The sequence below is a fragment of the Stutzerimonas kirkiae genome, from assembly GCF_004327335.1.
Taxonomy (GTDB): domain Bacteria; phylum Pseudomonadota; class Gammaproteobacteria; order Pseudomonadales; family Pseudomonadaceae; genus Stutzerimonas; species Stutzerimonas kirkiae.
The window spans coordinates 115344-170510 of the sequence record NZ_QJUO01000001.1 but is presented as its reverse complement, the minus strand read 5'-3'; the positions used below and the strand labels follow the sequence as shown (position 1 = coordinate 170510).

Annotated in this window: 53 protein-coding genes, 1 tRNA gene, 1 other RNA gene and 3 pseudogenes (2 of these 58 running past the window's edge); 33 read left to right on the top strand and 25 right to left on the bottom strand. The window is 64.1% G+C overall.

All coding sequences use genetic code 11. From position 1 onward, the window contains the following. The 7 genes from cas3f to DNJ95_RS00720 all read right to left on the bottom strand — a co-directional run. Positions 1 to 1317, bottom strand: partial view of a type I-F CRISPR-associated helicase Cas3f gene (gene cas3f, locus DNJ95_RS00750; RefSeq protein ID WP_131182812.1) — the start only. 2094 nt of this gene lie to the left of the window's left edge; only the first 1317 of its 3411 coding nucleotides appear in the window; it begins with the start codon at positions 1315 to 1317; the stop codon falls past the left edge of the window. Continuing rightward, positions 1314 to 2282, bottom strand: coding sequence for a type I-F CRISPR-associated endonuclease Cas1f (gene cas1f, locus DNJ95_RS00745; protein WP_131182811.1), 969 nt, complete (start codon positions 2280 to 2282; stop codon positions 1314 to 1316). The genes cas3f and cas1f overlap by 4 nt, the downstream gene beginning before the upstream one ends. A 284-nt stretch (positions 2283 to 2566) precedes the next feature. Then, positions 2567 to 2642 (bottom strand) — tRNA-Phe (locus tag DNJ95_RS00740). Positions 2643 to 2733: 91 nt separating this feature from the next. Then, complete coding sequence (locus DNJ95_RS00735) at positions 2734 to 3006, bottom strand: oxidative damage protection protein (protein ID WP_131182810.1); 273 nt, start codon at positions 3004 to 3006, stop codon at positions 2734 to 2736. Then, positions 3003 to 4070, bottom strand: coding sequence for an A/G-specific adenine glycosylase (gene mutY / locus DNJ95_RS00730; RefSeq protein WP_131182809.1), 1068 nt, complete (start codon positions 4068 to 4070; stop codon positions 3003 to 3005). Before mutY ends, DNJ95_RS00735 begins: the two co-directional genes overlap by 4 nt. Beyond that, positions 4067 to 6298 (bottom strand): AsmA family protein, encoded by a 2232-nt coding sequence (locus DNJ95_RS00725; protein ID WP_131182808.1) that lies wholly within the window; start codon positions 6296 to 6298, stop codon positions 4067 to 4069. Before DNJ95_RS00725 ends, mutY begins: the two co-directional genes overlap by 4 nt. Positions 6299 to 6307: 9 nt before the next feature. After that, the gene (locus DNJ95_RS00720) at positions 6308 to 6706 is read right to left on the bottom strand and encodes an acetyl-CoA sensor PanZ family protein (RefSeq protein WP_131182807.1); all 399 of its coding nucleotides are present in this window, start codon (positions 6704 to 6706) and stop codon (positions 6308 to 6310) included. Positions 6707 to 6826: 120 nt separating this feature from the next. On the opposite strand from DNJ95_RS00720, the gene hisB reads away from it, so the two are divergent. The 5 genes from hisB (at position 6827) to hisF (ending at position 10028) form a co-directional block, all read left to right on the top strand. Beyond that, a complete protein-coding gene (gene hisB / locus DNJ95_RS00715; protein ID WP_131182806.1) occupies positions 6827 to 7420 on the top strand; it encodes an imidazoleglycerol-phosphate dehydratase HisB in 594 nt (197 codons plus the stop codon). Next, entirely contained in the window at positions 7421 to 8059 is a 639-nt protein-coding gene (hisH, locus tag DNJ95_RS00710; RefSeq protein ID WP_131182805.1) for an imidazole glycerol phosphate synthase subunit HisH, read from the top strand. Next, positions 8059 to 8319: a DUF2164 domain-containing protein gene (locus DNJ95_RS00705; protein WP_131182804.1), complete on the top strand. Its 261-nt coding sequence runs from the start codon at positions 8059 to 8061 to the stop codon at positions 8317 to 8319. Before hisH ends, DNJ95_RS00705 begins: the two co-directional genes overlap by 1 nt. Before the next feature lie 99 nt (positions 8320 to 8418). Further along, entirely contained in the window at positions 8419 to 9162 is a 744-nt protein-coding gene (gene hisA / locus DNJ95_RS00700; RefSeq protein WP_131182803.1) for a 1-(5-phosphoribosyl)-5-[(5-phosphoribosylamino)methylideneamino]imidazole-4-carboxamide isomerase, read from the top strand. Positions 9163 to 9257: 95 nt separating this feature from the next. Continuing rightward, positions 9258 to 10028, top strand: coding sequence for an imidazole glycerol phosphate synthase subunit HisF (gene hisF / locus DNJ95_RS00695; protein WP_131182802.1), 771 nt, complete (start codon positions 9258 to 9260; stop codon positions 10026 to 10028). A 200-nt stretch (positions 10029 to 10228) separates the two neighbouring features. Here hisF and DNJ95_RS00690 read toward each other — a convergent pair whose 3' ends face one another. The 6 genes from DNJ95_RS00690 to gpmI all read right to left on the bottom strand — a co-directional run bounded on the left by DNJ95_RS00690 (position 10229) and on the right by gpmI (position 16768). Then, positions 10229 to 11008: an acetoin reductase gene (locus DNJ95_RS00690; RefSeq protein ID WP_131182801.1), complete on the bottom strand. Its 780-nt coding sequence runs from the start codon at positions 11006 to 11008 to the stop codon at positions 10229 to 10231. Positions 11009 to 11179: 171 nt separating this feature from the next. Continuing rightward, the gene (locus DNJ95_RS00685; RefSeq protein ID WP_131182800.1) at positions 11180 to 11677 is read right to left on the bottom strand and encodes a M48 metallopeptidase family protein; all 498 of its coding nucleotides are present in this window, start codon (positions 11675 to 11677) and stop codon (positions 11180 to 11182) included. Then, positions 11674 to 12441: a divergent polysaccharide deacetylase family protein gene (locus tag DNJ95_RS00680; protein ID WP_131182799.1), complete on the bottom strand. Its 768-nt coding sequence runs from the start codon at positions 12439 to 12441 to the stop codon at positions 11674 to 11676. Before DNJ95_RS00680 ends, DNJ95_RS00685 begins: the two co-directional genes overlap by 4 nt. Positions 12442 to 12450: 9 nt before the next feature. Further along, positions 12451 to 13818, bottom strand: coding sequence for a S41 family peptidase (locus DNJ95_RS00675; protein ID WP_131182798.1), 1368 nt, complete (start codon positions 13816 to 13818; stop codon positions 12451 to 12453). 26 nt (positions 13819 to 13844) lie between these two features. Next, positions 13845 to 15089 carry a murein hydrolase activator EnvC family protein gene (locus DNJ95_RS00670; protein WP_131182797.1) on the bottom strand — a complete coding sequence of 415 codons (1245 nt, stop codon included), beginning with the start codon at positions 15087 to 15089 and terminating at the stop codon, positions 13845 to 13847. A 143-nt stretch (positions 15090 to 15232) separates the two neighbouring features. Continuing rightward, on the bottom strand, positions 15233 to 16768 hold the full coding sequence (gene gpmI, locus DNJ95_RS00665) for a 2,3-bisphosphoglycerate-independent phosphoglycerate mutase (protein WP_131182796.1): 1536 nt from the start codon (positions 16766 to 16768) through the stop codon (positions 15233 to 15235). Between the two features lie 140 nt (positions 16769 to 16908). Between gpmI and DNJ95_RS00660 the strand changes: the two genes are divergently transcribed. The 4 genes from DNJ95_RS00660 to DNJ95_RS00645 all read left to right on the top strand — a co-directional run bounded on the left by DNJ95_RS00660 (position 16909) and on the right by DNJ95_RS00645 (position 18633). Next, on the top strand, positions 16909 to 17322 hold the full coding sequence (locus DNJ95_RS00660; protein WP_131182795.1) for a rhodanese-like domain-containing protein: 414 nt from the start codon (positions 16909 to 16911) through the stop codon (positions 17320 to 17322). 2 nt (positions 17323 to 17324) lie between these two features. Then, entirely contained in the window at positions 17325 to 17579 is a 255-nt protein-coding gene (gene grxC / locus DNJ95_RS00655) for a glutaredoxin 3 (protein ID WP_131182794.1), read from the top strand. Between the two features lie 87 nt (positions 17580 to 17666). Beyond that, positions 17667 to 18158, top strand: a complete 492-nt coding sequence (secB, locus tag DNJ95_RS00650) for a protein-export chaperone SecB (protein WP_131182793.1) — start codon at positions 17667 to 17669, stop codon at positions 18156 to 18158. A gap of 79 nt (positions 18159 to 18237) precedes the next feature. Beyond that, positions 18238 to 18633 (top strand): flagellar basal body-associated protein FliL, encoded by a 396-nt coding sequence (locus tag DNJ95_RS00645; protein ID WP_131182792.1) that lies wholly within the window; start codon positions 18238 to 18240, stop codon positions 18631 to 18633. Here DNJ95_RS00645 and DNJ95_RS00640 read toward each other — a convergent pair. The 5 genes from DNJ95_RS00640 to DNJ95_RS00620 form a co-directional block, all read right to left on the bottom strand. Then, positions 18611 to 19078 carry an EVE domain-containing protein gene (locus DNJ95_RS00640; protein WP_131182791.1) on the bottom strand — a complete coding sequence of 156 codons (468 nt, stop codon included), beginning with the start codon at positions 19076 to 19078 and terminating at the stop codon, positions 18611 to 18613. The genes DNJ95_RS00645 and DNJ95_RS00640 overlap by 23 nt on opposite strands. 374 nt (positions 19079 to 19452) lie before the next feature. Further along, positions 19453 to 20058 (bottom strand): 5-formyltetrahydrofolate cyclo-ligase, encoded by a 606-nt coding sequence (locus DNJ95_RS00635; protein WP_131182790.1) that lies wholly within the window; start codon positions 20056 to 20058, stop codon positions 19453 to 19455. A 6-nt stretch (positions 20059 to 20064) separates the two neighbouring features. Beyond that, a non-coding RNA gene (ssrS, locus tag DNJ95_RS00630) (6S RNA) lies at positions 20065 to 20243 on the bottom strand. A gap of 26 nt (positions 20244 to 20269) precedes the next feature. After that, positions 20270 to 20581, bottom strand: coding sequence for a cell division protein ZapA (locus DNJ95_RS00625; protein ID WP_131182789.1), 312 nt, complete (start codon positions 20579 to 20581; stop codon positions 20270 to 20272). Then, positions 20578 to 20787: a TIGR02449 family protein gene (locus tag DNJ95_RS00620; protein ID WP_131182788.1), complete on the bottom strand. Its 210-nt coding sequence runs from the start codon at positions 20785 to 20787 to the stop codon at positions 20578 to 20580. The genes DNJ95_RS00625 and DNJ95_RS00620 overlap by 4 nt, the downstream gene beginning before the upstream one ends. 286 nt (positions 20788 to 21073) lie before the next feature. On the opposite strand from DNJ95_RS00620, the gene DNJ95_RS00615 reads away from it, so the two are divergent. The 8 genes and pseudogenes from DNJ95_RS00615 (at position 21074) to DNJ95_RS00580 (ending at position 30156) form a co-directional block, all read left to right on the top strand. Then, positions 21074 to 21631, top strand: a complete 558-nt coding sequence (locus tag DNJ95_RS00615) for a YecA/YgfB family protein (protein ID WP_131182787.1) — start codon at positions 21074 to 21076, stop codon at positions 21629 to 21631. 13 nt (positions 21632 to 21644) lie between these two features. Continuing rightward, positions 21645 to 22970 (top strand): Xaa-Pro aminopeptidase, encoded by a 1326-nt coding sequence (pepP, locus tag DNJ95_RS00610; RefSeq protein WP_131182786.1) that lies wholly within the window; start codon positions 21645 to 21647, stop codon positions 22968 to 22970. Next, positions 22970 to 24196 (top strand): 2-octaprenyl-6-methoxyphenyl hydroxylase, encoded by a 1227-nt coding sequence (gene ubiH, locus DNJ95_RS00605; RefSeq protein ID WP_131182785.1) that lies wholly within the window; start codon positions 22970 to 22972, stop codon positions 24194 to 24196. The genes pepP and ubiH overlap by 1 nt, the downstream gene beginning before the upstream one ends. After that, entirely contained in the window at positions 24181 to 25401 is a 1221-nt protein-coding gene (locus DNJ95_RS00600; protein WP_131182784.1) for a 2-octaprenyl-3-methyl-6-methoxy-1,4-benzoquinol hydroxylase, read from the top strand. Before ubiH ends, DNJ95_RS00600 begins: the two co-directional genes overlap by 16 nt. Positions 25402 to 25592: 191 nt before the next feature. Continuing rightward, positions 25593 to 26092: pseudogene (locus tag DNJ95_RS00595) on the top strand (sigma-70 family RNA polymerase sigma factor). Further along, positions 26093 to 27049 carry a FecR domain-containing protein gene (locus tag DNJ95_RS00590; protein ID WP_131182783.1) on the top strand — a complete coding sequence of 319 codons (957 nt, stop codon included), beginning with the start codon at positions 26093 to 26095 and terminating at the stop codon, positions 27047 to 27049. It abuts the pseudogene before it with no gap. A gap of 356 nt (positions 27050 to 27405) precedes the next feature. Beyond that, entirely contained in the window at positions 27406 to 29694 is a 2289-nt protein-coding gene (locus DNJ95_RS00585; protein WP_242671866.1) for a TonB-dependent siderophore receptor, read from the top strand. A gap of 123 nt (positions 29695 to 29817) precedes the next feature. Next, entirely contained in the window at positions 29818 to 30156 is a 339-nt protein-coding gene (locus tag DNJ95_RS00580) for a YegP family protein (protein WP_131182781.1), read from the top strand. Between the two features lie 551 nt (positions 30157 to 30707). Here the strand turns inward: DNJ95_RS00580 and DNJ95_RS00575 are convergent. Beyond that, a complete protein-coding gene (locus DNJ95_RS00575) occupies positions 30708 to 31496 on the bottom strand; it encodes a universal stress protein (RefSeq protein WP_131182780.1) in 789 nt (262 codons plus the stop codon). A gap of 194 nt (positions 31497 to 31690) precedes the next feature. Between DNJ95_RS00575 and DNJ95_RS00570 the strand changes: the two genes are divergently transcribed. Next, a complete protein-coding gene (locus tag DNJ95_RS00570) occupies positions 31691 to 32611 on the top strand; it encodes a response regulator (protein WP_131182779.1) in 921 nt (306 codons plus the stop codon). 52 nt (positions 32612 to 32663) lie between these two features. On the opposite strand, the gene yihA is transcribed toward DNJ95_RS00570, so the two are convergent. Beyond that, entirely contained in the window at positions 32664 to 33308 is a 645-nt protein-coding gene (gene yihA / locus DNJ95_RS00565; protein WP_131182778.1) for a ribosome biogenesis GTP-binding protein YihA/YsxC, read from the bottom strand. A 255-nt stretch (positions 33309 to 33563) separates the two neighbouring features. On the opposite strand from yihA, the gene DNJ95_RS00560 reads away from it, so the two are divergent. The 6 genes and pseudogenes from DNJ95_RS00560 (at position 33564) to DNJ95_RS00530 (ending at position 39492) form a co-directional block, all read left to right on the top strand. Further along, positions 33564 to 34196 (top strand): c-type cytochrome, encoded by a 633-nt coding sequence (locus DNJ95_RS00560; RefSeq protein WP_131182777.1) that lies wholly within the window; start codon positions 33564 to 33566, stop codon positions 34194 to 34196. Positions 34197 to 34686: 490 nt separating this feature from the next. Further along, positions 34687 to 35043 (top strand): annotated as a pseudogene (locus DNJ95_RS00550) (group II intron maturase-specific domain-containing protein); the annotation flags it as partial. A 322-nt stretch (positions 35044 to 35365) separates the two neighbouring features. Continuing rightward, entirely contained in the window at positions 35366 to 35995 is a 630-nt protein-coding gene (locus tag DNJ95_RS00545; protein ID WP_131182776.1) for a thiol:disulfide interchange protein DsbA/DsbL, read from the top strand. A gap of 6 nt (positions 35996 to 36001) precedes the next feature. Continuing rightward, the gene (locus DNJ95_RS00540) at positions 36002 to 36871 is read left to right on the top strand and encodes an endonuclease/exonuclease/phosphatase family protein (RefSeq protein WP_131182775.1); all 870 of its coding nucleotides are present in this window, start codon (positions 36002 to 36004) and stop codon (positions 36869 to 36871) included. Beyond that, on the top strand, positions 36868 to 38691 hold the full coding sequence (locus tag DNJ95_RS00535) for a GGDEF domain-containing protein (RefSeq protein ID WP_131182774.1): 1824 nt from the start codon (positions 36868 to 36870) through the stop codon (positions 38689 to 38691). Before DNJ95_RS00540 ends, DNJ95_RS00535 begins: the two co-directional genes overlap by 4 nt. Positions 38692 to 38709: 18 nt before the next feature. Further along, positions 38710 to 39492, top strand: a complete 783-nt coding sequence (locus tag DNJ95_RS00530) for an N-acetylmuramoyl-L-alanine amidase (RefSeq protein WP_242671867.1) — start codon at positions 38710 to 38712, stop codon at positions 39490 to 39492. Positions 39493 to 39712: 220 nt separating this feature from the next. Here DNJ95_RS00530 and DNJ95_RS00525 read toward each other — a convergent pair whose 3' ends face one another. Together DNJ95_RS00525 and algB are read right to left on the bottom strand one after the other, a co-directional pair. Beyond that, the gene (locus DNJ95_RS00525; RefSeq protein WP_131182772.1) at positions 39713 to 41500 is read right to left on the bottom strand and encodes an ATP-binding protein; all 1788 of its coding nucleotides are present in this window, start codon (positions 41498 to 41500) and stop codon (positions 39713 to 39715) included. Continuing rightward, positions 41497 to 42843: a sigma-54-dependent response regulator transcription factor AlgB gene (gene algB / locus DNJ95_RS00520; protein ID WP_131182771.1), complete on the bottom strand. Its 1347-nt coding sequence runs from the start codon at positions 42841 to 42843 to the stop codon at positions 41497 to 41499. Before algB ends, DNJ95_RS00525 begins: the two co-directional genes overlap by 4 nt. Before the next feature lie 508 nt (positions 42844 to 43351). Between algB and DNJ95_RS00515 the strand changes: the two genes are divergently transcribed. The 6 genes and pseudogenes from DNJ95_RS00515 to DNJ95_RS19760 all read left to right on the top strand — a co-directional run bounded on the left by DNJ95_RS00515 (position 43352) and on the right by DNJ95_RS19760 (position 48132). Next, the gene (locus DNJ95_RS00515) at positions 43352 to 43573 is read left to right on the top strand and encodes a hypothetical protein (RefSeq protein ID WP_131182770.1); all 222 of its coding nucleotides are present in this window, start codon (positions 43352 to 43354) and stop codon (positions 43571 to 43573) included. An 84-nt stretch (positions 43574 to 43657) separates the two neighbouring features. Further along, entirely contained in the window at positions 43658 to 43828 is a 171-nt protein-coding gene (locus DNJ95_RS00510) for a DUF1328 domain-containing protein (RefSeq protein WP_131182769.1), read from the top strand. 111 nt (positions 43829 to 43939) lie between these two features. Further along, complete coding sequence (gene hslO / locus DNJ95_RS00505; RefSeq protein ID WP_131182768.1) at positions 43940 to 44827, top strand: Hsp33 family molecular chaperone HslO; 888 nt, start codon at positions 43940 to 43942, stop codon at positions 44825 to 44827. Positions 44828 to 45016: 189 nt separating this feature from the next. Further along, positions 45017 to 46558, top strand: coding sequence for a phosphoenolpyruvate carboxykinase (locus tag DNJ95_RS00500; protein ID WP_131182767.1), 1542 nt, complete (start codon positions 45017 to 45019; stop codon positions 46556 to 46558). A gap of 239 nt (positions 46559 to 46797) precedes the next feature. Further along, positions 46798 to 47592, top strand: a pseudogene (locus DNJ95_RS19765) (PAS domain-containing protein); the annotation flags it as partial. Next, a complete protein-coding gene (locus tag DNJ95_RS19760) occupies positions 47572 to 48132 on the top strand; it encodes a methyl-accepting chemotaxis protein (protein ID WP_420856753.1) in 561 nt (186 codons plus the stop codon). The pseudogene DNJ95_RS19765 and the gene DNJ95_RS19760, both read left to right, overlap by 21 nt. A 6-nt stretch (positions 48133 to 48138) precedes the next feature. On the opposite strand, the gene DNJ95_RS00490 is transcribed toward DNJ95_RS19760, so the two are convergent. Next, on the bottom strand, positions 48139 to 50556 hold the full coding sequence (locus tag DNJ95_RS00490; RefSeq protein ID WP_131182765.1) for a DUF3772 domain-containing protein: 2418 nt from the start codon (positions 50554 to 50556) through the stop codon (positions 48139 to 48141). A gap of 202 nt (positions 50557 to 50758) precedes the next feature. Here DNJ95_RS00490 and DNJ95_RS00485 point away from each other — a divergent pair, with 202 nt between their 5' ends. From DNJ95_RS00485 to DNJ95_RS00475, 3 genes are all read left to right on the top strand, one after another. Continuing rightward, positions 50759 to 51361, top strand: a complete 603-nt coding sequence (locus DNJ95_RS00485; protein WP_131182764.1) for an outer membrane protein — start codon at positions 50759 to 50761, stop codon at positions 51359 to 51361. Positions 51362 to 51532: 171 nt separating this feature from the next. After that, positions 51533 to 52210, top strand: a complete 678-nt coding sequence (locus tag DNJ95_RS00480) for a response regulator (protein ID WP_131182763.1) — start codon at positions 51533 to 51535, stop codon at positions 52208 to 52210. A 47-nt stretch (positions 52211 to 52257) separates the two neighbouring features. Further along, a complete protein-coding gene (locus tag DNJ95_RS00475; RefSeq protein ID WP_220445713.1) occupies positions 52258 to 53574 on the top strand; it encodes an ATP-binding protein in 1317 nt (438 codons plus the stop codon). 140 nt (positions 53575 to 53714) lie between these two features. Here the strand turns inward: DNJ95_RS00475 and DNJ95_RS00470 are convergent, their stop codons facing one another. Next, positions 53715 to 54692 carry a serine/threonine protein kinase gene (locus tag DNJ95_RS00470; protein ID WP_131182762.1) on the bottom strand — a complete coding sequence of 326 codons (978 nt, stop codon included), beginning with the start codon at positions 54690 to 54692 and terminating at the stop codon, positions 53715 to 53717. Positions 54693 to 54968: 276 nt separating this feature from the next. Further along, positions 54969 to 55167, bottom strand: the 3' portion of a protein-coding gene (locus DNJ95_RS00465) for a ComF family protein (protein ID WP_131182761.1). It continues 521 nt past the right edge of the window; the window shows 199 of its 720 coding nt (coding positions 522–720); its start codon lies off the right edge, out of view; its stop codon occupies positions 54969 to 54971.

The following is a 55167-nucleotide window of genomic DNA, read 5'->3' as shown; positions in this document are numbered from 1 at the left end:
GGAGGCCATGTTGACGATGAAGGCGCCTTGCCCGGCGGCCTGCTCACGCAAGGCGCCGGCGGCATCGGCGGCCTTGTCCTGCCAGCGGAAACGCTCATTGGTACTGCGTTTCTTCAGGCCCCGATGGCGCGCCAGGCGCGGCAGGTGGCGCTCGAAGCCGGGCAGGCCATGGCTGATGCTGCCGGCCAGGCGGGCGACCCCGAGCAGGTGTTCGTCCAGCGGCTGCTTCAGGTTGCCGTCCTGGTCGGTATTGGCATACAGCGGCCCCGGGCCGTCGCCACGCACGCGCTCGGCGGAGTTTGCCGGCAGGCTGGAGTAGTGATGGTCGGCGAGCATCAGGCTCAGGCGCGCCAGGTGCATGACGTAGGGGTTGTCCAGCCAGTCGCCCTTGCCGGCCTTGGCGCACAGCGCTTGCAGGCGGGTGGCCAGCTTGGCCGCCCGGGTTCGCCACTTGGGCAGCAGCACCGGCAGGTCGTGGGTGAACTGCCAATAGGGCGCGACATCGGCTGCGGCGGCGCTCTGGCGCAGTTCGTTCCAGTCGTGGCCGACCCTGTCGAGCAGATCGGGCAATTGGGCGGGGTTGAAGGTGGGTGATTTCCTGCCCAGCCAGCCTTGCTGGCCGGTGCTGGCGTCGTACACCGGCATCACCGGCAGGCGATGGTGGGTCAACACCAGCCAGGCGATGGCGGCGGCCAGCGGCGGCAGGTTCTTGAAGGGCGGCGGGGCCTCGGCATCCAGCCCGTCGCGCAGGTAACGGCCCTGGGCCAGCCAACTGGCATCGTCCTGCGCGTTCGGTTCGCTCAGGCGTCGCAGCCAGGTGGCGTCGTCGTCCGTGCCGACGAAGGCGAGGAACAGGCGCAGGGATACCCATTCGTGGCGGTACAGGTTCTTTTCCAGCGCCCGTTGGCGCAGCCGTTGCTGGAACGCCACGCTGGCCTTGCCCAGGTCGTGCAGCAGCGCCGCCATCTGCGCTAGCAGCTTGATGTCCTCGCCCGTGTGCCAGTCGTTCTCGTCACCCCTGCGCAACACGTCGCGGCGGGTGGCGTTGGTCGGCACCGCGCCCTGTTCGTTGAAGCGGCTGGCGTCGCCGACGATCCACAGCAGTTCGCTGTGGTCGCGGCCGCGAATCCAGTGGCAGGCCACGGCGGTGTTGCGCCGGGCACTTTTCTTCAGCAGCTTGCGCAGGGTGTCGAGGCCGGCCTGGGTGAGCGGTGTCTGCCAGGTGCGCTCGCCGCGGCGCTCGGCGAACTGGTCGAGGATGCGCCGGCTTTCCACCAGGGCGCGCTTGTCGCACTGGGCGATCAGCAGCACGTTCATGCGCCGACCCGTTCGGCCACGGCCTTGAGGGTGTCGATCATGAAGTCCAGCGATTCGTTGCGGGTCAGGTTCTCGATGCAGGCCTGGCGGAATTCCTGCTCCTCGTCGCCACGCACGGCGCTGACGAAGGCCTGCGGCAGGATGGCCGCGTCCTTGACCAGGTCGGCCACGTCGAACACCAGGCCGCCACGGCGGGTCTTGCCGTGCAGCACGGCCAGGCCGTGAGGAATGCCCAGCACCCAGGTGGCGCTGGCGGCCAGGCCGTAGGCCAGGTAGTTGCCGTGGTCGAGGAAGCGGTTGGCCGGGTCGCTGCCCGAGCCGTTCTTGGCGCGCACGAAGTCGCCATAGCTCACCGCCCGCGCGGCCAGGGCGAACAGTTGCTTGCTCAGGCGCGCTTCCTCGGTGAGCAGGAAGGTATTGTCCGGGGCGGCCTGGATGGCGATCTGCGAAGCATCGAGGGCGCGTTCGAGGGCGCTGGCATCCACCAGGAAGCCGGCATCCCTGAGCGGCCGGCTGTTCAGCCAGCCAGCGCGGATGCGCTGCAGGCGGGCGAGCTGAAAGGCCTTGGCCGCTTCCAGGCGCTTGCTATCGTCGAACCAGAATTTCACCCAGCGCTGCAGGTACTCGGTGGGCCGGTATTCGCTCTGCGGCGAGAACCAGGCGACCTCCACGTCCATCTCGTTGGCCGAGAACAGCGGGGTGCCGCCTCCACCGCAGAAACCCACCAGCACGCCGGCCTTGGCCAGCTCGCGCATCGCCGCCTGGGTGATCGAGGTGCCGGTGCCGAGCAGCAGCGTGGTGGTGTTGGCGATGGGGATGTTCCAGTACAGCGACTGCTTGCCGGCATCGGTGACGTACTCGACCCGGCCGCCGTTGACCAGCACCCGGCAGTGCTGCAAGTAGTAGAGGTTGGCGCGTTTGGAATGGAGGATGGTCTTGAGGTCGGAGGGGCTGATGTCGTCCATGAAGCAGGCCTTGGCGTGGATAGCACTTTGCCTTCGACGCTAACCCAGAATCCTGCCCGAGTAAATTACACAGCGGCCCTGCCAGGGACGGCGCCGATACGAAGTATGAGAGGAGGTACCTGTGCCCCTGATCAGGCACGAAAATTGCTTGGAGCAATTTTTGACATCGCGCTAGCGATGACCTGCAAGGGTGGCTGCCAGGGATGGCGGGCCACAAAAAACCGGCTCTATGGCCGGTTTCTTGGGGCTTTCGGGTGGTTTTGGCACCACCTGAAAACGAAAGGTGGTGCCCAGGGACGGAATCGAACCGCCGACACGGGGATTTTCAATCCCCTGCTCTACCGACTGAGCTACCTGGGCAACGGGGCGCTATTAGACGGATTTGGCTTTCGGCTGTCAAGCGCGGCCCGGAAAAAATTTAGTCAGAACGGGTATTTAGGTATCGTCCCGTTCATTCGCTGGGTGGCACGTAGCCTTCCGCCTGGGCGTATTCCTCGCCGGAGAGGAATTTGTCCATCTCTTCCTGGAGGAATTTGCGGTCGTCGGTATTCATCATGTTCAGGCGGCGTTCGTTGATCAGCATGGTCTGGTGTTTCTGCCAGTCTTCCCAGGCTTTTTTCGAGACGTTGTTGTAGATGTCCTCGCCTTTCGCGCCCGGGTAGGGCGGACGGTCCAGGGCGGGCAGTGGTTCTTTGTATTTGCGGCAGTGGACGGTGCGGGTCACGCGAATTCTCCTGCGTTCAGTTCTGCGGCGGCGCGCTTGAGCAGTTTTTTCACCGGCGCGGCCAGGCCCAGGCGCGGCGGGGTGGCGAGGTTATACCAGAGCCAGTCGGCCTCGGCCACGGCTGCGCTATCCTGGTCGACCTCGACCAGCCAGGGTTCGATATCCAGCTGGAAGTGGCTGAAGGTGTGGACGAGGCCCGGTAGTGCGCGGCGTTCGCCGAGTTTCAGCGCGTGGCGTTCGGCGAGGTTGCCGAGGCCTTGCAGGTCTTCGATTTCCGGCAGGCTCCAGAGGCCGCCCCAGAGGCCACTGGAAGGGCGGCGGTAGAGCAGGATGGCGCCTTGATGGTTGGCCAGCAGCGGCATCAGCGTGCGTTTGCGCGGCAATGCCTTGCGTGGCTTGGGGATCGGGTAGCGGCTTTCCAGGCCGAGCAGGTGCGCCTTGCAGCCCGGCTCCAGCGGGCAGATCAGGCAACTGGGCTTGCCGCGGGTACAGAGAGTGGCACCCAGGTCCATCATGGCCTGGGTGTAGTGGTTGACGCGCTGACGGGGGGTCAGCCGCTCCGCTATGTCCCATAGCTGGCGGGCCACCGCAGGCTCGCCGGGATAGCCTTCCTGGGCGACGTAGCGCGCCAGTACGCGTTTGACGTTGCCGTCGAGGATCGGTGCGCGCAGGCCCATGCTCAGGCTGGCGATGGCGCCGGCGGTGGAGCGGCCGATGCCGGGCAGCGCGGTCAGGGCGTCGATGTCACGCGGGAATTCGCCGCCATGCTCGGCCATGACGATGCGCGCGGCCTTCTGCAGGTTACGGGCGCGGGTGTAGTAGCCGAGGCCGGTCCACAGGTGCAGCACTTCGTCCTCATCCGCCTCGGCCAGGGCGCGTACGTCCGGCAGCGCCGCCATGAAGCGGTCGAAGTAGCCGAGCACGGTGCTGACCTGGGTCTGCTGCAGCATGATTTCCGAGACCCAGACGCGGTAGGGCGTGATGCCCTGTTGCCAGGGCAGGTCCTTGCGGCCGTGCCGGTCGTACCAGTCCAGCACGGCGCTGGAGAATTGCTCGGGGCTCATCGCTTGAACAGGCCCTTGAGTGCGTCCTTGAGTTCCGGGCTGACCTTGTCGCCAAGTTTTTCCTCGATCTTCTGGTTGAGCTTGTCGCCGGCCAGCCTGGCGGCGATTCTGCCCAGCCCGTCCTTGTCGAAGCGGCAGGCCTTGGCGCCCAGCTCCAGCGGGCCACGGCATTGCAGTGGCCATTCGAGGCCGACATAGCGCTGATTGACCTGGCAGGCGGGGTCGGGCATGGCGCCCTTGTCGCCTTCGATGACCAGGCCAATACGGTAGTCGAGGGCGAGCACGCGCAGGTCCAGGTCACCGTTGCCGCGCACATCGAGGCCGGGGATGTTGAGGTTCAGGTTCGGGTTGCTGGCCACGCCGTTGCGTATCTCCAGGTTGCCCTTGAGGGTGCGGAACGGGGTGTCCTGGCTGCGCGGATCGCTGCTCAGCGCTTTGCGGTTGAGGGTGGCGATGGCGCGGCACAGTTGCTGTTCCAGGTTGGCGTCGGTCAATACGCCATTATCGACCTCCATGGCCAGCTTGCCGTTGAGGTTGTCGATCCAGGCGCGCTGGCTGTTGCCCTGGCTGGTCAGTTCGCCTTGCAGGTTGAGCAGTCCGCGTATCGGCAACTGCTGGCCCTGGCTCTGCAGCAGGCGTTCGAGCGGGATGCGGCTGAGGTTCGGCTGCAGGCTCAGCTGCGGCAGTGCCGGGCGCAGGTCGAGGCTGGCCTGGGCGTCGATACGCCCGTTGTAGAGCTCGCTGCGGAGTTCGTCGAGGCGGCTCAGGCCGTCCCGGCTGGTGGCCTTGAGGCGTACGTTGGCGAACGGCAGTTTGCTCAGGGTGAGGCTGCCGAGTTCCAGTGCGAGGCGGGCATCCAGGTTGCGCAGGCTGTCCACCGGCAATAGCCGTTCTTCGCTCCAGGCATTTTGCGTCGGTTTGTCCGGCAGCGGGGTGGTACCGGCGCTGCCGGCGGCGCGCACGGTGTCGCTGACTTGCTGCTGGCGGGCGGCGTTGCCGGCCTTGCCCGCTTCGCTGGCGGGCGGCAGGTAGCGGTCGAGGTCGAGGGTGTCGCCCTTGAGTTCCACCAGCAGTGCCTGGCGCCTGAGGTCGCGGATGCCGAGGCGGCCATTGAAGGTGCTGCCATCGAGTTGCAGTTTCAGGTCCTCGAGGATCAGGCTGTTGTCGGTCCCGGCCAGGCGGGTGACCAGCTCTGCCTTGCCCAGGGCCTTGTCGTCGGCCATGGCTGGCAGCGTCTGGCCGATGCCTTCGAGGAATTCGCGCAGGTTGAACTCGGCGATGGAAAAGGCGCCGTCCAGGCGTGGTTTGTCGTGCAGGTCGGCGACCCTGAGCTCGCCGAGGCCGCGCAACTGGTTGGCGGTGAACTTGAGGCCCTTCCATTCGGCGGTCTGCGCGTCGAGGTCGGCCTGTAGCTGGCCCTGGGCGCTGAAGGCCAGGGTCTTGCCCTGCAGCGGTTCGCCGGAGGTTTCCCCGGAGAGGCGCAGGTCTTCGAGCTGGTAGCGCTGCTGGCGGGTATCGAACAGCAGCTTGCCCTGCAGTTCGGTACGGGCGCGCATCACCGGCTGGTTGCTGCCGAAGAAGGCACTCAGGTTGACGGGGATGGCAACGCCTTCGCGGATGGCGCCGGTCTTCAGTTCGATGCCTTCGGCATTGAGTTGCTGGCCGCTACGGGCATCGTGATAGCTGATGCGAGCGTCGCTTATGTCCAGGCTGTCGATATCCAGCTTGAGCGGCTTGCCGGGTGCCTTGGCGGTGACCGTGGCAGGGCTGTCCTGGGCCGGCTCGGCTACCGAGGCCGGATCGCTGGCGGTCTCTTCGCGTTGTGCGGGTTGGCCGATACCCTGCCAGTTGCCCTGGCCCTGTTCGTCGATATTCAGTGTCAGGTTCAGGCCGTTGACCGTGATATCGCTCATTTCCACTTCGCGCCGCAGCAGTGGCAGCACGCGTACCGAGAGGCCCAGCATGCGCAGTTCGGCGAGGGTCTGCTCCGGTGTACGGCTACTGGCGAGGGTGGTGTCGTGCAGCTCCAGGCCGAGCCAGGGGAACAGGCTCCAGCCGATATCGCCGTTGATGACCAGTTCCAGCCCGGCCTTGTCGCGGGCGAGCTGGCGGATCTGTTCCTTGTAGTCGTTGGGGTCGAACAGGTGGGTCAGGGCGAAGCCCAGGGCCACCAGGACCAGCAGCAGGCCGAGTACGAACAGTCCCAGTATTTTGCCGAATGCTTTCATGGGCGCTTCCTAGAGTGGTGCCAGTGTCAGTTGCATGCGCGCGGCCAGGGCCCGCACTTCCTGGTGTTCCGTCGGCGCGCAGAGGTGCAGGGATTGGCCCGCCGCCTCTGCGCGGCGCCGGGCTTCTTCGATGATCCTGCGGCCCACGCCGCGCTGGCGGGTGATGCCGCGCACGCACAGGTGGGACAAGCGCCAGCCGGTTTCGTCCGGCTGCAGCAGGGCCGCGCCGAGCAGCCGGTCGTTGAAGCGGCCGGCGATCAACTGGCCGCTGGCCAGGGCGCTTTCGATCAGGCCGCCGGCGCTGGCGTGGGGGGGCAACAGCCAGCCGGGGGCATCCTGGTAGATGCGCGACAGGTCGATACGATCCTGCTCGCTGGGGGCGCTGACGGTTTCGACATGGACGGGCATGGCCTGGCTCCGCGGTACTGGTTGGCCAGTGTAAACCCGGTGAATGCTCGCCGGTAGCCGCTTGCAGCCTGCCCGGCCTATAATGCCAGCCTTTTCCCGTTCGATTGTGTGGAGCTGGTGATGGCCGAACGTACGGCATTCGTCGAGCGCAATACCCTGGAGACCCAGGTCAAGGCCTCGATCAACCTGGATGGCAGCGGTAAGGCTCGGTTCGCCATTGGCGTGCCCTTCCTGGAGCACATGCTCGACCAGATCGCCCGCCACGGGCTGATCGACCTGGATATCGAATGCAAGGGCGATCTGCATATCGACGACCACCACACCGTGGAAGACGTCGGCATCACCCTCGGCCAGGCCTTCGCCAAGGCCGTCGGCGACAAGAAGGGCATGACCCGTTACGGCCACAGCTATGTGCCGCTGGACGAGGCGCTGTCGCGGGTGGTCATCGACTTCTCAGGCCGTCCCGGGCTGGTGATGAACGTGCCCTATACCCGCGCCATCGTCGGCGGTTTCGACGTGGACCTGTTCCAGGAGTTCTTCCAGGGCTTCGTCAACCATGCCCAGGTCACGCTGCACATCGACAACCTGCGCGGCATCAATACCCACCACCAGATCGAGACGGTGTTCAAGGCCTTCGGTCGCGCCCTGCGCATGGCGCTGGCGCTCGACCCGCGCATGGCCGGGCAGATGCCTTCCACCAAGGGTTGCCTGTAAATGCAGACTGTCGCCGTTATCGACTATGGCATGGGCAACCTGCATTCGGTGGCCAAGGCGCTGGAGCATGTCGGCGCCGGGCGCGTACTGGTCAGCAGCGATGCCCGGGTGATCCGCGAGGCCGACCGCGTGGTGTTCCCGGGGGTCGGCGCGATCCGCGACTGCATGGCTGAGATTCGCCGGCTGGGCTTCGACGAACTGGTGCGCGAGGTCAGCCAGGACCGCCCGTTCCTCGGTATCTGTGTCGGCATGCAGGCCCTGATGGAGCATAGCGAGGAGAACGACGGCGTCGACTGCATCGGCCTGTTCCCTGGCCGGGTACGTTTCTTCGGCCAGGACCTGGTCGAGGATGGCGAGCGCCTCAAGGTGCCGCACATGGGCTGGAACGAGGTATTCCAGAACATCGACCACCCGCTGTGGCACAGCATCCCGGACCTGGCGCGCTTCTACTTCGTGCACAGCTACTACATCGAGGCCGGCAATCCGCGCCAGGTGGTCGGGCGTGGCCATTACGGCAAGGATTTCGCCGCGGCGCTGGCCGAAGGCTCGCGTTTCGCCGTGCAGTTCCACCCGGAGAAAAGCCATTCCCATGGCCTGCAACTGCTGCAGAACTTCGCCGCCTGGGATGGGCGCTGGTAATGGCCAGGTCACGTATCAAGGCCCCGCTGCTCACCCTGGCCCCGGAGCAGGAGCGCGAGGCGCTCGGTACCCTCAAGCGCTTTCTGGAAGAGCGCTTCGAGCTCGAGCTGGGGTCCTTCGAGGTGGCCGAGGTCCTCGACCTGTTCAGCAAGGAAATTGCACCTCATTACTACAACAGGGCGATTGACGATATCCAACTGCTTCTCAAGGAGCGGTTCGAAAGCATCGAAAGCGACCTGTGGGCGCTGGAAAAGGGCTGATAGCAGCAGCCGGAGCCGGATCGCCTGTCGAACAACCGCCGCGCATTGCCTGCAGCTTGTGGCTTGCAGCTTGCCGCTTGAATTGACGAAGGAAAGAGCATGCTGATCATCCCCGCGATCGACCTCAAAGACGGTGCCTGCGTGCGTTTGCGCCAGGGCCTGATGGACGATGCCACGGTATTTTCCGACGACCCGGTGGCGATGGCCGCGAAGTGGGTCGAGGGCGGTTGCCGCCGCCTGCACCTGGTCGACCTGAATGGCGCCTTCGAAGGCCAGCCGGTCAACGGCGAGGTGGTCACTGCCATCGCCCGACGTTATCCGCACCTGCCGATCCAGATCGGCGGCGGCATCCGCTCGCTGGAAACCATCGAACATTATGTGAAGGCCGGCGTCAGCTACGTGATCATCGGTACCAAGGCGGTCAAGCAGCCGGAGTTCGTCGGCGAGGCCTGCCGCGCCTTCCCCGGCAAGGTGATCGTCGGCCTGGACGCCAAGGACGGTTTCGTCGCCACCGATGGCTGGGCGGAAGTGAGCAGCGTGCAGGTGATCGACCTGGCCAGGCGCTTCGAGGCCGACGGCGTGTCCGCCATCGTCTACACCGATATCGCCAAGGACGGCATGATGCAAGGCTGCAACGTCGAGGCCACTGCCGCCCTGGCCAACGCCACGCGTATCCCGGTGATCGCCTCCGGCGGTATCCACAACCTGGGCGATATCCAGGCGCTGCTGGATGCCAGCAGCCCGGGTATCATCGGCGCCATCACCGGCCGTGCCATCTACGAGGGTACGCTGGATGTGGCGCAGGCGCAGGCGCTCTGCGACCGGCAGGCAAAAGACGAATAAAGCGCTGAAGGCTGAAGGCTGGACGATGGCCGAGTTGCTTTTTCGTCCAGCCTCCAGCCTCCAGCCTCCAGCGAGTTCAAGATTGGGAGGCTTACATGCCCCTGGCCAAACGCATCATCCCCTGCCTCGATGTCGACAACGGTCGCGTGGTCAAGGGGGTCAAGTTCGAGAACATCCGCGATGCCGGCGATCCGGTGGAGATCGCCCGGAGTTACGACGAGCAGGGCGCCGACGAGATCACCTTCCTCGATATCACTGCCAGCGTCGATGGGCGCGATACCACCTTGCATACCGTCGAGCGCATGGCCAGCCAGGTGTTCATCCCGCTGACCGTCGGTGGCGGCGTACGCAGCGTGCAGGATATCCGCAACCTGTTGAATGCCGGGGCCGACAAGGTGTCGATCAACACCGCGGCGGTGTTCAACCCGGAGTTCGTCGGCGAAGCGGCGCAGCGCTTCGGCTCGCAGTGCATCGTCGTCGCCATCGACGCCAAGAAGGTGTCCGCGCCCGGCGAGACGCCGCGCTGGGAAATCTTCACCCACGGCGGGCGCAAGCCGACCGGTCTGGATGCCGTGGCCTGGGCGCGCAAGATGCAGGAACTGGGGGCGGGCGAGATCCTGCTGACCAGCATGGACCAGGATGGCGTCAAGAGCGGCTATGACCTGGGCGTGACCCGAGCCATCAGCGAAGCGGTGAGTATCCCGGTGATCGCCTCCGGTGGCGTCGGCAACCTGCAACACCTGGCCGATGGCATCCTCGAAGGCAAGGCCGACGCGGTGCTGGCGGCGAGCATCTTCCACTTCGGCGAATACACCGTGCCCGAGGCCAAGGCCTATATGGCCAGCCGCGGCATCGTCATGCGCTGAGCACGATCAGCGGTCGTAGGATGGGCCGGGGAGTTCCGCGACGATACCCATTGGAGCCGGACCCCGATGGGTATCGCTGTGCTCGGGATTCGCCGAAGAGTCCATCGCGTTACCGCTTGAAGCCGCTGTAGGGGTGCGCCGTGCGCACCGGCGAACGACCATCCATCGCCCACCGATGGGCACGGCTTACCCCGCGGTTTTCAGCGGTAGACCAGGCCGCCGTCGATCAGCGGCGACTGGCCGGTCATGTAGTCGGCGTCCGGGCCGGCCAGGTAGGAGACGAAGCCGGCGACATCCTCCGGTGTCTGTGCCCGGCCCAGGGCGATGCCTTCGACGTATTTCTTGTAGGTCGCTCCCACCGGCGCGCCAGTGATATCGGCCATGCGCTGGTCGATGTCGACCCACATGTCGGTGCCGACCACGCCCGGGCAGTAGGCGTTGACGGTGATGCCGTCGCTGGCCAGTTCCTTGGCCGCCGCCTGGGTCAGTGCGCGCACGGCGAACTTGGTGGAGGAATACACCCCGAGCAGGGCGAAGCCGTCATGGCCGGCGATGGACGAGGCGTTGATGATCTTGCCCGGCTTCTTCAGCGCCTTGAGCTTCTTGGCGGCGGCCTGGATGCCCCACAGCACGCCATGCACGTTGATCGCCTGGATGCGCTCGACTTCCTGCGGGGTCACCTCCAGCAGCGAGGCGACCTGGGAAATGCCGGCGTTGTTGACGATGATGTCGAAGCCACCCAGTTCGCGCTCGGTATGGTCCACCGCGGCGAACACCTGGTCCTGTTTCGACACGTCGGCCACGAAGGTGGTGGCCTTGCGGCCCAGTGCACGGATTTCCTCGGCTACCGCCTGGATACCCTCGGGCTTGACGTCGACCAGTGCGACATCGGCGCCATCCTTCGCCAGGCGCAGTGCGATGGCCTTGCCGATACCCTGTCCGGCGCCGGTAACCAGTACGACCTTGTTGGTGAGGCTCATGAATCATCTCCTGTGGGCTGATGTGATGACCGGATAGTGCCATGCCTTTGGGTCGTTTATATGGCACCAGAGCAATGAAAAGGCATATCGAGTGTGCATGTGGGCGGGCTGGCCCGCGCATGGGCTGCAACCGGACACAAAGGCTTCGCGGCCAGGGCCGCTCCCGCCCGCTCAGCGGGTTTCGAGGTCGCGCCAGGTCAGGTAGACGCGCAGGTCGAATTCGAGCTGGTGATAGTCGGGCAGCATATGGCAGCAGAGCTGGTAGAAGGCCTTGTTGTGCTCGGCTTCGCGCAGGTGCGCCAACTCGTGCACCACGATCATTCTGAGGAACTCGGGCGCGGCCTCCTTGAACAGGGCCGCCACGCGGATTTCCTTCTTGGCCTTGAGCTTGCCGCCCTGCACGCGGGAGATCGCGGTGTGCAGGCCGAGGGCGCGGTGGGTCAGGTCGAGGCGGTTGTCGAACAGTACCTTGTCGATGTTCGGCGCGCTTTTCAGGTATTGCTGTTTCAGCTCCGTCACATAGCCATAGAGCGCCCGGTCGCTCTGTATCGGGTGTCGGTCAGGGTAGCGCTGGTGCAGGTACTCACCCAGGCGTTGCCGGGCGATCAACTGGCGCACCTGTTCCTGCAACTGCGCCGGGTAGGCCGCCAGGTATTTCAGTTCGTTCATCGTGGCGGCCTGTAGGTACCGTCCTTGCCATGTGCGGGCATGGCGCGGTTGGCGCGCAGGGCGATCATCTGCTCGATGGCGATCCAGTCTATACCCTGCTCCTTCAGCCGCGGCAACTCGCGCTCCAGCACGGCCAGTGTGGCGGCATACGGATGGCCGATGATCACTGCCGAGCCCTGTTTGCGCGCCAGGGCGATGGCGGCGCGAAAGCGTTCGGCTATGGCCTCGGGGGCCTGGTCGTTATCCAGGAATATATCCCTCGACAGACTGGCCAGCCCGATCTCCTGCGCTGCCGCGGCGGCGCGGGTATTCGGGCTGGTGCGGCTGTCGAGGAAGAACAGGTGGCGCCGCTGCAGGTCCTGCATCAGCCAGCCCATGGCCTGTGCCTGTTCGGTCATGCGGCTGCCCATGTGGTTGTTGACGCCTTGGGCATGGGGCACTGCCAGCAGCGCGGCATCCAGCCGTTGCTGCAATTGTTCGCGGGAAAGGCCGGGTTGCCAGGCGTAGGCGCCGCCAGCAGGGGCCATGGGCAGGTGCAGCATGACCGTCTTGCCGGCAGCGCTGGCCTGCCGCGCCAGGCTGGCGGCATTGGGCGTATCGGGCATGATCGCCAACGCCACCGGGCCGGGCAGTGCCAGCACGCGCTGGTCGCGTTGCGGCTGCTGGCCGAGGTCGTCGATCACCAGGGCCAGCCTGGGCGGTTGCTCGAAGGCGAACGTTCCGGGCGGGCAGAGCAGGACCAGCAGCAGTGCGGCAAAGCGCATGGGGCGATATTACTTCCTGCGCGTGAGGTTCAGCCCTTTGAGCAGGTTGAGCGCCTGGCTGAGCTGGTAGTCGTCGTCCTGCGGGCGCGGTGTCGCTTCGCCCTCGCCCTTGCGGTTGGCGCTGCTGCGGTCCGGCCCGCCGTTGCCATTGCCCAGGTGCCCGGCCAGGTCGGCCTCGCGGAAACCTTCGCCACCCTGTTCGCGGGTGACTTTGGCGCGCGCCACTTCGATATCCGGCTCGATGCCCTGGGCCTGGATCGAGCGCCCGTTGGGGGTGTAGTAGAGCGCGGTGGTCAGCTTCAGGGCGCGGTCGTTGTTCAGTGGCAGTACGGTCTGCACCGAGCCCTTGCCGAAGCTGTCGGTACCCATCAGTACCGCACGCTTCTGGTCCTGCAGGGCGCCGGCGACGATCTCCGAGGCCGAGGCGCTGCCGCCGTTGATCAGTACCACCAGGGGTACGCCTGCGCTGGCATCGGCCGGATCGGCGGAGAAGCGTAGTTCGGAGTTGGGAATGCGCCCCTTGGTATAGACGATCAGTCCCTCGGTGAGGAAGTGGTCGGCGACCTCCACGGCGGCCTGCAGCACACCGCCGGGGTTGTTGCGCAGGTCCAGCACCAGGCCGCCCAGTTCCTTGTTGCCATTGTCCTTCTTCAGTCGCGCCAGGGCCTTGCCGACTTCGTCGCCGGTGTTGATCTGGAACTGGGTGATGCGCAGGTAGCCGTAGCCGTCTTCCAGCAACTGGCTCTTGACGCTGCGCACCTTGATCACGGCGCGCTCGAGCTTGACCTCGAATGGCGTGCCGCCGTCGCGCACCAGTGACAGGGTGATGGAGCTACCCGGCTTGCCGCGCATCTTCGACACGGCCTCGAGCATCGACAGGCCCTTGGTCGGCTGGCCGTCGATCTTGACGATCAGGTCGCCCGCCTCGATGCCGGCCTTGGAAGCTGGTGTGTCGTCGATCGGAGAGACCACCTTGATGAAGCCGTCCTCGACACCGACCTCGATGCCCAGCCCGCCGAATTCGCCGCTGGTGCTTTCCTGCAGTTCGGCGAAGGCTTCCGGCTCCAGGTAGGCCGAATGCGGATCGAGGTTGCTGAGCATGCCCTTGATGGCATTCTCCAGCAGGGTCTTGTCATCCACCGGTTCGACATAGGCCGCTTTGATGCGGTCCAGCACTTCGGCGAAAGTGCGCAGTTCGTCCAGCGGCAAAGGGGCTTTGCCGGGCGCTACGCTCGGGTCCTGCGTCAGTTCGAGCGCGGACGGCTGGGCCCAGGCGCTGCCCTGCACACCCAGCACCAGGGCCAGGGCGAGCATGGCCGGGGCGCGCAAGGCCAGGTTGCGTATGGACGGTTGGACGAAACGGCGCGAGTGCAGCATGTCGAACTCCAGTTGTGAGGGGCGCACTATCCTTGGGCGCGGCACCATTGTGCCGGGTCGCTCGGGCGGCCCTGCTGGCGAATGGCGAAATACAGGGCGGCAGTATCCTGCCCGCCACTGTTGCCAACGGTAGCGATGGGGTCTCCGGCCTTGACGACGTCGCCGGCATTGCGCAGCAGGCTCTGGTTGTGGCCATAGAGGCTCAGGTAACCGTTGCCATGATCGAGGATTACCAGTAGCCCCGCCCCGCGCAACCAGTCGGCGAAGACCACGCGCCCGCCATGCACGGCGCGTACCTGGGTGCCGGCGTTGGCGCCGATCAGCACCCCATCCCATTTGGTTCGAGCGTCGCCGCCGCGAGGAGTGCCGTAACGGGCGACCAAGCGTCCATCGACCGGCCAGGGCAGCTTGCCCTTGGCCTGGGCGAAGGGGCCACCGAAATTGCCGCCGACGCTGGAAACCAGTGGGCCTGTCGCGGCGCTGGCCGGAGCGCGGGATTCCTGCGCGCGTGCCTGGGCGAGGGCGCGCTGCCTGGCTTCTTCGGCTTCACGGGCCTGGCGGGCGAGGGTTTCCTCGATGGTCTTGAGTACACGCTGCAACTGCGCCTGTTCCTGCTGGCGATTCTGCAACCGTTGCTCGCGGTTGCGCTGGTCGCGATTCAGGCTGGCGAGGGCCTGCTGGCGCTCCTTGCGCACCTCGGCCAATTGGCTGCGGCGCTGTATCAGGCCATCCTGCTGTTCGGCCAGATGGCTGCGTTGGGACTCTATGCTCGATTCGACATTGCTCAACTGGCGCAGGGTTTCGTTGAAGGTGTCGAGTTGCTCGAAGCGGGCCTTGTTCAGGTAATCGTAGTAGGTGAGGGTGCGACTGAATTTTTCCGGATTCTGCTGGTTCAGCAGCAGCTTCAGGTATTCCTGGCGACCGCTCTGGTAGGCGGCGCGCGCCTGGATGGCGATCAGCCGCTGCTGTTCGAGTCGGGCGCCTTCGAGGGTGGTCTTTTCCTCGTCCAGGCGCTGCAGTTCGGCTTCGCTGCGGTCGATCTCCTGCTGCAAGTCGTCGACCTGTTTTTCCAGTTGCCCCATCTCGCTTTCGGTGGCTTTCAACTGCTTCTGGGCCGCCGACTTTTCCTGCTCGATCTGCTTCAGCAGTTTCTGCAGTTCCGCGACATCCTTGCGCGCCGCCTCGATCTGTTGCCGGGTTGCGGCGTGCTCGTCGGCCACGGCGGTGCCGAACATGCAGAAAAGCGTGAGCAGGATGGCTGTGCGGATCATGGGGCAAGCGTTACCGACAGGGACGGGGAGACGGGGGGTAGTATGCCTAAAAAAGCGGCGGCAAGCTGCAAGCTACAAGCGGCAAGAGAAGCTTGACAGGGTTTTGGCCCCATCCCATCGCCCACACTGACTACGCTTGCAGCTTATTGCAACTCCACGATCGAAGTCCCCGTCATCTCCCGGGGAATCGGCATGCCCAGCAGGGTCAGCAGGGTCGGTGCCACATCGGCCAGTACGCCGCCATTACGGATACGCAGGTCGCGTTGGCCGATATAGATGAAGGGCACCGGCTCACAGGTGTGCGCGGTGTGTGCCTGGCCGGTGCTCTCGTCCTCCATCTGCTCGACGTTGCCGTGGTCGGCGGTCAGCAGGGCTTCGCCGCCCACCTTGCCCAGCGCCTCGACGATGCGCCCTACGCAGTGGTCCAGGTACTCGACCGCCGCCACCGCGGCCTCGAACACACCGGTATGGCCGACCATGTCGCCGTTGGCGTAGTTGACGATGATCACGTCGTAGCGCTGGTTCTCGATGGCATCGACGATGCGGTCGGTGACTTCCGGGGCGCTCATCTGCGGTTGCAGGTCATAGGTGGCGACGTTCGGCGAGGGTATGAGGATGCGCTCTTCGCCAGCGAACGGCTCTTCGCGGCCACCGGAGAAGAAGAAGGTGACGTGTGCGTATTTCTCGGTCTCGGCGATACGTAATTGGGTCTTGCCATTATTGGCCAGGTATTCACCGAGCACATTGGTCAGCGGCTCCGGCTTGAAGGCGCTGGGGGCATCGATGCTGGCTGCGTACTGGGTGAGCATGACGTAGCCGGCCAGGCGCGGCACGCGCTTGCGCTCGAAGCCACTGAAGCCGTCTTCGACGAAGGCGCGGCTCAACTCGCGGGCGCGGTCGGCGCGGAAGTTCATGAACACCACGGCGTCGCCGTCCTCGACGCGTACCGCTTCGCCGATCCGCGTCGCCTTGACGAATTCGTCGCTCTCGTCGCGCGCGTAGGCGGCCTGCAGGCCTTCCTGGGCGGTGGCGGCGCTGAATTGTGCATTGCTGTCGACGATCAGTTCGTAGGCCTGTTGCACCCGGTCCCAGCGATTGTCGCGATCCATGGCGAAGTAACGCCCGATCAGGCTGGCGATGCGGCCACGGCCCAGGCGGGCGAAGGTGGCGTCGAGCAGTTCGATGGAGCCCTGCGCGCTGCGCGGTGGCGTGTCGCGGCCATCGAGGAAGGCATGCAGGTAGATTTTCTCGGCACCACGGCGGGCGGCCAGTTCGGCCATCGCCGCCAGGTGATCCTGGTGGCTGTGCACACCGCCGTCGGAGAGCAGCCCGAGGATATGCACGGCCTTGCCGGCGGCGACCGCCTTGTCCACGGCGCTGGTGATGGCGGCGTTGTCGAAGAAGTCGCCATCGCGGATGGATTTGGTCACGCGGGTGAAATCCTGGTACACCACGCGCCCGGCCCCCAGGTTCATGTGCCCGACCTCTGAGTTACCCATCTGGCCGTCCGGCAGGCCCACGTCCATGCCGCTGCCGGAAATCAGCCCGTGCGGTTGGGTCGCCAGCAGGCGGTCATAGACGGGCGTCCTGGCGGAATGAATCGCATTGTAATCGGGGCTATCGCTGTGCCCGAAGCCATCGAGAATGATCAGTACCAGGGGTTTGGGCGCAGCGGGCATGGTCTGGCTCCTTGCGAAGGGGTCCGGAAAAAGGCGGCCAGTCTACTGGCTGTCCGCGTCAACGTCACTGTCCGTCAGGGTTCAGCCTGCTGTGGGGGCTGTGTATACTGGCCCGCATTTTATTCCCCGAGTAGCCATCGATGTTCGCAAACCTGATTGAATTCGTATCCAACCACTATGTGCTCAGTTCGCTGTTCGTCGTGCTGCTGGCCCTGTTGCTGCTCAACGAAACCCGCAAGGGTGGCAAGAGCCTGAGCAGCCGCGAGCTGACCGCGCTGGTCAATGGCGGCCAGGGCGTGGTGTTGGACGTGCGCGGCAAGAAGGAGTTCGATGCAGGGCATATCGTCGATGCGTTGAACATTCCCTATGACAAGCTGACCAGCCGTATCGCTGAACTGGACAAGCACAAAACCAGGACCATCATCGTGGTCGATGCCATGGGCCAGCATTCGGGCACTGTCTGCCGTGAACTGAAGAAGGCCGGTTTCGATACCGGCAGGCTGGCCGGCGGCATTTCCAGTTGGCGCAGCGATAATCTGCCGGTGGTCAAGTAAGCATGGCCGGAGTCGTCATCTACAGTTCGGCATGGTGCCCGTTCTGTATCCGCGCCAAGGCGTTGCTCGATCACAAGGGCGTTGCCTACGAGGAAATCCTCGTGGACGGGCAACCCGCCCTGCGCGCCGAGATGGTCAGCAAGGCGGGCCGGACATCGGTGCCGCAAATCTGGATCGGTGATCGCCATATCGGCGGTTGCGATGAACTTCATGCCCTCGAGCGGGCGGGCCGGCTGGACGAACTGCTCGGGGCCTGATCTGCCTGTCGGCGCTGGGCGTGGCATCTGGCGCCGCGCTCATTGACCGGCATATTCCAACACTGTTATGCACAGGAAGGTTCCAAGATGACTGAACAAACCAACGGCGCCGCCGCCCAGGGCGAAGCGGGCGCGCAATTCTCCCTGCAACGTATCTATGTTCGCGACCTGTCCTTCGAGGCACCGAAAAGCCCGGAGATCTTCCGCCAGGAATGGCAGCCGAACGTGGCCCTGGATCTCAATACCAAGCAGAAAACGCTGGATGGCGACTTCTATGAAGTGGTGCTGACGCTCTCCGTGACGGTCAAGACCGGTGAAGAAGTGGCTTTCATCGCCGAAGTGCAGCAGGCCGGCATCTTCCTGATCAAGGGGCTGGATGCGCAGGCCATGAGCCATACCCTGGGCGCCTTCTGCCCGAACATCCTGTTCCCTTATGCGCGCGAGGCGCTGGACAGCCTGGTCACTCGCGGCTCCTTCCCTGCTCTGATGCTGTCGCCGGTCAACTTCGATGCGCTCTATGCCCAGGAGCTGGCGCGCCTGCAACAGGCCGGAGAAGCGGCCAGCCAGTCGCAGCATTGAGTTTCGCCGGCATGGGGTGTCGCGGGAGTTTTTCCAGCGCGCCCCATGCACTGCTCAACGACCCTTGAGGAATATCGTCTTGAAACCGTTGCTCCTGTTGCTGATCGCTTTCTTCTCCGTACCGGCAATGGCGGCCGAGCCGGCCTCCGAGGTGTCGAAGACCATCTACTACAGCCTGTTTCCCGCCTTCGTGGGCAATTATGGCTCGGGTGAGCGGCTGCGTTTCTACAAGGCCGATGTGTCGTTGAGGGTGACCGACGCGGCCGCGGAGGCGCGGGTCAAGCACCATGAGCCGTTGATCCGCAACCAACTGGTCATGCTGTTCTCGCAGCAGACCGAGGAAAGCATGCAGAGCGTGGAAGCCAAGGAGACCCTGCGTCTCGAGGCGCTGCGCCAGGTTCAGTCGGTGCTGGCGCAGGAGGAAGGGCGGCCGCTGGTCAGTGACCTGCTGTTCAACAACCTGATCGTCCAGTAGCCAGCTCGATAATCCGTTGCCACTGCCCGGCGCTGACCGGCATCACCGAGAGGCGGTTGCCTTTCTTGAGTAGCGGCATTTCGCCCAGGGCGCTTTCTTCCTTCAGGCGTGCCAGCGGTACGACCTGCGGGAATCGTTCCACGAACTCGACATCGACCGCGCTCCAGGGATTGGCCAGGGCTGTTGCCTTGCTATCGTGATAGGGGCTGTGCGGGTCGATGGCCGCGGGGTCGGGGTAGGCGCTTGTGGCGATGCGGGCGATTCCGGCGACGCCAGGCAGCGCACAGCTGGAGTGGTAGAAGAGGAAAAGGTCACCCTGCTCCATGCTGCGCAGGTAGTTGCGTGCCTGGTAGTTGCGCACACCGTCCCAGCGGGCCCGCCCGCGTTCGCTCAGCGTCTCGATGGAGAGTTCGTCGGGTTCGGACTTCATCAGCCAGTAGTGCATCTCTTGCCTTCGCTCGGTCGAGTGCCAATCAGGTGGTGTCGGGAATTGAACTGTTTGCGCATATGGAAGAGAATCAGCGGTGATTCCAAAAGGCTATCACGGCCCTGCCGGGGCATCCTCCCGCGGGGGCCGGGCCATTTTCCGCGCAGGCATGCACAGTATGCCAATGATCGGGCCTGATCGCCCATGATGGCGGGAGCCTCATGGCGGTGCTGGCGACAGGAGATGGAAATTTGTGAAACGCAAGCCGGATATCATTTGGGTGCTATTGCTGATTCTTGGCCTGGGGCTGGTGACCACCAGCTATTCCCAGGGCCTCTGGGAGCGCAGGGGCGCCGAAGCGGGAAGCACCACTCCATCCCCGCAGGTTTCGATCAGATAACGGCGTACCAGCGCCGATCGGTCACTGCGGCATGCAGGGGGATGTCCCATGCCTCCAGTGGCAGGCTGTCCACTTTCTGGCATTCGTGCGCCAGGCCGAGCAGCCGTGGCCTGCCAGCTTGCGTGCGGTCGCGACGGTAGGCCAGGCTGCGATCGTAGAAGCCGCCGCCCATGCCCAGGCGACCACCTTGTTCATCGAAACCGACCAGCGGTAGCAGTAGCAGGTCCAGTGTCCAGATCGGGCGCCGGCTGGCCGGCTTGCAGCGTGGCTGCGCGATGCGGAAGCGGTTCAGTACCAGCCCTTCGTTCCGGCGCAAGCGCTGGAAGTCCATGCGGGTGGAGGGCCAGCGCCGCAGTACGGGAAGGTAGATGGATTTACCGCGCCGTTGTGCGGCCAGAAGCAGGAGGGTCGGGTCGATTTCCCCGTCGTTGGGCAGGTAGAGGGCGATATGGCGGGCGCGACGAAAGGTCGGGTGTTGTGCAAGCTGTTTGTAGAGCCTGACGGATGCACGCCGCTGCTCGCTGCGGCCGAGTGCGCGACGTGCCTTGCGCAGCTTCTGGCGCAGGGCCTTGCGGGAAAGATCGCCCGCCTCGATCAAGGAAAAAGACTCCCCAGCATGCCGCTGCCCGCGTAGGCCCTTGAACCCGAGAGTTCAAGGTGGCGACTACAGCAGACCTTAAGGCTTTCCGTCGAGCGGACATGCACACCGGTCTTGCACATAGCCTCCATTGTGTTGCTTATCGGGAGAGGGTCATCGCAAGCTGGCGTACATGCCAGGGAGCTGCCCGCAGTATAACGCAATACATCCATCAGGGTGCGTTACCGGTGGGATTCGAATCATCGGCCAGCGCGCTGTCGACACGCTCGAGCAGGTCCTGCACCTGTTCCCGGGCGTTGCTTGTCTCGCGCTGGTGCTTGTGCAGCAGTTCGTGGGTGATGTTGAGCGCGGCCATCACCGCCACCCGGTCGGCGCCGATGACTTTGCCGCTGCTGCGGATCTCGCGCATCTTGCGGTCCAGGTAGCGGGCGGCGTTCTCCAGGTTGTCACGCTCCTCGGGTGGGCAGGCGATGCAGTACGGCTTGTCCATGATTTGCACGTCAACGGTATTCGGCTGTGTCATGTGTCCTGCTCCAGGGATTTCAGGCGGGAGATCATCGCTTCGACCTTCAAACGGGCCGTTTCGTTCTTTTCTATCAGATGAGCGCGCTCTTCGCGCCATGCCTGCTCATTGGCATGCAGGCGATGATTCTCGGCCTTGAGCTGTTCGACGCGCTGAATGAGCTGTTCGAGCTTGCGGGTCAGCAGTTGCAGTTCTGCATCGTCCATCGGGGTTCACCCTGTCGGAGGGAGGCATTCAGGGCGATCGCGCTATGCCGTCATGCTCCGGCAAGGAGCTTCGATAAAAGCGCTGGAGGCTGCAAAGCTGGACGGAAAACACCGGTTGCCACGTTCTTTCGTCCAGCCTCGAGCCTTGCAGCGCTGTTTCGGCTGTCTGCCGTGCATGGCGCGATCGCCCTGGGTAGGCATTGGCTTCGATGGTCTAGCCATGCATGCCAGTGCTAGGATACCGGCCCTTCATTCTAGTCATTGCGCCCTCGTGCGCCTAGCCGCCATGTCAATTGAAAATTCCGCATACGCCGCTTTCGCCACGCTTCTGGCGGGATGCACCCATCCCGCTTCCCCCGCTGAACTGCATGGCCTGCTGCTAGGCCGCAGTTGTGCCGGTGCCGGTTTCGAGCCGGCGAACTGGCTGCTGGATGCCACCGATCTGCTGGGCGAAATCAGCGATGAAAAGGTGCGCCAGGCACTGCTTGGCCTGCAGGAAATGGTCAAGGGTGAACTGACTGGCAGCGATATCACCGTGGTGTTGCTGTTGCCCAGTGATGATGCGCCGCTGGCCGAACGCGCGCTGGCGCTGGGGCAGTGGTGCCAGGGCTTCCTCGCCGGCTTTGGCCTGGCGGCCGGTGACCGCGCCTTGAGCGCCGAGTCCATGGAGGTCCTGCAGGACCTGGCCGCCATCGCCCAGGTCCAGGGCGGGCTGGAAGAGTCCGAGGATGGCGAGAGCGACTACATGGAAGTGGCTGAGTACCTGCGGGTCGCGCCTCTTCTGCTGTTCAGTGAGTGCGCCGGAGCGGTTGCCCAGCCGGCCGCCAAGCCATCCCTGCATTGAGAGGCGTTCCGTGATGACCCGCATCCCGAAGTCCGAATTCGCTCGCCGGCGCAAGGCGCTGATGGAGCAGATGGAGCCCAACAGCATCGCCATCCTGCCGGCGGCGCCGACCTATATCCGCAACCGTGATGTCGAGCATGCGTACCGCCAGGACAGCGACTTCCAGTACCTGTCGGGCTTCCCCGAGCCGGAGGCGGTGATCGCCCTGATCCCGGGTCGCGAACATGGCGAATATGTGCTGTTCTGCCGTGAGCGCGATCCCCAGCGCGAGCTCTGGGACGGTCTGCGCGCCGGGCAGGAAGGCGCCATCGAGCGCTACGGGGCGGATGATGCCTTTCCCATCGATGACATCAACGACATTCTGCCGGGGTTGATCGAGGGGCGCTCGCGCGTCTACTACGCCATCGGCAGCAACCAGGAGTTCGATCTGCAATTGATGGACTGGATCAATGTAATCCGTTCCAAGGCGCGCCAGGGCGCCCAGCCGCCGAGCGAGTTCGTCGCCCTCGACCACCTGCTGCACGATATGCGCCTGTACAAGTCGGCTAACGAAGTGAAGGTGATGCGCGCCGCCGCGGAGATTTCTGCCCGCGCCCATATCCGGGCGATGCAGGCCAGCCGCCCGGGTTTGTTCGAGTACCACCTGGAGGCCGAGCTGGACTACGAGTTCCGCAGGAGCGGTGCGCGCCTGGCCGCATACAGCTCCATCGTCGGTTCCGGGCGCAATGCCTGCATCCTGCATTACACCGAGAACGATGCACCGCTGAAGGATGGCGACCTGGTACTGATCGATGCCGGTTGCGAGCTGGACTGCTATGCCAGCGATATCACTCGTACGTTCCCGGTCGGTGGGCGTTTCTCCCCGGAACAGAAGGCCATCTATGAAGTGGTGCTCAAGGCCAACGAAGAGGCGATCCGCCAGGTCGCACCGGGTCGGCACTGGAACGAGGCCCATGAGGCTAGCGTCCGGGTCATCACCGAAGGGCTGGTGGAGCTCGGCCTGCTCAAGGGCGAAGTGGACGAACTGATCGCCAGCGAGGCCTACAAGCCCTTCTACATGCACCGCGCCGGGCACTGGCTGGGGCTGGATGTGCATGATGTCGGTGACTACAAGATCGCCGGCGAGTGGCGGGTGCTGGAGCCGGGCATGGTGCTGACCATCGAGCCGGGCATCTATATCGCGCCGAACAACACCGACGTGGCGAAGAAGTGGCGGGGCATCGGTATTCGCATCGAGGATGACGTGGCGGTGACCCGCCAGGGCTGCGAAGTGCTGACCGCGGATGTGCCCAAGCGGGCCGAGCAGATCGAGGCCCTGATGGCGGAGCGCCGCGACTGATGTCGCGCCTGGCGATCATCGGTGGCGGGATGGCCGGTGCCAGTCTGGCACTGGCCCTGCAGGCTGGTGCGCGGCAGCGGGGCTGGACCCTCCATCTGATCGAACCGTTCGCGCCAGGCGCAAGCTACCAGCCAAGCTACGACGCCCGCTCCACGGCGCTGTCCCATGGCTCGCGGCTGATCTATGAGCGCCTCGGCGTCTGGCCGGTGATTGCCGAGCGGGCGGAGCCGATCCGCCATATCCATGTTTCCGAGCGCGGGCGTCTCGGTGTGACGCGCCTGCATGCGGGCCAGGAGCGGGTGCCGGCGCTCGGCTATGTGGTGGAGAATGCCTGGCTCGGCCACTGCCTCTGGCAGGCGCTGGATAGCCGTTGCGTGCAGTTGCATTGCCCGGAGCAGGTGCAGACGCTGGCACCGGTCGAAGGTGGCGGCTACCGGCTCGTTCTGCGGCAGCAGGGGGAACTCGAATGCGCGCTGGCCGTGCTGGCCGATGGTGGTCGTTCCGATCTGCGCGAGCAACTGGGGATCGGTGTGCGGCGCAGCCCATACGGGCAAAGTGCACTGATCGCCAATGTGACCCCCGGCAAGTCCCATGCGGGCATGGCCTTCGAGCGTTTCACCGATGAGGGGCCGCTGGCGCTGCTGCCGTTGCAGGACAACCGTTGTGCGCTGGTCTGGTCGCGACCGCCGGAGCAGGCAGAGCGCCTGGCGGGGCTGCCGGCGGCGGCGTTCCTCGATGAGTTGCAGCAGGCGTTCGGCTACCGGCTCGGCGGTTTTCGCCAGGTCGGCAGCCGGCATCTGTACCCGCTGGAGCTGATCGAAGCGGAAGAGCAGGTGCGCAGTGGTCTGGTGGTCCTGGGCAATGCCGCGCACAGCCTGCACCCGATCGCCGGGCAAGGCTACAACCTGTCGTTGCGGGATGCCTGGGCCCTGGCCGAGACGTTGCTGCACAGCCCGGCCGTCCCCGGCGAGCTGGCGGCCTTGCAGGACTTCCAGCGACGCCAGGCCCGGGACCAGTGGTTGACGGTGGGCGCTTCCGACCACCTGACCCGGTTGTTCGGCGATTCTGCCCGGGGGCTGGGTATTGCCCGCAGTATGGCGCTGTCCGCTCTCGACCTGCTGCCGCCGGCCAAGCATTGGTTGGCCCGGCAGGCGATGGGGCTTGGCGTGCGCCAGGCGTGGCTACAGGCGCGGCAGGGGGGGGATGGGCAATGCGAGCGGAGCTGATCATCGTCGGTGCCGGTATGGTCGGCACCACCCTGGCCCTGGCGCTGGAAGAGAGCGGGTTGCGGATTCTGCTGCTCGACGGTGGCCCGCTGCAACCGAGCGGACTCGATGCGCAGGCCCCGTTCGAGCCGCGGGTCAGCGCATTGTCGGCGGCCAGCCAGCGCATCCTCGAGCGGCTGGGGGCCTGGGAGTCGATTGCCGCGCGGCGTGTCAGCCCTTATGGCGATATGCGCGTCTGGGACGGTTCCGGCACCGGTTCCGTACATTTCTCCGCCGCATCGGTGCATGCCGAGGTGCTGGGGCATATCGTCGAGAATACCCTGGTGCAGGATGGGCTGCTCGAGGCTGCGCAAAAGCGCGATGACATCGAGCTGCTGAGCGGCGCCCGTGTCGAGCGCCTGCAGCGTGACGGCGAGTGCTGGCACCTGGGCCTGGCCGATGGCCGCCGCGTCGAGGCGCCGCTGGTCATCGCCGCCGACGGCGCCAACTCGGTGCTGCGGCGCCTGGCCGGCTTCGCCACCCGCGAGTGGGACTACCTGCACCATGCCATCGTCACCAGCGTGCGTTGTCGTGACGAACACCAGGCCACGGCCTGGCAGCGGTTTACCGACGATGGCCCGCTGGCCTTTCTGCCTTTGCTGCGTGGCGATGACCGGCACTGGTGCTCCATCGTCTGGTCGGTCACCGAGGCGCGGGCCAGGCATCTGATGGCGCTCGGCGATACGGCCTTCCGGGCCGAGCTCGGACAGGCTTTCGAGTGGCGCCTCGGCGAGGTGCTGGAGAGCGACCCGCGCCTGTGCATTCCCCTGCGCCAGCGGCATGCCGTGCGCTACGTGCAGCCGGGGCTGGCGCTGGTCGGCGATGCCGCGCACAGCATCCACCCACTGGCGGGGCAGGGCGTCAACCTCGGGCTGCTGGATGCCGCAGTGCTGGCCGAGGTGCTGCAGGCGGCGCAAGCACGCGGCGAGCCGCTGGCCAGCGAGCGGGTGCTGAGCCGCTACGAGCGGCGGCGCATGCCGCACAACCTGGCGATGATGGCGGCCATGGAAGGCTTCGAGCGGCTGTTCCAGGCCGATCCCCTGCCGTTGCGCTGGTTGCGTAACACCGGCCTGAAGGAGGTGGATCGCCTCGACCAGGCCAAGGCCCTGTTCGTGCGCCAGGCACTGGGGCTGAGCGGAGACCTGCCGATCCTGGCGCAACCCTGAGCGGCAAGGTACGGGCAACCCATGGCGGTAAAGGGTTGACTGGGGTTTTATCCCGCCTTTCACTCTGACGAAGCCTCAAGCCTCAAGCCTCAAGCCTCAAGCCTCAAGCCTCAAGCCTCAAGCCTCAAGCTTGCCGGGCGTCCGGCTTTATCCGACAATGCAACTAATTGTCATTCATGATGTTCCTCCCCATGCCTCATACCGATTCGCAGGCCCTGCAAGCGCTCTACCGGGAGCACCACCCCTGGTTGCAGGGCTGGCTGCGCAACCCCTGGGCAACTCGGCGGATGCCTCCGACCTGGCGCAGGACACTTTCCTGCGTGTGTTGCGCGCTCGCAATGCCGCCAGCATCCGCGAGCCGCGCACCTACCTGAGCGCCATTGCACGGGCACTGACCATCGACAAGTTCCGCCGCCAGGACATAGAGCGGGCCTACCTGGGCGTACTGGCCGAGCGCGGCGAGCCGCTGGACATTTCCCCCGAGCAGCGCTTGCAGATCCTGCAGACGCTGACCGCCATCGGCCTCATGCTCGATGCGCTGGGGCGGCGTACCCGGGATATCTTCCTGGCCGTGCAACTGGAAGGGTTGGGCTATGCCGAAGTGGGTGAGAGGGTCGGGGTGTCCGTGACCACGGTGAAGAAACACATGATCCGCGCCATGACCCACTGCCTGATGCTGACCGAGGACTGAATGGCAGACCTCGAGCGCAAGACCCTCGAAGCCGCCGCTACCTGGTTCGTGCAGTTCAATGCCGGGGCGGTGGACGACGCGGAGCGCAGCGCCTGGCAGGAATGGTTGCAGCGCGATCCCGCCCACGCCAGGGCCTGGGCGCGAGTGGAGAAGCTGCAGCGGCAATTCGGCAGCCTGCCGGGCGAGGTCGCGCTGCCGACCCTGGCGGGTGTGCAGGCGCGCCGTCGTGCGGTGCTCAAGTTCTTCGCGTTGCTGCTGACGGGAACGGCGGGCGCCTTGAGTTTTCGCGAGCTGGCTCCTTACGAGAGCTGGCTGGCCGAGCAGCGTACCGGTACCGGGCAGCGCCGCCGGTTGCGCCTGGAGGACGGCAGCCAGCTCGATATCAACACCGCCAGTGCCGTGGATATCCATTTCGACAGCCAGTGGCGGTGCCTGCGCCTGCTTCAGGGGGAAATCCTCGTCACGACCGCCAGCGATGTCGGGCAGCGACCGTTCATCGTGGACACGCCCCAGGGACGTATCCGGGCGCATGGGACCTGTTTCGGTGTGCGTTGCGAGGGCGGTCAGACCCGTGTTGGCGTTCTCCAGAGCGCCGTTTCGGTCCAGCCCTTGCGACACCCCGGGCCGCCCCTGCGGCTGGAGGCCGGGCAATCCGTGGATTTCAGCGACGTGCTGATCGGCTCACCGCGGTCCTTGGTGGAAGGTGGCGAGGCCTGGACGCGCGGCATGCTCAGCGTGGTCGAGTGGCGGCTGGACGACTTTATCCGTGAACTGTCGCGCTACCGTCCCGGCTACCTGGGCTGCGATCCGAGCGTGGCCGGCCTGCGTCTGTCCGGGGCCTTCGCGATCGACAGGACCGATACCGTGCTGGAGAACCTCGCGCTCTCGCTACCGGTGAGGGTGCGCTTCCTGACGCGCTACTGGGCCAGGGTCGAGCCTGCGTCCACGGTCGGATAAATCTGTAGGGTCGAGCGCCGCGATACCCATCATTAGCGTCGTTGATAGGTATCCTCTCGATGCTCCTCAACACATCCTACAGTTGATAAATAGCTTTCCGACCCGTGCGCAGTTGTTTTTCGAACAGGGGTTGCCGATTTCCATTCTCGTTCGGCCTGGCAGATAAGCGTCTTCAGCGCTGCCTGTCCAACCCTGCCAACGAAAGGAAACCCCGATGACCCGACCCACCACCCGACCTTCCGGCAATCCGCTGCGGCGCGTCATGCGCCTGGGGCTGTTCGGGCTGGTTCTGGCATCTGCCCCGGCGCTGCTGGCGTTGCCTGCCGCCGCTCAGGCGCAGAGCCAGTTCGGCCGGCGTGACCCTGTCGTTCGCCGCCGGGCAGACCGCGGGCCTGGCCTCGCCGGGCCTGCGGGGGCGCTACAGTGTCGACGAAGGCCTGGCCCGCCTGCTCGTCGGCAGCGGCCTGTACGCGCAGCGGCAGGGCAATGGTGGCTATGTGCTGGTGTCGGTTGCCCCGGGCGATGCCCTGGAGCTGGGGGCAACCAGTATCACCGGCAATGCGCTGGGCGCGAGGACGGAGGGGGCCGGATCCTATACCAGCGGATCGAGCAACAGTGCGACGCGGCTGAACCTGTCCATCCGTGAGACGCCGCAGTCGATCAGCGTGGTGACCCGCCAGCGCATGGACGATGAACAACTGACCAGTATCGAAACCCTGCTTGACCGCACGCCTGGCATCTCGGTGCAGAACATCGGCACCAGCCGCTACGGCATCTCTTCACGCGGCTACAGCATCGACACCATCCAGCTCGATGGTGTCCTCACCGCTCTGGACCTTGTGTCGCAGAACATCCCTCAGACTCAGGCCGACCTGGTCATCTATGATCGTGTAGAGGTACTGCGGGGTGCAGCAGGCCTGCTCACTGGCGCTGGCGACCCTTCCGGTACCATTAACCTGGTGCGCAAGAAGCCCACGCAGGCATTCCAGGGCTATGTCGGTTTCAGCCTGGGGAGCAGGGATCGCTACCGCAGCGAAGTGGATGTTTCCGGACCGCTTGGTGCTGCGACGGGGCTGCGAGGTCGTTTCGTTGGCGCGCATGAGCAGGGCGGTACGCATATCGACCACTACGAGCAGCGCAAGAGTGTGCTCTATGGTGTGCTGGAGGCCGACCTGGCGGAGACGACCCTGCTGACGTTCGGGCTGGATTATCAGACGAGCGATCCTCGAGGCCAGTCGACGAGCGGGCTGCCGCTGTTCCACGATACCGGCGCACAGACCCGCTTCGACCCTTCAGACAATGCGGCAGCGCGCTGGAACCGTAACGAGATCGAGGCCTACAACGCTTTTGCGAGCCTGGAGCGGAAGCTGGCCCGAGACTGGTCGTTGAAGCTGTCGGCCAACCATCTGTACGGCACTCGGGAGTTTTCCGGCGCTCATGCCAGTTGGGGCTTTCCAGACCAGGTCACTGGCAGCGGCGTACGGCTCTATGGTGGACTTGGCGAAGCCACCCAGCGTCAGAATGGTTTCGATGTAAATACCCAGGGGCCGTTCGAGCTCTGGGGGCGCCGGCATGAGCTGGTGCTGGGCTTCAACTGGTCCGAGTTCGAGAATTTCCACGAGCCGATGCGCGGTGCCGGTATCGAGGGGCGTTACATCGATATATACCAGTGGGACAACAATACCGCCGGCCCGACCATCACCGGCGAGAAACTGATGGACTACGATGGCTGGCAGAAACAGCACGGTACCTACGCTGCGTTGCGCCTCAAGCCCAGGGACGACCTGGCGATCATTCTCGGTGTGCGGGCGAGCGGCTATCAGTACCGGCTGTCCCAGATCTATACCAGCCCGGTGTTGGCGGCGAACAACCGCATCACCGAGATGAAAGAGAGTGGGGTCGTCACGCCCTATGCCGGTGTCGTCTACGATATCGACGATGTCCACTCGATGTATTTCAGCTACACCAGCATCTTCAAGCCCCAGAGCCAGCGCGATCGCACGGGGGCGGTACTCGATCCCCGGGAAGGCGACAACTACGAAGCGGGCCTGAAAAGCGAATTTTTCGGTGGCCGCCTGAACAGCGCCGTCGCGTTGTACCAGATCAACCAGGACAACCTGGCCGAAGCCGACGCCGGGCAGACCGTACCTGGCACCTCCCCGGTGCAGGCGGCCTATCGTGCGGTGAACGGCGCGAAGACCCGCGGGGTGGATGTCGAGCTCAGTGGTGAGCTGCAGGCTGGCTGGCAGATCGGGGCAAGCTACAACTACAGCTCCACCGAGGATGCCGACGGCAAGCGTATCCGCCCGACTTTTCCACGACAGATGGTCAAGCTGTGGACCAGCTATCGACTGCCTGGTGGCTGGAACCGCCTGACACTGGGGGGCGGCGTCAATTGGCAGAGTGGTATCCACTACACCGCCACCACGTGGCAACTGCCGGGTATCGTGCTAAGGGGCGAGCAGAAGGCTTATGCCGTGGCCAACCTGATGGCGCGCTATGACATCAACGAGCAATTGTCCGCGACCTTCAACCTCAACAACCTGTTCGACAAGGAATACCTCCAGGGGCTGGATACCACCTTCCACACGGGTATCTACGCGCCGACCCGCAACATCATGGCGAATCTGAAATACAGCTTCTGAATCAGCCTGGCACGGATGGGCAAAGCCTGTCCGTGCCGTTGCGCTACGTCTGTCTCCATCCTGCTGACGGCATTCCTGATTGCGGCTAGTCTTGAGTGGCCATGTTCACTCAGGAGAAATGCGATGTCCGGAAAATTCCATCTGAAGAAAGCCCAGAACGGGCAGTTCCACTTCAATCTATTGGCCGGCAATGGGCAGGTGATCCTCACCAGCGAGCAGTACAAGGCGCACGCCTCCGCGCTCAACGGTATCGACTCGGTGCGGCGCAATGCCGTGCGCGAGGGCGCTTTCGAACTCAAGGAGTCGAGCAACGACAAGTACTATTTCGTCTTGAAAGCGACCAATGGCCAGGTCGTCGGGCAGAGCCAGCTATACACCAGCGCCGCCAGCCGCAATGCGGGGGTCGAGTCGGTGAAGAATAATGCGCCGGAGGCCAGCCTGCAGGACGATAGCGGTTTGTGATGCAGCGCTAGGGTCTGTTGACGTTTCGTCGCGAGCCGCGTTGTTGCGAGAAATTCCTCCCGGCCAGGCCGCGCCCGTTCCCGACGGGCTTGCGGCATTCACTCCATTCCTGGAGATTGCGCAGGACGCAGGCAATGCTCATTCCCTTGCCAAGTCCTGCAACGACAGCGGGAGGAATTTCTCTCACAACCCGGAGGGCCGGGCCAGTTTTTACACGAGGCTGCGTTACTCGATGACTCATTTAGCCCACTACAAAAACGCCAGGAGCGTTTTTGGGCGTAAGCCCCGAAGGGGTGAAGCGCATGGACGCGCTGAACAAACTTCGCATCTCGCGCCTTGCCTCGTGTAAAAACTGGCTCCGGCGCGGGCGCGACGAAACGTCAACAGACCCTGGGAGTTTGCCAAGCATCAACGTCGGCCTGTGCTCAGGCGTAGGGTGCACCATTATCCGCTGCGACACGTGATCGTTGACGCAACACGAGAGTCGCATTACGGATCGAGTGGCCGCTGCCCTGGCGTACCCTGCGTTGGTTGACGTGAGCCCGGTCCCCTCAGGGCGCCACCAGGATATCGCAGGGTGGCTGCTGCAGGACCTCGCGGGTCAGGCTGCCGAGCAGGGCGCTGCTCATCTGCGCCCGGCGGCTGGCACCCATGGCCAGCAGTTGTGGCTGTCGCTGCGCAACGGCTTCCTCCAGGCGTCTGCCCCGCTCGCCGGCAACCAGGCTGTGGTTCATCTGCACCGTGCGCACAGGCCAATGCTGGCGATTATCTTCGAGCAGTTGTTCGAACAGGCTGCGTTGCAGCGCCAGCTCATCATCGCTCGTCGCATGCAGTTCGGTCGTTTCATGGATATGCAGGGCATGCAGTTCCGCCCCGTCGGGCAGCAGTCGCCGGGCCATATGCAGCGCCCGGTCGGCGCTGCCGGAAAAATCCAGGGCTGCCAGCGCCCGTGTATAAGGCTGGGCATTGTTGCGTATCACCAATAGCAGGGGGGTATCGCTGCCGAGCAGGATGCGCTCCAGCGTGGTTCCGGCGAAGCCCCGGGGTGACTGGCGATGATGCTGCCCGAGTACCAGCAGTGCTGCCTCCAGCCCCCGGGCCTGGGTCAGCACTTCTTCCACGGCGCTGCCTTGCCTGATCCAGCAGGGCAAATCGCCCAGGGCATTTGCCTGCAAGCGCTTCTGCAGGGCGGCGCGGGCCTGCGTCTCATCCTGCGCCTGGGCCAGTACATGCACGAGACTCAGGTGTGCCGACATCTGGTGCGCCAATTGCGCGCCCCGGCGCAAGGCGATATCGGCTTCCTGACTCAGGTCATGGGCTACGAGGATATGCTGGACCATGATGGCCTCGTGGGGCTGTTGTCGAGCCAGGAGTATGCCCGCTGGCGGCTGTGCTTGTCCCCTGTACCGGGGGCCGACCGCATACGGGAGATTGGAAGGCTGGCTGTGGGGATTGCGCGGCGGCATTTTGCCATAACGCTTTATTTCGGCGTACCCATGCCGATATGCTGACGCTATTGGAGCAGGAGTGTTTGATGAGCAAGGTCAGTGTGCTGGTGGTGGACGATGCCCCTTTCATCCGTGATCTGGTGAAGAAGGGTTTGCGCAGCCAGTTCCCGGGTATTCGTCTCGAGGACGCGGTGGATGGGCGCAAGGCGCAGCAGTTGCTGACGCGCGAGCGATTCGACCTGATTCTCTGCGACTGGGAAATGCCGGAGATGTCCGGCCTGGAGTTGCTGACCTGGTGCCGCGCGCATGAGACGCTGAAGACCATACCCTTCATCATGGTGACCAGCCGTGGCGACAAGGAAAACGTGGTGCAGGCCATCCAGTCGGGCGTTTCCGACTTCATCGGCAAGCCGTTCACCAACGAGCAGTTGACCAACAAGGTGCGCAAGGCGTTGAGCCGTGCGGGCAAGCTCGAGGCACTGGTTGCCAGCGCGCCGACAAGGAGTGTCATTACCGGTACGGGCAATGATTCCCTGGCGGCATTGACCTCGGGCCGTTCGGACGTCAAGGTCGCCGCACCCGCACCCGCGGCGCCCTCGCTGGGCTTGCCGTCACCGGCCACCGCTGCCGCCAAGCCAGTTGTCAGTGCGGCGAAGCCTGGCGCGGCCTCCGGGCGAGGGCAGGGGCAACTGCGTCTCTCGATAGGCACCATGGCGTGCGTGATCAAGGGGCTGAGCCTGAAGGAGGCGGCGCTGGTGGTACGTCGCAGCGAATCGCTGCCACAGGTTCTGGAAAGCGCGGTACTCGATCTGGAGCAGGGCGAGGGCGGCGAGGTCGCCCGCCTCAATGGTTATCTGCACGCGGTGGCCGCGCTGGAGCCCAGGCCCGACAGCGACTGGCTGCAGTTGACGTTTCGTTTTGTCGATCGTGATCCACAGAAGCTCGACTACCTTTCGCGCCTGATTGCCCGCGGCACGGCACAGAAACACTTCACGCCCGGCGCGTGATGGTCCGCCGCCGCCGGGGGCCGGATTGAACGATCCGGGCCGGTGAGCGGGCTCAGTCTTGCTCCGTTTGCCCGGCCTCTTCCAGCAGTCCCAGCCATTCAGCCAGCACCTGTTGGGCTTCCTCCACGCCCTGGCGCTTGGGCGCGGAAAACGGCTGGATGCCGATGTCCGTACCCCATTGCCGGTGGATATCGCGACGGATGTTCAGCAGCGCGTTCTTGGCGGCACCGAAGGCCAGCTTGTCCGCCTTGGTCAGCAGGATGTGCAGGGGCATCTGACTGGCGCTGGCCCAGTCCAGCATCATGCGGTCGAACTCGGTCAGCGGGTGGCGTATGTCCATCATCAGGAAGACGCCGACCAGGCTTTCACGACTGCCCAGATAAGCTTCCAGGTGACGTTGCCAATGCTGCTTGAGCGGGATGGGCACCTTGGCGTAGCCGTAGCCCGGCAGGTCGACCAGGCGGCGCTGTTCATCCAGCACGAAGAAGTTGAGCAACTGGGTGCGCCCTGGTGTTTTAGAGGTGCGGGCCAGGTTGGCGTGGGTCAGGGTGTTCAGTGCGCTGGACTTGCCTGCGTTGGAACGGCCGGCAAAGGCGACCTCCATGCCCTCGTCCGGCGGGCACTGGTCGACCTTGGCTGCGCTGATCATGAATGAGGCCTGTTGGCACAGGCCGAGTATCGGATTTTTCGGGAGCATGGTCGTTCCGGTGAGTGTGCGGGGGTGCGGCAATGGTTCATTTCCGTTTCAGGGGCGCCAGTATATAATGCCGCAAATTTTGTGTGCGCTTTGGTCTGGAAAGCAGGCAGGACGGCGTTTTCGAGCGACCTGCGATGCTTCCCGGTGGTGTTGGCCGGAGATGGTACGCCCTATAACGAGTGCTGCTGCGGCCCTGTGCTGCCTGTGGCCGAAAAAGATTTCTAACAAACCCTTTAGCCGTAGTTGGATGAGCTGATGAACAAAGTACTCGTGAGTCTGCTGTTGACCCTTGGCATCACCGGTATGGCCCATGCGGCTGGAGATGCACAGGCCGGTCAAGGCAAGGTCGCCCTGTGTGTTGCCTGCCATGGCACCGATGGTAACAGCCCCCTGCCGAACTTCCCCAAGCTCGCTGGCCAGGGGGAGAAGTACCTGCTCAAACAGCTCAAGGATATCAAGGCCGGTAGCTCGCCGACAGCCGCCCCCGGCACCGGGCGCAAGATTCTGGAAATGACCGCCATGCTGGACTCGTATAACGATCAGGATCTGCTGGATATCGCTGCCTATTTCTCCAGCCAGAAAACGGCCGTCGGTTTTGCCGACCCGGCGCTGGTCGAGCATGGCGAGCGCCTCTTCCGCGGCGGCAAGCTGGAACTCGGCATGCCGGCCTGCACCGGTTGCCACGCCCCGAATGGCGCCGGTATCGAAGCGGCGGCCTACCCGCACCTGGGTGGCCAGCATGCCGCCTACACGGCCAAGCAACTGACCGACTTCCGCGAAGGCGACCGCACCAACGATGGCGATGCGCAGATCATGCGCAGCATCGCGGCCAAGCTGAGTAACAAGGATATCGAGGCACTGGCCAGTTATATCCAGGGGCTGCACTGATAGCTCGATTCGTGGTCATAAAAGGCGACCGGGAATTTCCCGGTCGCCTTTTTTTTGTGCGCCCAGCATGGGCGCACTCCTGTGGGTGCAAGTCCCACCGTAAGCTGATCACCGCGAACGAAGTGAAGCGCAACTGCGTGAAGGCGACCGAGCGTGGGGAGGAAGCGTAGAGCGTAATCTGCGAGCCGATGGACAAGAACCGGATAGAAGGCGCTGCCGAGCAGGGCGAGCGGGCATGCAACCGCCAAGCTCTGGTGATCAAGAGGAAGTGGCGTAAATCCGGCGGTTGTGCAGAGAAGGAGTGCGTTCTTACCTGGGGAGATCTCGCCTCGATCCTGAAAGGGTAACGGTGTCGAACCGGAGCGAGAAGTCAGCAGAGGCCGTAGTAGTTTTTTTTGACGAAGGGCCGAACGAGAGAGAGTGTCATAGGCCATCCCGATGCGACATGACCTGAAGTCAGATGCCCACCAGAAGGTGGGGCGGGTGACTGCAACGTCGTATCCGGCAACTGAGTCGCCGTTCGGGAGGTCGCAGTCTGCGGCAGGTGGTCGAGCGTCTGGGAAGCTACCTGCTGGGTTGGAAAGGCTACTACCGACTGGCGCAGACGCCGAGGGTCTGGCGGGCGCTGGACGAATGGCTGCGGCATCGGCTGCGGGCAATCCAGCTCAAGCAATGGAAGCGAGGCAAGACCCAATTCCGGGAATTGCGTGCACAGGGAGCAGGCGTAGCCGTGGCGCGCCGGGTGGCGGCCAACAGCGGATGCTGGTGGCGCAACAGCGGCAAGCAGCTCAACAGCGTGCTGAACCTGGCCTGGTTCGACCGCTTGGGACTGCCCCGGCTCTCATGATCTCAATCTCTCGAACCGCCCGGTGCGGACCCACATGCCGGGTGGTGTGGCAGGGGCGCAGTCCATGAGGACTGCCCCCTATGCCGATTGGCCGGTTGCCGTGGTGTGGATCGGGTCGCCGCGAGGGCTTGGTGGCCAGGTCCGCTCCTCCAGGGTTGGGCCAGGCCAGGACTCGGGCAATATAGAATCGGGCCATGGCCCTTTTATGCTCGACACAATTGAAATCTGGTAACCGCGTCTCAAAAAGAAGTAGTCAGGCGGGGTGTTTTCATTCAGCCTGTCAGCCAATCTAGAGCGCTTTGAAAAGCCAATGGAGTCATACATGCGAAAATTCATTCTCGGTGCCTTCCTGGCCAGTGCCGGCCTTTTCGGATTGTCCGCGCATGCGGCGGACTTTCAGGCCGGCAAGGAGTACGTCGAGCTGAGCAGTCCGGTCGCCGTCGCCGAGCCGGGCAAGATCGAAGTCGTCGAATTGTTCTGGTATGGCTGCCCGCATTGCTATCAGTTCGAGCCGGTGATCAATCCCTGGGTCGAGAAACTTCCCGAGGATGTCGACTTCAAGCGTATCCCGGCCATGTTCGGTGGCATATGGAATCTGCACGGGCAGATGTTCATCGCCCTGGAAACGCTGGGTGTCGAGCACTCCGTGCACAATGCGGTGTTTTCCGCTCTGCACAATGAAGGCAAGAAGCTGGCGACACCCGATGACATGGCCGACTTCCTGGCCGGGCATGGTGTCGACAAGGCAGCCTTCCTGAAGACCTATAACTCCTTTGGCGTGAAGAGCCGTGTCGAGCAGGCCAAGAAGCTGGGTATGGCCTACCAGATCACCGGCGTTCCGGTACTGGTGGTCAATGGCAAGTATCGTTTCGATCTGGGTTCGTCCGGTGGTGCCGAGCGTACGCTCGAGGTCGCCGACTTCCTGATCGAGAAAGAGCGCGCCAGCCGGTAAATAGCCATGTTGCGCCGCTGGAGTACCTCGCGTACGGGCAATATACGCTGCCCTCAGGTCATCCCCGAGTGTCTGGACGGGCATGGCCTGCCCTGTGACGGGCGCTTGCGCCTGTTGAGTTTTAATATTCAGGTCGGCATCAGCACCGAACGCTATCACCATTACCTCACCCGTAGCTGGCAGCACTTGCTGCCTCATGCCGGGCGCTCGGGCAACCTGCAGCGCATCGGCGAACTGCTGGGCGATTATGATCTGGTCGCCTTGCAGGAGGCCGATGGTGGCAGTTTGCGTTCAGGCTATGTGAACCAGGTCGAGCACCTGGCCCAGCTTGGTGCGTTCCCTTACTGGTATCAGCAACTCAACCGCAACCTTGGGCGTTTCGCGCAACACAGCAATGGTGTCCTCAGCCGTCTGGAGCCCCGCGTGCTGGAAGATCATCCCCTGCCGGGGCCAGCCGGCCGAGGCGCGATCCTGTTGCGTTTCGGCGAGGGCGAGAATGCGCTGGTGGTCGTGGTGATGCACCTGGCGCTCGGCGGGCGTACCAGAACCCGACAACTGGCCTATATTCGCGAACTGATCTCGGGTTACCGGCATCAGGTGCTGATGGGTGATATGAACACCCATGCGCGTGATCTGCTGGAGCACTCGCCGCTGCGTGACTTGGGGCTGTTGGCACCGCAGGTGAATGCGACTTTCCCCAGTTGGCGTCCGCAGCGTTGCCTCGATCACATCCTGCTCAGCCCGAGCCTGACGCTCGAGCGGGTCGATGTGCTGCCGCAACCGATTTCCGACCACCTCCCTGTCGCCGTCGAGATCCGTCTGCCGGACGCTCTGAATGGCGATGCATTTCCTGTTCGCATGGATGTAGCAGAATGAGTGAAGAGGCACAGCGCTGGAAGGGTAAATACCTGCGGCATGTCGAACAGCAGGAAGTTCTCGAGGCCCGTTGGGAGGCCCGCCTCGATCTGTTGCGGCGCAGTCTGGTGCGCAGCAGCCTGGCCGTCGAGGGCGCCGACCCGGCTGTCGAGCAGTGCATGCGCGAGATGCGCGAGCTGCTGCGTGACGGTGACCTGGATGAGGGGCTGAGCGCCCTTGTGCCTCGTCTCGAGAAGGCCGTGCTGGATTCCGAGCGGCACCGCCAGGCGCGTATCGCCTCGCTGATAGAGTCACTGGAGAAACTGGCCAACCAGTTGCTGGCGCAACCTCTGCCGGCAAACGTACGCAAGCCGCTCAAGCAGTTCGTCCGCCGCCTGGATCGCTATAGCGTGCAATCGCGGACCTTGCCGGCACTATTGACCGAACTGAGCCTGTTGCAAGGGCAGGCCCTGCAACAGGCGGACGAAGTGCCGCCGCGTGGTAATTTCATCCAGCGCCTGTTTGGCCTGGGCGGCTCCGAGCCTCCTCTGCTCGACCAGCCGCTGCCGACTGTCGAGGATGCCGGCGCAGAAGCGGTACGGCAGGACGGGCGAAAGTCCGAGCCCGATCTTCCTGAGGCGCCGGCCGACCCGCTGAGCGGGCCGGAGGAGGACGCACCGCCAACGCCTGCCCCCGCATTATCGTCCGATGCCGATGCCGATGCCGATGCCGATGCCGATGCCGAACCGGCGGCGGATGCTGGCGACTATCTGTTGCCGGTGATGCCGGACCAGGCCTATAGCGTCATTGCCGGGCATGTCGAGTCGACGCTGGTTGGGCTGCTCGATGAGTTGCCGTTGCCGGATTATCACCAGGCCCAGGCCCAGGTATTGCGTGAGCGCATCCAGAAGGGCTTGAACTGGTACGAACTGGCCCCGGTGCTGGATGACCTGGCGGTGCTGGCCATCGCGGTCAGTGACCAGGGCAAGCGCGAGTTCGAAAATTATCTGCAACTGCTCAATGAGCGTCTGCTCAGTATGCAGGACAGCCTGGGCGCGGCTCGCCAGGGGCATGAGCACAATCAGTCGGCGGCCCAGGCTCTCGACCAGGAGCTGCGTCAGCATGTCGGTGATCTGCATGACCACATGCGGCAGGCGGCAGACCTGCCCAGCCTCAAGGAGATAGTCGTCGCCCGCCTGGATGGCCTGCTGGAAACCGTCGACAGTTATCAGCTCCAGCGCCGAGAGAACGAGCGGCGGATGAGCGAGCGCCTGCAGATGCTGGTGGGGCGCATAGCCAACCTGGAAGAGGCTACCGAGGGGCTACGCGGGCACCTTGAGGAACAGCGTCTGAAAGCCCTGCGTGATTCCCTGACCGCCCTGCCCAACCGTGCCGCGTGGAGTGAGCGGCTGGAGCTGGAGGTCGGGCGCTGGCAGCGTTACGGCCGGCCACTGCAACTGGCCGTGCTGGATGTGGACTATTTCAAGCGGGTCAATGACAACTACGGTCATCTGGCGGGTGACCGGGTGTTGAAGATTATCGCCAGTGAGTTGCAAAAGCGCCTGCGCAAGACCGATTTCATCGCTCGCTTCGGTGGCGAGGAGTTCGCGCTTCTGCTTCCCGAGACCACGACCGGGGATGCTGCGAACCTGCTGGATACCTTGCGCAAGGGAATAAGCGCCTGCCCGTTCCACTTCAAGGGGGAGCGTGTACAGATAACGCTGTCCGCCGGGTTCAGCGATTTCCAGGAAGGAGATACGCCGGACAAGGTCTTCGAACGGGCCGACGGGGCGTTGTACCGGGCCAAGGAGATAGGGCGTGACCGCGTCGAACAGGGGTAGATGGTGTCTGGAGGATTCGTGAAAGGGCTGCTTGTCGTCTTGTGTGTCGCGCTGTTGTCGGGGTGTGCCTCGAGCCTGAAGGTCGATCGGCAGCATGTGGCGCTCGGCCAGGACAGCCGTGTGCAGTACATCGTCGTGCACTATACGTCCGCCGATCTGTCGCGGTCGCTGGATATCCTGACGCGCGAGCAGGTGAGCAGCCATTACCTGATTGGCGAGTCGCCCGCGACCATCTATCAACTGGTCGATGAAGACCGTCGCGCCTGGCATGCCGGTGACAGCCAGTGGCAGGGCCGGACCTGGCTCAACTCCAGCAGCATAGGTATCGAGCTGGTCAACCAGGGTTACCTGGAGGATGAATACGGGCAGCGCCGTTGGCTACCCTACAAGGATGAGCAGATCGAGGCGCTGATCGTCCTGCTCAAGGACATCATGCTACGGCATGGCCTCAAGCCGGGGGCGGTGATCGGGCACAGTGACATCGCGCCGCAACGCAAGGTCGATCCGGGACCGTTGTTTCCCTGGAAACGCCTGGCCGATGCCGGCTTGTTGCCCTGGCCGGACGATACCGAGGTGCAGGCACTGCGCGCAGGGTATGCGGGCGAGCTGCCGAGCGTTGCCTGGTTCCAGGAGGCGTTGTCCGCTGTGGGCTATGCAGTACCCCTGCATGGCCTGCTGGATGAGCAGACGCGCAATGTGATCGCCGCGTTCCAGATGAAGTACCGTCAGTCACTGTACGACGGCGAGCCGGATGCGCAGACCGCCGCGCTGCTGGCTGTGGTGAGTGGGCTGCGATCCTAGCAGCCTGTTTTCAGGGGACGCCTTGCGGTATTCAGAGTGCTCGGAAGCGGCGTCCCCATAGGTTGCGCCAGTTACAGTACCTCGCTTGCCGGAGTGGTCTCGCGCCGCCTGGCTTGCTGGTGCGTATGGCGAACCCTGGCACCCCCGCTTCCAGCTTATGGCTTGCCGCCTGCGACTGCTCGGTAGAGAACCAGTGTTTTGCGGGTGGCTGTCCGGCAAGTCACGCGGGCAACGAAACGTAGAACAGGGTGCCGTGTCCCGTACGGGAGTGGACGCCGATCCTGCCTCCATGCAACTGTGCGATTTCCTTGCATAGTGCCAGGCCCAGGCCCGCACCGCCTTTGCGCCGGCCTATTTGCACGAAGGGCTCGAAGATGCGTGCCTGCTGGCTGTAGGGTATGCCTTCGCCACTGTCCTCGACACTGATGGTGACCTGCTGCCCATGGTGGCGCGCCATGAGTTTCACCTCTCCGCCGTGTGCGGTATGGCGTATGGCATTGCTGAGCAGGTTGTCCAGCAGGCGATCCATCTGCTGCAGGTCGATCATCGGTTCTGGCAGCGTTTCCGTCAGGTCGAGCCTGAGGTCTATGCCTCCCGCCTGTGCCGCTGGCAGGAAGCGCTGGCGGGCTTCCTCCAGCAGTTGTCCGATATTGCCCGGCCGCAGGTCGAGTTTCTGCTGGCCGCTCTGGTAGCGGGAGAAGTTCAGCAAGTCATTTATGAGGCTGACCAGGCGTTGCATTTCTTCGTGAACGGTGTCGAACAGATCCGACTCCCTGCTGCCTGGCGGGTGCTGAGTGCGTTCGCGCAACAGGCTGAAGGCCATCTGCATTCCAGTCACCGGTGTGCGCAACTCGTGTGATGCGCGCAGCACGAACTCGTTGCGTACCCGTTCGAAATCGCGTTGGTCGGTCACATCGCGCAGCACCATCACGGCACCGCTGATATGGCCATCGTTATGGCTTACAGGAATCATGCGCCAGGCCAGCAGGCGGCGCTCTCCGTCCGCCTCTATGACCAGGTCGTCCTGGGGAGCGATCAGCGGTTTGTCTTCGAGTACCCGTTGGGCCGCGGCATCCAGTTGCGCATGGCCGAGCGCCAGCCCCAGGCGCGAGCCGAGGTAGCCGGAGCCCAGGGCAAGCTGACGCTGCGCGACAGGGTTGGCGTGCTCCAGGTTTCCCTGGCGGTCGATGATCAACAGGCCATCGTCGATGCTGTCGAGCAATGCCTGCAGGCGCTGCTGGCCGTTGAGCAATGCCTGTACGTTGGTCTGTTTGAAACGGTCCATGGCCGCGGCCATGAGCCCGAAGCGGCGGATCAGCAACGTCAGTTCGGCGATCGGCGAACTGGGAAGGCGCAGGTCGAAATTGCCCTGGCCGATCTGATCGGCGGCGCTGGCCAGGCGTTCTATCGGTTCGCCGAAGTGGCGGGCGAAGCTGTGGGCGGTGATGAAGCCGACCAGCAGGACGGCGATGCCGGTCAGGCCCAGCAGGCCGGCGAGCAGCAGGGCGCGCTCATGGCCGCTTTTCTGTATGTTGCGGATCTGTGCATGGGCGTTGTCCTGCATATCCACCATCAACTGGCGCAGGTGCAGGAAGGTTTGTCCCAGCAGGCCGCTTTCAGGTAGCCCCCAGGCCGGTCCATGGAAGGCTTCCAGGCTGTCGTTGAACTCTTCGTAGGTATCGCTGATGCGCTGGTAGGCCTGCCGTTCATCAGGTGAGCGGCTGCGAACCATTGCCTCTGCCAGGATATTCCGGAACTCGCCCCTGGCCTCGCCCAGGAGTTCGTTGTCCATCGAGTCGTCCAGCAGGATGACGATATGGCTGGAAAGCGACTGCCGCAGTTTCTGGTTGACTTCAATGACACTGAAGTCATCGCCAGCCAGGTATTCCTGGCTCTTGGCCATTTGCATGACACTGAACAACGCCAGCAACAGGCCGCACAGCGCCACCGTCATCAGCGCCGAGAACCCCAGGAACAGTCGCGTCCTAAGTTTCATCTGGTATTTCATAGACCGTACTGCTTGCGTTTGCGGTACAGCGTCGAGGCGTCGATGCCCAGCGTCTTCGCTGCCTGGTCGAGGGTGTCGCTGTTACTCAGAACGCCGGCTATATGGGCTTTCTCCAACTGCTCCAGGCTGAGCTGCTCGCCGATGCGCGGAGCATTGCTGGCCACCTGCTCGCCCAGCCCCAGGTGGCTGATCTCTATCATCGGTTGTGGGCATATGATGCTGGCGCGTTCTATCACATTGCGCAGTTCACGCACGTTGCCGGGCCAGCGGTAGACGCGCAAGGCCGCACTGGCCGCTTCGCTGAAACCGCGGGCTGGGCGGCCATAGCTCCTGACGAACTGGGCGAGGAAGCGTTCGGCCAGGGCTCCGATGTCCTCGGGGCGTTCGCGCATGGGCGGCAGGGTCAGGGTTATGACGTTGAGACGGTACAGCAGGTCTTCGCGAAAGCGGCCTTCGCGAACCATTTCATCCAGGTTGAGGTTGGTCGCGGCGAGGATTCGTACATCGGCGCGCCGGGTCACCGGATCGCCGATACGTTCGTATTCCTTGTCCTGGATGAAACGTAGCAGCTTGGGTTGCAAGGGCAGGGGGAAGTCGCCTATTTCATCGAGGAACAGGGTTCCGCCATCGGCCTGGTTGACACGGCCCAGGGTACTTTCCGAGGCGCCGGTGAAGGCTCCCCGGTTGTGTCCGAACAGCTCGCTCTCCATCAGCTCGGCCGAGAGCGAGGGGCAGTTGATGGTGACGAAGGCCTTCCTGGCGCGTCTGCTCCAGGTGTGGATGGCGCGCGCCAGCTCGCCCTTGCCGGTACCGGACTCGCCCAGGATGAGGATGTTGGCATCGGTATCGGCCACCTGCCGTGCGGTTTCCAGTACGTTCATCATGGCCGGGCTGTGGGAGCCCAGGCTGTCGCTGGGCTTCTGCATCTCGCCTTCGAGGGCCTCGAGGCGTGCCGCCATCTGGCGCATCTCCAGTTGCTTGGCGGCGGCCATGCGCAGTTGTTCCGGGCTGCAGGGCTTGACCAGGTAGTCCGCTGCGCCGGCCTGCATGGCGTCGACCGCCGTGTCGATGGCCGAATGCGCGGTCACGATCACCACCCGCATCCAGGGCGCGGTCAGGCGCATCTGTTGCAGTACATCGAGCCCGTTGTCCTCGCCCAGGCGCAGGTCGAGAAAGCACAGGTCGAACACCTGGCGTTGCAGGATCGCCTCGGCCTGGGCGGCGCTGGAGGCGGTGACGACGTTGTAGCCCCGGTCTTCCAGACAGTAGCGGAAGGTACGCAGGATGGCTGTCTCGTCATCCACAAGCAGGATGCGTCCACTGATTTCCGGGGTCTGCTGCATGGTGGCTCCTGTCAGGCAAGGCGAAGCGATGTCTCGATTCAGTAGGGGGCATTCTGGCGGTTTCCCGGCCTCATGTCTGTGAAGTCGGTCACTAATGAGGTGGTTTCTTCGGGGGATGCCTCAGGCCAGCCGTAGTCAGGCTGGCGCATCCCGATGGGGTGCTGCCATTAGTCTATGAAAACTCATGCAAGTTGCACGGTAATAAGCCAGGGAAACTGTTGGGTGATGCTTCCCTCTCGCTGAATCTGTTCAGCAACCTTTTGATTATCATAGTTTTTATACTTTTCGATGGGAGCGTGCAATGGTCGGTTCCGGCGTTATCCTCAATGATCGTGCAAAAAACACGAACTCATCTGGCCGTTCATGCAAATTGAATTGCAGAGAGGGCAAGGTTTTTTTGTATCTGTTTGATTTTGATGGTTTTTATTTTTTAATCCGGCTGGCATGCAGGCTGCAATGAAACCTTCGTGTACAGAAGGATCATCACCAGCCCGAGGAGTGCCCGAGTATGAAACGAGATAGTCGAGTGTCGATCGTGAACAGCGGGTTCCTGGGCGCAACCCTGCTTTTATTGCTGGCCACCAGCTCGGGCCTTTCACATGAACCCTTGCTGCATGTCCCGGTGGAACGAATTCAGGCCGATGGCGCCCAATCAGTACAGGAGCCACAGGCCAGGCGGGTGCCAGTGGATTTTCAGCCGAGCCATAGCGAACAGCGTTGGGTCTTCTGATCAATCACGGTTGGGCGGTCAGGGAGGTCCGCCAGGTATTCCGCATATAGATGAACCTAACGATTATCAAAGAGGGATGACATCATGTTGAGCTGGGCCGTTACTTTCCTGATCATTGCCATCATCGCCGCGGTACTGGGGTTTGGTGGTATCGCTGGCACTGCTGCGGGCATCGCGAAGATTCTGTTCGTGGTCTTCCTCGTGCTGTTCGTCGTATCACTGATCTTCGGCAGAGGGCGCGGTCCTCGCGTGTGAGTGTGTGGCACGCCGCCCATCTGGGCGGCTGCCTGGATCGTCTTCCCCTTGGTCACCGGTCGCTTTGCGCCTAGAATCCACAGCCCTTTGCTCTGTAGCTGCGAGCCCGGCATGTTCGACCATACCCAGCGCTTCATTTTCGATGACACCGATGTCCGTGGCGAGATAGCCACCCTGGAGGAGAGCTACCAGCATGTGCTGGCCAAGCATCCCTATCCGGAGCCTGTGGCACAATTGCTTGGCGAACTGATGGCCGCCGCCGCCCTTCTGATCGGGACGCTCAAGTTCGATGGCCTGCTGATACTCCAGGCGCGCTCCAGCGGCGCGGTGCCGTTGCTGATGGTCGAATGCTCCAGTCTGAGGGAGATCCGCGCCATTGCCCGTTATGACGCCGAGCGGATCGCCGCCGATGCCGACCTGGCGAGGTTGATGCCGGATGGCGTACTGGCCATGACCATCGACCCGCTCAAGGGGCAGCGCTACCAGGGGATCGTTCCGCTGGATGGTGTCGATCTCGGGGCGTGCCTGTCTTCCTATTTCGCCAACTCCGAACAACTGCCGACACGTGTCTGGTTGAGGGCCGATGGCCGCCGAGCCGCGGGGCTGTTGTTGCAGCAACTGCCTCCCGACCGCATCCACGATGCGGAGGAGCGCTCCGCCAGTTGGCAGCATGTGACGACCCTGGCCGATACCCTGAGTGCCGAGGAAATGCTCGGCCTGGATGCCGAGACGCGGTTGCACCGCCTGTACCACGAGGAGCAGGTACGGCTGTTCGAGCCGCATCCGATCGAGTTCCGTTGCAGTTGTTCGCGGGAGCGTTCGGCCAATGCGCTGATCAGTCTCGGGCGGGAGGACGCCGAACAACTGTTGCTGGAGCAGGGCGGCAGCCTGAGTGTCGATTGCCAGTTCTGCAACCAGAGCCAGGTGTTCGACGCCGCCGATATTGCCCAACTGTTCTCCGGTGGCGGCAGCCAGGCGCCCTCGGATACCCGCCACTGAAGCACGCATATCGCCTCCCGCCCGAGCCAGGGCTGGTCGCTGAGGATTTTCGCGGGCGCTATGAAACCTCAACAGCGCCCGAGATTTCTGGCATAATCCCGCGCCTGCTTTTTCGATGTAGCGCGCAAACGGGTCCGCTACAACTCAGCTATGGAGGAATCGGCCTGGGGCCGACGGGGAACCACACTCATGACACAAGCCACTCACGCCGTGTATACCGATGTCAGCGCCGCTCAACTGGTCGAAGAGGCCATCAAGCGCGGTGAGGGCGAACTGGCCGCCAACGGCGCGCTTGTCGTGAGGACCGGCCATCGAACGGGACGTTCTCCCGCCGACCGCTTCATCGTCGAAGAGCCCGGCACCCAGGCCGATATCGCCTGGGGCCCGATCAACCGTCCGTTCCCGGCGGAGCGTTTCGATGCCCTGTGGCAGCGTGTCGAGGCATTCAACAATGCCCAGGACCATTTCGTTTCCCACGTCCATGTCGGCTCCTCCGAAGCGCACTACCTGCCCGTTCGCATGACCACCGGCACGGCCTGGCAGAACCTGTTCGGCCAGGCGCTGTTCATCAATCCGGCCCACTACAACCCGGCGGGCAAGGACGAGTGGCAGGTGCTCAACGTCGCCAACTTCGAGTGCGTGCCCGAACGCGACGGTACCAACTCCGATGGCTGCGTGATCATCAACTTCGCACAGAAGAAAGTGCTGATCGCCGGCATGCGCTATGCGGGCGAGATGAAGAAAGCCATGTTCTCCGTGCAGAACTTCCTGCTGCCGGAAGCCGACGTGCTGCCGATGCACTGCGCCGCCAATATCGGCGAAGAAGGCGATGTGACGCTGTTCTTCGGGTTGTCCGGTACCGGCAAGACCACCCTGTCCGCCGACGAGTCGCGCTTCCTGATCGGTGACGACGAGCACGGCTGGGGCACCGGTGTGGTGTTCAACATCGAAGGCGGCTGCTATGCCAAGTGCATCGACCTGTCCGAGAAGAACGAGCCGGTGATCTGGAAGGCCATCAAGTTCGGCAGCGTGCTGGAGAACGTCGTGCTGGACGACAAGCACGTTCCCGACTACGCCGACGACAGCCTGACCCAGAACAGCCGCGCCGCCTACCCGCTGGAGCATGTCGAGAAGCGCTCCGAGAAGAACCTCGGTGGCGAGCCGAACGCGGTGATCTTCCTCACCTGCGACCTGACCGGCGTGCTGCCTCCGGTTTCCATTCTCAACAACGAACAGGCCGCCTACCACTTCCTGTCCGGTTACACCGCGCTGGTCGGCTCCACCGAGATGGGTTCGGGCAGCGGTATCAAGTCGACCTTCTCCACCTGCTTCGGTGCGCCGTTCTTCCCGCGTCCGGCCGGTGTCTACGCCGAACTGCTGATCAAGCGCATCCAGGCGTTCGGCTCCAAGGTCTACCTGGTCAACACCGGCTGGACCGGCGGTGGCTACGGTGTCGGCAAGCGCTTCAACATCCCGACCACCCGTGCGGTGATCGCTGCCATCCAGAGCGGCGCGCTGGTCGGTGCCGAGACCGAGCACTTGCCGATCATCAACCTGGACGTGCCGAAGGCCGTTCCGGGCGTCGAGACCGCGCTGCTCAACCCGCGCAATACCTGGGCCGCCGCGAGCGCTTATGACGAGGCCGCCAGGGGCCTGGCCGAGCTATTCATCGATAACTTCAGGAAGTTCGATGTCTCCGAGGCCATCAAGGCTGCCGGCCCGCAGCTCTGAGTTGCCACCGCGCCTTGAAAAGCCGCCTTCGGGCGGCTTTTTCATGGGCGCTCGCTGGCCAGCATGCGCCGAGTACCTGCAGCCGGCCGCCGGGAGCGGGCCGGATCTGCCATCGAGCGATCGGGCGCCTGTGCAGTGGCAAGGAACGAATCAGGCTACCTGCCATCACAGATGAGTAGAACCCCTGGTGCCTGTGTGGTCGGTCCATACAGGCACCAGGATCCGGTTTGAACATTCCGATGCCAGGGATTGCCAATATGTTTGATCGTCGACTGAAGCTTGAAATTGCCGCCCTACAGCATGAAATCGCCGAACTTCGCCAGATGAAGGCCGCCTTGGAAAGCGAGTTGATCACTTTTTCCCTGGATGCCCGGGGATGTGTGGCGTCGGCCAACGAGAAGTTCCTGCAAGCCATGCGCTATGGCCGTGACGGCCTGCTCGGTCGCCCCCTGGACGATGTGATTCCCGAGTATGTGCGGCAGCTCGACTGCTACCGCACGCTGAAGGCGGCCATCGCCAGCGGCAGGCATATCAGCGATCACTACCGTTTCCGGCGCGGGGACGGCAGCGAGGTCTGGCTGCGGGCCGTCTGGCAACCGTTGAAGGACAGTGACGGCCAGGTGTCGCACACGATCTGTTTTGCCAGCGATGTGACCGAGTCCGTCGAGCTCGCCAAGGAGAACGAGGGGTTGATCAAGGCTTTGCTGCGTTCCACCGCGGTCATCGAGTTCAACCTCAAGGGGGAGGTGCTGACCGCCAACGATCGTTTTCTGCAGGCGATGGGCTACCAGTTGGAGGAGATCAAGGGGCGCCACCATAGCCTGTTCTGCGAGCCGGAAGAGGTCGCTTCGCCCGGCTACCAGGCATTCTGGGAGCGCCTGAACAAGGGCGAATACGTCGCGGACCGCTTCAAGCGCGTGGCCCGCAACGGTGAGCCGGTCTGGCTGGAGGCATCCTACAACCCGGTGCTCAATACCCGTGACGAGCTCTACAAGGTGGTGAAGTTCGCCATCGTGGTGACCGACCAGGTCCGGCGCGAGGAGGAAGTCAGCGAGGCTGCGGAGATCGCCTACAGCACCTCCCAGCAGACGGACGAGAGTTCCCGGCGTGGCGCCCAGGTGACGCAGGACACGGTCAGCCTCATGCACCGCATCGCCGAACAGGTACAGGATGCCTCCATCGGTATCGAGGACCTGGGCAAGCAGTCGCTGCTGATCAGTTCCATCGTGCAGACCATCGGTGGGATCGCGCAGCAGACCAACCTGCTGGCGCTGAATGCCGCCATCGAGGCGGCCAGGGCCGGCGAGCAGGGCCGTGGCTTCGCCGTAGTCGCCGATGAGGTGCGGCAACTGGCCGGGCGCACCAGTTCCGCCACCGACGAGATCATCGAGGTGGTGCAACGCAACCAGCAACTGGCCCAGGCCGCAGTCGACAGCATGGCGCAGAGCAAGTCCCAGGTGGAACTTGGCCTGCAACTGGCCAACCAGGCCGGTGCGGTGATCCTGGAAATCCAGGATGGCGCCCAGCATGTGGTGGGCGCGGTCAGCCGCTTCGCCAACCGCCTGCAGGGCTGAGCCTCGTCAGAGGCTGGTTTCGGCCTCGCCCGAGGTGTTCTCGATCTGCAGGCGCTGCGGGCTGGAGAGGTTGATGCCGGCGGCGCGCAGGTCCTTGAGGATTTCGAACAGCAGGATGCTCTTGGTCGAGCTGACGCTGCGCGGGCTGCTGACGTAGCCGGTGGTGCTGAGTACGATGCCGGTCGGCGCGAGCTGGCTGAAGCTCACCGATGGCGCCGGGGTTTCGAGAATGCTCTCCTGGCGCCGGAAGGCGTCCAGCAGCAGGTCGCGCACCTGTTCCGGATCGATGTCCAGCGGGAAGGTCAGGGTGATGCCGACTACGCCCTGGGCGCCGCTCATGGTGACGTTGCGCACGTTCTGCGAGATCAGTTGCGAGTTGGGCACGATCACCGTGGAGCGGTCGCTCAACTGGATTTCCGTGGCGCGTACGTTGATCCGGCGGATATCGCCCTCGACCCCGGCGATGCTGACCAGGTCGCCGACCTTGACCGGGCGCTCGGTCAGCAGGATCAGGCCGGAGATGAAGTTCTTGACGATTTCCTGCAGGCCGAAACCGATACCCACCGACAACGCGCTGACGATCCAGGCCAGCTTGCTCCACTGCACCCCCAGCGCCGCCAGGGTGACCAGGATCAGCAGCACATAGCCGAGATTGCTCGCCAGGGTCACCACCGAACTGCGGATACCGGTATCCAGCGAGGTCTTGGGCAGGAAGTCGCGTTCCAGCCAGCGTTTGGCGGTGCGCAGCACATAGATGCCCAGCAGCAGGCACAGCAGGGCGTTGAAGATGCGCGCGGGGACTATTTCCAGTTGCCCCCAGCCATCGCCGCCGAGCAGTTCGACGAAGCGCTGCAGCAGCGACAGCGGGGTGGTATCGCCGAAGGCGCCATTCAGCAGTGCGACGATCGCCAGCAGCACCAGCGTACAACGGCACAGTGCGCTCAGCAGGCTGGCGGCCTGGGCCAGGTGGCGATCGTCCAGGTTCAGGCTCTGCTTGAGCAGGTATCCGCAACGGTTGTCCGGCGCGAAGACAGCCTCGATGGCATCCACGCACAGGCGGCTGAGCAGGTACAGGCAGGCCAGCACGATGGCCGCCCAGATCAGTTCATAGGCGAGGAAGTGGGCCAGTTGCACATAGCCTGCGAGCAGGGCCAGCAGGACCGCCACGGCCACCAGGCCGGCGCCCATGTGCAGCAGTCCGGCCAGGGTCGAGCGTGCTTCCGGGGCGGTGCCGGCAGCGCTCAACTGCCGGCGCACGTGGTTGGTGCGCAGGAACATGAGCACCACCACGGTGGCGATCGACAGGGCGGAAAGCCCATTTAGCAGGATGCTGTAGCGGATGCCTGCGCCTACCGTCGGGTGCGCCCGCTCCAGTATGCCGAACAGCAGCACGATACCGGCCAGCAGCAGCGGGAAGGGCTTGAGTGCCAGGGCGACGGCATCGTCCATGGCGGGCAGGCGCCAGGATGGACGGTCGTTGGCCAGCAGGGCGCGGCCGATACCGGCGATCAGCGCGCTGAACAGTGTCATCTCGGTCAGGTTGTCGGCCAGGATGGCGATTTCCGAACCGGCGTCGGCATGCCGGAACAGGGACTGGCACAGTAGCGTGACGGCGATGAAGGCCACCAGGAAGGTGTCCAGCGAACTGGCGAAGGTCAGGGCGCTGCGCCGCAGGCGCCCGAGTGGCAGCCAGTGGATGCAGCACCAGGTCAGGAAACGGTCGAGCAGGCCGCGCCCATACCAGCCGACCAGCAGTGCCAGCGCCAGATACAGGGCCGATACCAGCCCGGCGGACCAGGCCTGGGCGAGCACGCCGCGCAGTTGCTGGAAGAAGTCGCCGATCAGGCGGGCATCTTCGCTGGACGGCGAGAACAGCGGTGACCAGAAGGCCACCCCGAGCAGACTGCCGCTGTTCATCGCCAGTTGGGTCTTCAGCAGGCCACGGCGCAGTTCGACGATCTGCGCCACCAGGGCGCTGGCGCCATTCTGTATCGCCAGGACCTGTTCATCACGCGCCTGCAGTGCCGCCAACTGGCGTTCGAGCTGGTCACGCTGGCTGCTGACCTGTTCGGTTTCCTGGATGGCATCCGGCTCGGGCCTGGGGCCGAGTACGTCGAGCTGGGTCTGTAGCGGCGCCTGCTCGGCCTGCAACTGGTCGAGCAGTTCGCGGGCGTTTCGCCCCAGCTCCAGGGCCTGTGCCTTGAGTTCGCCCAGGCGGGTATCGTCGTTGTCGGCGGAGACGGCCTGTTTGATCTGGTCCAGCCGCTCCTGCAGGCCCAGCGCCTGGGTGGCCACTTCCTGTGGGGCGAGTTGCCGGGCGCTGTCTTGCTCGGCCCAGGCGCCAAGGGGCAGAACGAGCAGGCAAAGCGGCAGATAGAGCTGCCAGAGCGGCAGGCGTAACAGGCGGAATGCACGACGCTTCATCGGTGGAGGCCTTCGGGGCGGTGGTTCATGGGTGATTGTGGCCGAGTGACATGGGCCGCTCAAGTTGCCACGGGAGAAAAGACCCGTCTGCCGTGCGCCGGTTCGTTCAGGAAAGGTTCAGGGCGGGTTCAGTCGTCGTTCAGGGCCTGCCAGGCAGTATGGCGGCGTGCATATTTCGTCCGCCTGCAAAGGAGTTTCACCCATGAACAAACTGCATACCCTGGCCTTGGCCACCACCCTCGGGATTTTCAGCCTGACTGCCAGCGCCGCGGAGAATTTCGCCGGCGCCACCTGGGGCAAGACCTCGGTCAATATCGACCGCTCTTCCAGCCTCAAGCAGAGCGCGGCCAACCCGGATTTCGACAATGTCATCCACAAGAGCGGTACCTGGGGTATCCGTGCCGGTCAGAACACCGAGCAGGGCCGTTACTACGCAACCTATGAAAACGTCTCGGACAATTACGCCAATACCTACAAGCTGCGCCAGCAGAACCTGATCGGCAGCTACGATGCCTTCCTGCCGCTGACCGACAGCACTCGCCTGTTCGGTGGTGGCAGCCTGGGGCTGACCAAGCTCGAGCAAGAGTCCAAGGGTTACAGCCGCGACAGCGATATCGGCTACCTGGTCGGGTTGCAGGCCGGTATCCTGCAGGACGTTGGCGACAATGCCTCGGTAGAGGCGGGCTACCGTTATCTGCGCAGCAATGCCGGCACCGAAGTCAGCCCGCATGGCGAACGCAAGATCGGTTCGATCGACGTGCACAGCAGCAAGCAGTTGTACCTGGGCGTCAACTATCGCTTCTGATGGTCCTGGGATGCGCAGCGTGTCACGCGCTAACCGAGAAGGGCGCTGGAGGCTGGACGAAGTGTGGCGCTGCCCTTTTCGTCCAGCCTTCGGCGCTCTTTACGGTTTATGGCCGTTATGATCCGTAAGCCTCCAACATGTTGAAAGGCATGGGCCTTACAGGAGTACCCGATGAAAATGCTGGTTGTGGAAGACGAGGCGCTGTTGCGTCATCACCTGCAGACCCGCCTCGGCGAGAGCGGGCATGTGGTCGACGCCGTGGCCAACGCCGAGGAGGCGCTGTACCGCAGCCAGGAATATCACCATGACCTGGCGGTGATCGACCTGGGGTTGCCGGGCATCAGCGGGCTGGACCTGATCCGCCAGTTGCGCAGCCAGGGCCGCGACTTTCCCATCCTGATCCTGACCGCGCGGGGCAACTGGCAGGACAAGGTCGAAGGACTGGCCTGCGGTGCCGACGACTATGTGGTCAAGCCTTTCCAGTTCGAGGAGCTGGAGGCGCGCCTGAATGCCCTGCTGCGCCGCTCCTGTGGCTTCACCCAGGCCAGCATCGAAGCCGGGACGCTACGTCTGGACCTCAACCGCAAGCAGGCCACGGGCAATGGCCAGCCATTGCCGTTGACCGCCTACGAGTACCGCATCCTCGAATACCTGATGCGCCACCAGCAGCAGGTGGTGGCCAAGGAACGCCTGATGGAGCAACTCTACCCCGATGATGGCGAGCGTGACCCGAACGTCGTCGAAGTGCTGGTGGGGCGCCTGCGGCGCAAGCTGGAGTCCCAGTGCGGGATGAAGCCCATCGAGACCGTACGCGGCCTGGGTTACCTGTTCACCGAGGTGTGCCGGTGAGGCCGGGGCCGCGCCCGTTCGGCAATCTGTCGCTGCGCCTGCGCCTGATGCTGGGCGCGGCAACCCTGGCGATCCTGTTCATGCTGGCGCTGTTGCCGGTGATGCAGACCGCCTTCAGCCGTACCTTCGAGCACATCATCGAGCAGCGCCTGGCCGCCGATGCCAATACCCTTATCAGTGTCGCGCACCTGGCGGATGGCCAGTTGCAGATGCCCGAGCGCCTGCCGGATGAGGAGTTCAACCTGCCGGATGCCAAGCTGCTGGGCTATATCCACGACCATGAGGGGCGCCTGCTGTGGCAGTCGCGTTCCTCGGAAGACGAAAGCATCGACTACCGGCCGCGCTACGAGGGGGGCGTGACCGAGTTCCTGAAGATACGCGATGCCGAGGGGCTGGAATATTTCGTCTACGATGTCGAGCTGCATCTGCCCGGCGATTCACAGCGAGCCTACAGCTTTATCACCATGCAGCCGAGCAGCGAGTACCAGAGCCTGTTCGCCGAATTCCGGCGCCAGCTCTACCTGTGGCTCGGCGGTGGCCTGCTGGTGTTGTGGATACTGCTGTGGCTGGGGCTGACCTGGGGCTTCCGTTCGTTGAAGCGCCTCAGCCGCGAGCTGGATCAGATCGAGTCGGGGCGCCTGCAGAGCCTGAGCGACCGGCACCCACAGGAACTGTTGCGGTTGACCCGTTCGTTGAACCGCTTGCTGGAAAGCGAGCAGCGCCAGCGCCAGCATTATCGCAACTCCCTGGGCGACCTGGCGCACAGCCTGAAAACCCCGCTGGCGGTGCTGCAGGGGTTGGGTGAGGTGATGCGCGGGCAGCCGCACAACCGCGAGCAGGCGCAGGTCATGCGCGCGCAGATCGAGCGTATGAGCCAGCAGATCGACTACCAGTTGCAGCGGGCCAGCCTCGGCAAGAGTGGCCTGGTGCGGCATCGGGTGGAGCTGCGGCCATTGCTGGAGAGCCTGTGCAGTACGCTGAACAAGGTCTACCAGGACAAACGGGTACAGGTCCGCCTCGACCTACCGCCGGGCTGCCGGATGCCGATGGAGCGGGGCGCGCTGATGGAGCTGCTGGGCAACCTGCTGGAAAACGCCTATCGCCTGTGCCTGCATGAGGTCCGAGTCAGCGTGCAGGCCGGCGACGAGTGGCTGGTCTGTGTCGAGGACGATGGGCCGGGTGTGCCGCCCGACCAGCGCAGTCGTATCATCCAGCGCGGTGAGCGCCTGGATGCCCGGCATCCGGGGCAGGGTATCGGCCTGGCGGTGGTCAAGGACATCCTCGACAGCTATGGCGGCGAACTCAGCCTGGACGACTCCGCGCTGGGCGGCGCGGCCTTTCACGTGCGCTTGCGCGACGATTGAGCGGCAACCAGGTGCGCAGGATGGGCGAGTGCACCTAGGTGTCCCGGCAGAACACGCAGCGATACCCATCACCGGTGCCTGCCGGTGGGGCTCGTCGCGATGCTTCTCAACCCATGCGGGTTGCGCCGGTGGGCGTGACCCTACGGGAAAAGCCGCAGTGGCGGTTGCTCCAGCGCCGTGCGCTGCTGGCTGAGGATCTGCAACTGCCCGTGCCAATAGGCCTCGCTGCCGAACCAGGGGAAGTTCACCGGGAACGCCGGGTCATCCCAGCGCCTGGCCAGCCAGGCGCTGTAGTGCAACAGGCGCAAGGTCCGCAACCCCTCCAGCAAGGCCAGTTCGCGCAGGTCGAAGTCATTGAATTCGCGGTAGCCTTCCAGCAGCTCGGCCAGTTGCGTGGTTCGCTCGTGGCGCTCGCCGCACAGCATCATCCACAGGTCCTGGATGGCAGGCCCCATGCGGCAGTCGTCGAGGTCGACCAGGTACATCGCATCGTCGCGTACCAGGATATTGCCCGGATGGCAGTCGCCATGCAGGCGAATCGCCCGGTAGGGGGTGGCCGCGAACAGGGCATCGACCCGTGCCAGCAGGTCCTGGGCGACCGCCGTATAGTCCTTGAGCAATGCGCGGGGGATGAAGCCACCCTGCAGCAGGGTGGCCAGGGTGTCGTGGCCGAAAAGCCGCGGGTTCAGGGTTTCCCGGTGCTCGAACGGGTGGCTGGCGCCGACCGCGTGCAGGCGCCCGAGCAACTGCCCGAGGCGGTACATCTGTTCAGGGTCGTCGACCTCGGGCGCGCGACCGCCGCGGCGGGGAAACAGTGCGAAGCGGAAGCCGGCATGTTCGAACAGGCTGCGGCCATCATGCACCAGGGGCGCCACCAGCGGGATCTCGCGCTCCGCCAGTTCCTGGCTGAAATGGTGCTCTTCGAGGATCGCTGCATCGCTCCAGCGCTGCGGGCGGTAGAACTTGGCGATCAGTGGCGCCTCGCCTTCGATACCGACCTGGTAGACACGGTTTTCGTAGCTGTTGAGGGCCAGCACCCGGGCATCGCTGAGATAACCGAGGCTTTCCACTGCGTCGAGGACCAGGTCCGGACTGAGGGCGTCGAAAGGGTGGGACATGGTCTGGTTCCTGAAGAAGGCGTGCGACACGCTACAAGCTTCGGCCCACAAGTGAAAGCCTGGGAGCCATAAGCCCGGGGCGATCGCGGCGCAAAGCCTTCGATCGAAAGCGCTGGAGACTGGAAAGCTGGAGGTAGAAGCTCCGGCCCCGTGCCGGCCGTCCAGTCTCGAGCCTTCCAGCGCTGTTTGCGGCTTTTCGAGTGTGTACACCGTAGGAGCGGACTTGGCCGCGCAGCCCTTGTCGTCGACCCCATGCCGTTCGCGGGCAAGCCTGTTCTAGGGACTGGGGCGCTGCCCAGGGCTGGGCGTGCGCGCCAGGCAATAGACATCCACCCGGCCGGCGCCGTGGCGCTTGAGCAGGCGCGCCAGGGCCTGGGCGGTGGCGCCGGTGGTCAGCACGTCGTCGATCAGTGCCAGGTGTCCTTTTCGTATGCGGCTGTCGGGTGCCAGGGCGAAAGCGCCGAGCAGGTTGCGG

Bases quoted from the DNA above. Each gene is read 5' to 3' on its own strand.
- DNJ95_RS00510 (WP_131182769.1), top strand. From the start codon at position 43,658: ATGTTGAGCTGGGCCGTTACTTTCCTGATCATTGCCATCATCGCCGCG.
- secB (WP_131182793.1), top strand. From the start codon at position 17,667: ATGACTGAACAAACCAACGGCGCCGCCGCCCAGGGCGAAGCGGGCGCG.
- DNJ95_RS00490 (WP_131182765.1), bottom strand. From the start codon at position 50,556: ATGAAGCGTCGTGCATTCCGCCTGTTACGCCTGCCGCTCTGGCAGCTC.
- DNJ95_RS00500 (WP_131182767.1), top strand. From the start codon at position 45,017: ATGACACAAGCCACTCACGCCGTGTATACCGATGTCAGCGCCGCTCAA.
- DNJ95_RS00480 (WP_131182763.1), top strand. From the start codon at position 51,533: ATGAAAATGCTGGTTGTGGAAGACGAGGCGCTGTTGCGTCATCACCTG.
- DNJ95_RS00625 (WP_131182789.1), bottom strand. From the start codon at position 20,581: ATGACACAGCCGAATACCGTTGACGTGCAAATCATGGACAAGCCGTAC.
- DNJ95_RS00675 (WP_131182798.1), bottom strand. From the start codon at position 13,818: ATGCTGCACTCGCGCCGTTTCGTCCAACCGTCCATACGCAACCTGGCC.
- hisA (WP_131182803.1), top strand. From the start codon at position 8,419: ATGCTGATCATCCCCGCGATCGACCTCAAAGACGGTGCCTGCGTGCGT.
- DNJ95_RS00575 (WP_131182780.1), bottom strand. From the start codon at position 31,496: ATGGTCCAGCATATCCTCGTAGCCCATGACCTGAGTCAGGAAGCCGAT.
- DNJ95_RS00705 (WP_131182804.1), top strand. From the start codon at position 8,059: ATGGCCAGGTCACGTATCAAGGCCCCGCTGCTCACCCTGGCCCCGGAG.
- DNJ95_RS00600 (WP_131182784.1), top strand. From the start codon at position 24,181: ATGCGAGCGGAGCTGATCATCGTCGGTGCCGGTATGGTCGGCACCACC.
- hslO (WP_131182768.1), top strand. From the start codon at position 43,940: ATGTTCGACCATACCCAGCGCTTCATTTTCGATGACACCGATGTCCGT.
- hisH (WP_131182805.1), top strand. From the start codon at position 7,421: ATGCAGACTGTCGCCGTTATCGACTATGGCATGGGCAACCTGCATTCG.
- yihA (WP_131182778.1), bottom strand. From the start codon at position 33,308: ATGCTCCCGAAAAATCCGATACTCGGCCTGTGCCAACAGGCCTCATTC.
- DNJ95_RS00640 (WP_131182791.1), bottom strand. From the start codon at position 19,078: ATGCACTACTGGCTGATGAAGTCCGAACCCGACGAACTCTCCATCGAG.
- DNJ95_RS00680 (WP_131182799.1), bottom strand. From the start codon at position 12,441: ATGCGCTTTGCCGCACTGCTGCTGGTCCTGCTCTGCCCGCCCGGAACG.
- ubiH (WP_131182785.1), top strand. From the start codon at position 22,970: ATGTCGCGCCTGGCGATCATCGGTGGCGGGATGGCCGGTGCCAGTCTG.
- DNJ95_RS00685 (WP_131182800.1), bottom strand. From the start codon at position 11,677: ATGAACGAACTGAAATACCTGGCGGCCTACCCGGCGCAGTTGCAGGAA.
- DNJ95_RS00720 (WP_131182807.1), bottom strand. From the start codon at position 6,706: ATGCCCGTCCATGTCGAAACCGTCAGCGCCCCCAGCGAGCAGGATCGT.
- DNJ95_RS00725 (WP_131182808.1), bottom strand. From the start codon at position 6,298: ATGAAAGCATTCGGCAAAATACTGGGACTGTTCGTACTCGGCCTGCTG.
- cas1f (WP_131182811.1), bottom strand. From the start codon at position 2,282: ATGGACGACATCAGCCCCTCCGACCTCAAGACCATCCTCCATTCCAAA.
- algB (WP_131182771.1), bottom strand. From the start codon at position 42,843: ATGCAGCAGACCCCGGAAATCAGTGGACGCATCCTGCTTGTGGATGAC.
- DNJ95_RS00475 (WP_220445713.1), top strand. From the start codon at position 52,258: ATGCTGGGCGCGGCAACCCTGGCGATCCTGTTCATGCTGGCGCTGTTG.
- DNJ95_RS00690 (WP_131182801.1), bottom strand. From the start codon at position 11,008: ATGAGCCTCACCAACAAGGTCGTACTGGTTACCGGCGCCGGACAGGGT.
- DNJ95_RS00535 (WP_131182774.1), top strand. From the start codon at position 36,868: ATGAGTGAAGAGGCACAGCGCTGGAAGGGTAAATACCTGCGGCATGTC.
- hisF (WP_131182802.1), top strand. From the start codon at position 9,258: ATGCCCCTGGCCAAACGCATCATCCCCTGCCTCGATGTCGACAACGGT.
- DNJ95_RS00560 (WP_131182777.1), top strand. From the start codon at position 33,564: ATGAACAAAGTACTCGTGAGTCTGCTGTTGACCCTTGGCATCACCGGT.
- DNJ95_RS00670 (WP_131182797.1), bottom strand. From the start codon at position 15,089: ATGATCCGCACAGCCATCCTGCTCACGCTTTTCTGCATGTTCGGCACC.
- grxC (WP_131182794.1), top strand. From the start codon at position 17,325: ATGGCCGGAGTCGTCATCTACAGTTCGGCATGGTGCCCGTTCTGTATC.
- hisB (WP_131182806.1), top strand. From the start codon at position 6,827: ATGGCCGAACGTACGGCATTCGTCGAGCGCAATACCCTGGAGACCCAG.
- DNJ95_RS00580 (WP_131182781.1), top strand. From the start codon at position 29,818: ATGTCCGGAAAATTCCATCTGAAGAAAGCCCAGAACGGGCAGTTCCAC.
- DNJ95_RS00485 (WP_131182764.1), top strand. From the start codon at position 50,759: ATGAACAAACTGCATACCCTGGCCTTGGCCACCACCCTCGGGATTTTC.
- DNJ95_RS00515 (WP_131182770.1), top strand. From the start codon at position 43,352: ATGAAACGAGATAGTCGAGTGTCGATCGTGAACAGCGGGTTCCTGGGC.
- DNJ95_RS00570 (WP_131182779.1), top strand. From the start codon at position 31,691: ATGAGCAAGGTCAGTGTGCTGGTGGTGGACGATGCCCCTTTCATCCGT.
- DNJ95_RS00470 (WP_131182762.1), bottom strand. From the start codon at position 54,692: ATGTCCCACCCTTTCGACGCCCTCAGTCCGGACCTGGTCCTCGACGCA.
- mutY (WP_131182809.1), bottom strand. From the start codon at position 4,070: ATGAGCCCCGAGCAATTCTCCAGCGCCGTGCTGGACTGGTACGACCGG.
- DNJ95_RS00545 (WP_131182776.1), top strand. From the start codon at position 35,366: ATGCGAAAATTCATTCTCGGTGCCTTCCTGGCCAGTGCCGGCCTTTTC.
- DNJ95_RS00615 (WP_131182787.1), top strand. From the start codon at position 21,074: ATGTCAATTGAAAATTCCGCATACGCCGCTTTCGCCACGCTTCTGGCG.
- DNJ95_RS00660 (WP_131182795.1), top strand. From the start codon at position 16,909: ATGTTCGCAAACCTGATTGAATTCGTATCCAACCACTATGTGCTCAGT.
- DNJ95_RS00540 (WP_131182775.1), top strand. From the start codon at position 36,002: ATGTTGCGCCGCTGGAGTACCTCGCGTACGGGCAATATACGCTGCCCT.
- DNJ95_RS00525 (WP_131182772.1), bottom strand. From the start codon at position 41,500: ATGAAATACCAGATGAAACTTAGGACGCGACTGTTCCTGGGGTTCTCG.
- pepP (WP_131182786.1), top strand. From the start codon at position 21,645: ATGACCCGCATCCCGAAGTCCGAATTCGCTCGCCGGCGCAAGGCGCTG.
- DNJ95_RS00590 (WP_131182783.1), top strand. From the start codon at position 26,093: ATGGCAGACCTCGAGCGCAAGACCCTCGAAGCCGCCGCTACCTGGTTC.
- gpmI (WP_131182796.1), bottom strand. From the start codon at position 16,768: ATGCCCGCTGCGCCCAAACCCCTGGTACTGATCATTCTCGATGGCTTC.
- DNJ95_RS00620 (WP_131182788.1), bottom strand. From the start codon at position 20,787: ATGGACGATGCAGAACTGCAACTGCTGACCCGCAAGCTCGAACAGCTC.